We start from the raw sequence: 57671 nt of genomic DNA on the forward strand, positions 1-57671 counted from the left end.
GGCAGGTTGCCTACGTGTTACTCACCCGTCCGCCGCTAGGGTCCGAAGACCCTCGCTCGACTTGCATGTATTAGGCACGCCGCCAGCGTTCGTCCTGAGCCAGGATCAAACTCTCCATTAAAGAAAAGCTGATTGTGCTCAAAAATTTACTACTGGCGAGAATTTGCATTCTCTTATTTATTGCACTCACTCGATGTTCAGTTTTCAAAGGGCAATTACTCGTTGTTTCTTGCCATCCGTTTCAGCGGCGACCTGATTAATATATCACAACCGCCTATCTGATTGCAAGTCTTTTTTTTCGAAATCATTTGATTTCTTTCCGCCGCAAAAGCGACAAGAAATAATATATCAAACCCAATAACCGTTTGCAACTGTTATTTTATTCCATTGCACAAATAAAAAAAAAGCATGCCGCTGCAGTTCTGCAGAAGCATGCTCTTCCTTGTAAACACCACTTATTCGCCTTGACGCTCTCTCATTAATGGGAACAGCAGTACATCCCGAATCGACGGGGCGTCCGTAAGCAGCATCACCAAACGGTCGATACCGATTCCCAAACCGCCTGTCGGAGGCATACCGTACTCCAACGCACGAATGAAATCTTCATCCATCTCATGCGCTTCGTCGTTCCCTTGCTCTTTCTCCACCAGCTGCGCTTCGAAACGCTCTCGCTGATCGATCGGATCGTTCAGTTCGGTAAACGCATTAGCATGCTCACGCGCGACAATAAACAGCTCAAATCGATCCGTAAATCGCGGATCTTGATCGTTCTTCTTCGCGAGCGGCGAAATCGCCACTGGGTGTCCGGTAATAAACGTTGGCTGAATCAGTGTCTGCTCTACAAAATGCTCAAAGAACGCGTTCACGATATGACCATAAGTCATCATCGGCTCCACTGGCACCTTGTGTTCTTTGGCCAACCGATGCGCTTCTTCGTCACTCATATATGCGCTGAAATCAACGCCAACAACTTCTTTGATTGCATCCACCATGGATACGCGACGCCAAGCCGGAGCCAGATTAATTTCTTGGCCCTGGTATGTGATCGTAGTCGTTCCAAGTACTTCTTGAGCAATATGAGCAATCATTTCTTCCGTCAGCTTCATGATATCTTGATAATCGGCATACGCTTCATATAGCTCGATCATTGTAAATTCCGGGTTGTGACGCGTGGAAATCCCTTCGTTACGGTAGACGCGACCAATTTCATATACTTTTTCCAGTCCACCTACGATTAGACGCTTCAGATGAAGTTCGATCGCAATCCGCATATACAGCTGCATGTCCAGCGCATTATGATGCGTAATAAATGGACGCGCAGCGGCACCGCCCGCAATCGCGTGCAGCGTCGGCGTTTCTACTTCCAGATAACCTCTTGAATCCAGGTAACGGCGCATGGATTGGATGATTTTGGACCGGGAAATGAAGGTTTGCTGAACGTCCTGGTTCATAATCAAATCAACATACCGCTGACGATAGCGAAGTTCCACGTCCTTCAAGCCATGGTATTTCTCAGGCAGCGGCAGCAGCGACTTGGACAATACTTCGACGGACTTGGCTTTTACGGAAAGCTCTCCCGTCTTGGTCTTGAACACGGTCCCTTGAATTCCGATTAAATCGCCGATATCCAGCAGATCGTAAGCTTTGTACTTCGTCTCGCCAACGGCGTCCGCTCGTACATAGATTTGGATTTTGCCCGTGATGTCCTGCAGATGAGCAAAGCCCGCCTTACCCATCTCCCGCTTCTGCATGATCCGTCCAGCAATGCTGACTTCAGCACCGAGCGCGTCGAGCTCGTCTTTGGACTTGTCCTCGAAGGCTTTGACGATCTCCTCAGCATGATGGGTTCTCACATATTTTTGTCCGAACGGATCGATGCCGAGGCTTCTAAGCTCGTCCAATTTGCCTCTGCGGATTTGCAGCAGCTCGTTTAATTCCAATTCCACCGTCATGGTTCCAGCTCCTTGATTTCTTTGAATGATAATAAGGCAAAGAAGCTTCCCAAGGAAGCTTCTTCGAAAAGGATGTTACTTCTTGATATCTACAATTTCATATTGAATGACGCCCGCAGGTACGTTCACATCTACAACTGCGCCCTTTTGCTTACCCAAAATAGCTTTGCCAACCGGGCTTTCATTGGAAATCTTGTTCTGGAACGGATCCGATTCCGCTGTACCCACGATGGAATATTCGACAACATCGCCGAATTCCAAATCCTTAAGCGTTACGATGGAGCCGACACCGACGGTATCCGTATCCACTTCATCGTTGTTAATGATGCGGGCGTTGCGTAGCATTTTCTCCAGCGTAATGATGCGGCCTTCCACAAAAGCCTGCTCATTCTTGGCGTCCTCATACTCGGAGTTCTCACTAATATCTCCATAGCCGATAGCAATCTTGATTCTTTCGGCCACTTCACGGCGTTTAACCGATTTCAATTGTTCGAGCTCTTCCTCCAGCTTCTTTAAGCCTTCCTGGGTGAGAATGACTTCTTTTTCGCTCATTACTACCTATCTCCCGTCGCGTGAAAGATTTTCATATTTCGAGCACCTTCGATTATGAAATCACTAATAAATTAATATATGAACGTGCCGAGGCTTGATGACTCGAGATGTTACCTCAAATTACTATTGACTGATTATATTTCATGCCAATAAAAATGTCAATCAACGCCAACGAGCCCAATTTTATCCCATTTCGTCCTAGTGTACGATTGCGGAAGACTGATCTTCCGTCGTTCTAGCGTCTAAAGATTCAATAAAATCGTTCAAAAGTTGCACCATCGCATCCCGCTTCGTTTGTTCCATGATGGCATCCTTGATTCGCGCTCCGCCATGCAGCCCTTTCAAATACCAGGCCAGGTGCTTGCGCATTTCTTTGACCGCCACATGCTCGCCTTTCAATGCAGTTAATCGGTCCATATGCAGAATCGCGATCTTGATTTTCTCTTGAGGACTCGGCTCCGGCGGGAGCTCGCCACTCTCTAAATACTGAATCGTTCGGTACAGCATCCACGGATTGCCCAGTGCAGCACGGCCGATCATAACTCCATCAACTCCGGTATGGTCCAGCATCCGTCTGGCATCCTCCGGAGTGAACACATCGCCGTTGCCGATGACAGGAATCGACACCGATTCTTTGACTTCTTTAATAATGTCCCAGTTCGCATGACCCGTATACATCTGCACTCGAGTACGTCCATGGACCGATACGGCTGCGCCGCCGCCATTCTCAACGGCTTTGGCATTTTGGATCGCGTAAATATGATCGTCATCCCAGCCAATCCGCATTTTGACGGTCAGCGGTTTGCTAACGGCCTTGCTGACGGTGGAAACCATTTGCTCGATTTTGCCTGGATCCAGCAGCCAACGTGCGCCGGCGTCGCATTTAGTGATTTTCGGTACCGGGCAGCCCATGTTGATATCGATGATATCGGCGTTCGTATGCTGATCGACATATTTCGCTGCTTCTAAAAGCGACTCGGTATCGCCGCCAAAAATTTGCAAGCTTAGCGGTTTTTCGCGTTCGTCGACAAACAGCATTTCCATCGTACGGTGATTACCATGCAGGATCGCCTTGTCACTCACCATCTCCGCACAGACCAAGCCGCAGCCGAACTCTTTGGCGATTAGACGAAATGCCGGGTTGCATACCCCGGCCATCGGAGCCAGCACTACTTTATTGGGTGCTATTACATTACCTATTTGAAGCATAAACTTGACACTCCTTTATCTCGAGACAGCGGATAGTTCCTCCGGCTCAATCCCGAGTACATCTGAAATTTTCAAGATGATTTTGGGGTCCGGCTTTCTTGTCCCCCGTTCGATTGAGCCCAGCACGGCAATGGAAACGTCCAGCTTCTCGGCGAGCTCGTTTTGCGTGTATCCTTTTAACTTACGAAATGCGCGGATGCGCTGAGCTATTGCATTCTTTTCCACAATGTAACGCCTTCCTTTCCTTCCACGCGCTCTAGCTGCCGGCTTAACTGTTCCGCTTGAAACGGATCACAAGACCTCATGATTTCAATCAACGGCACGAGCACAAACGCCCGCTCCATCATTCGGGGATGCGGTAAGATTAAGTCAGGGCGATCTTGCAGCAAATCACCAAATAGAAGCATATCAAGATCGATCGTTCGCGGTCCCCACCGAACTTCCCGCTTGCGCCCCAAGGCTTGCTCCACTTCCAGCATCCGTTGGAAAAGCTGCTCTGCAGAGAGCGTCGTGCCCACTTGAACTACTTTATTTAAAAACGGATCCTGATCGACAAAGCCGACCGGATCTGTCTCATAGATACCGGACTGTTCCGTAATCCACACATCCGGGTGTTCCTGCAGCAGCCGAAGGGCCTCCTGCAAATAGCGTTCCCGGTCCCCCATATTGGAGCCCAGGCCGAGATACGCCCGCTCAAACGGCTTGCTTGAGTCCATGACCATTACGCCCGCTTTCTATGTATTTCTGCCGTTACTCCTTCAAAATGGATCGCTGCCGGAGGATGCGGCTTCAGCACGCGCACGGTAATTGCATTTATACTAGTATAAGTTCGCAGCACTTCAGATGCAATATCTTCAGCCAGCGCTTCGATTAGCTTGAACGTTTTTTGCTCGACGCTCCGTTTAATGACCTCATGGACTTCGGCGTAATTCACGGTATCATCAATGTGGTCCGATCTTCCCGGTTTATCGAGTGGCATATAAAGCTCAGCATCAACAAAAAAACGCTGCCCGAGTTTATTTTCCTCCGGAAACAGCCCGTGATTGCCGTAAAAGGCCATGCCTTTTAGTATGATTCGATCCATCCTTCGCACCTTCCTTACCTCGCGTTAATCATGCCGTCTGTCATCCGTGCCACTCGCTTCATAGCCAACACGTCGTGCACACGTACGATTCGGCATCCCTGGGCAATCCCAAGGGCCACCGTCGCCGCCGTACCTTCCACTACATCATTGGATGGCAGTTCCAGCGTTTTTTGAATCATGCTCTTCCGTGAGGTCCCCAGCAACACGGGAAACCCTAATGCAGCGATGCGGTCCAAGTAGTTCATCAGCTGCAGGTTCTGCTCATATGATTTGGCAAAGCCGATGCCCGGATCCAAAATAATCTGCTCATCCCGGATGCCCGCCTCCTGCGCCCGACGCACGGTCTCGCGTAGGTCCTCTACCACGTCATGGATAAAGTTAGCATACACCGCTTCGGTGCGATTATGCATCAGCACAATGGGGCAGCCTAGCTGAGCCGCCAGTTCGCCCATTCCAGGGTCCTTTTGCAAGCCCCAAATGTCGTTGACAATATCGGCCCCCGCTTCCAGCGCCTGCCGTGCAGTTTCCGCTTTGTAGGTATCGATGGAAATCGGCGTTCGGATGCCGGCTTCTCGGATCGCCCGGATCGCGGGAATGACCCGGCGAAGCTCCTCTTCAAGAGGCACTGCGGCAAAGCCGGGGCGAGTCGACTCCCCGCCAATGTCCAGGATATCTGCGCCTTCCTTGATCATCTGCGCCGCACGCTGGACAGCTGTTTTCGGATTCACATAATTCCCGCCATCCGAGAAGGAATCCGGAGTGACGTTCAGTATGCCCATGATCAGCGTCTGGCTGCTGCAATCCAGCTCGCCACTTCGACAATGGATTCTCGTTCGTTGGTTCATTGTCCATCCTCCAATCTTCCACTGACTGCAGCTTGCCGGTAAGCGGTAAGCAGTCTTTGGGTCATCGGTCCGATCCCGCGGCTTTCGACAGGATGCGCCTCCCCTTTTTCGTCAAAAAGTGCGCTTACCGGTACAAGCTCTTGGATCGAGTTTGTAATAAACACTTCATCTGCTTGCTGCAGGTCTTCCCAACGATACCAACCTTCAGAGAAAGGGATGCTTAGGTTGTCCGCCAGTTCCATAACCAATTGACGGGTGATGCCGGGCAGCAAGCCTGTCTCTTTAGCCGGTGTGTGCAGCGCCCCGTCTTTTATGAAGAAGACATTGCTTACGATCCCTTCGCATAAAAAGCCCTGCGCATCCAGGAACAGTCCTTCAGCCCCCGCCGCCCACGGATATCGGTTCATTTCTTTCTTGGCCAAGATGTTGTTCATATAATGCAGCGATTTGTGACGCAGGGCGCCTTCCGGCGAGTTTCTGCGGATGGCCAGCTTCTGCAGGGCTTTCCCTTCCTTGTATAAAGAAGGATGGGCTGCAGGCAGCGGTTTGACGTAAAGCACCTCGGTTGGCTGCTTGTACGAATCGGACGGAAGTCCGAGGATGTCCACGCCGGCCGTAACCGTGTACCGGAAGTAAGCGTCAGCGTCGGCCAAGCCATTGGCATCTAGGAGCTTAGCGACCTCAACCTTTAGCTTCGCCGGCTTCGGCTCGAAAGCGATGTCCAGCTCACGGCACCCTTCCGCCAATCGATGCAAATGCCGATACAGTAAAAAAGGGCTGCCCCCATAGGTACGAAACGTCTCAAACAGTCCCATACCATAGAGAAAACCGTGGTCGTATACGGAGACCACGGCCTGCTCTTCATTTATGACGTTTCCGTTCAGCACGATCTTCATGCTTTTCTCACTGCCGTTTCCTCCAGGAAATTGCGCAGCATTTGATGCCCATGATCGGTAATGATCGATTCGGGGTGGAATTGTACCCCTTCGATCGGATATTCCTTATGGCGCAGGCCCATGATTTCGCCCTCCGCTGTTTCGGCGGTGATCTCCAGACAATCCGGCAGCGTTTCGCGCTTTACGATCAAGGAGTGGTACCGTGTGGCGATAAACGGCGACGGCAACCCTTTGAACACCGATTTTCCGTCGTGGAAAATTTCCGACGTTTTGCCGTGCATCAGCTTTTCCGCACGGATGACATCGCCACCGAACACTTGTCCGATGGACTGGTGTCCCAAGCACACGCCGAGAATCGGGATTTTTCCCTTGAAATGCTCGATAAGGCTCAAGCTGATTCCCGCTTCATTCGGTGTGCAAGGCCCCGGCGAAATGAGAATATGATCCGGCTTCATCGCTTCAATGCCAGCCAGATCGACCTCGTCATTGCGGCGTACCTCCACCTTTTCCCCAAGCTCTCCAAGGTACTGCACGAGATTATAAGTAAACGAATCGTAATTATCGATAACCAAGATCATCAGCTTGTCCCCCCTGCGGCGCTCCCGCTTCGCTCACTGTATTGAATCGCCTTCCACATCGCTTTGGCCTTGTTGATTGATTCTACATATTCCTTCTCCGGAATGGAGTCGATGACAATGCCTGCTCCCGCCTGCACATACCCGACGCCATCCACGGCAACCAACGTTCGAATGATGATATTGAATTCCATATTCCCATTATAGTCGATCCATCCGATGGATCCGGTGTAGGGTCCACGGCGTACCGGCTCCAGCTCCTCGATGATTTCCATCGTGCGGATTTTGGGCGCTCCCGTGATCGTCCCGCCAGGGAACGTGGCAGCAATGACATCGAAGACATCCCGTCCCTCGTCCAGCCGGCCTTCAACTTCGGAAACAATATGCATGACGTGTGAGTAATACTCGATGACCATAAAATCTTTTACGCGAACGCTACCGTAAGTGGAGATGCGCCCCAGATCGTTGCGCTCCAGATCGACCAGCATAATATGCTCGGCCCGTTCTTTCTCGTGGTGGATCAGCTCGTCGGCCAGCCGGCGGTCTTCTTCCGCATTCGCCCCACGCGGCCTTGTACCTGCAATCGGACGCGTACGAACGGTCCCTTGTTCCACTTGCACCAACAGCTCCGGCGAGCCAGAAACAAGCTGAAAGTCGCGGAAGCGAAGCAGCCCCATGTAAGGCGATGGGTTCACCATGCGAAGCCACTCGTAGATCGCCTCCGGCGTTTCCCTCAGCTGTTTGTGCTGCCGAACGGATAAATTCACTTGAAACACATCGCCGGAGCTGATGTAGTCTTGAATTTTTCGCACCGCTTCAATATATCGCTCTCTTGGGAAATCGGCATGTATCCCTTCTAGGGCTTCCACGTCGATGTGCATCCGATCCGATTGGATATCCGACCGCATCCGCTCCTGCTGGGTCATCGCCTGGGCATCCGAGTTCACAGACGCGATCCGATCCCACGTCGCTTTCATTCGTTCCGCGGCTGCCTCCGCCTCGCTGAATTTTGCCTGCAGCCACTCTGCGCCATGTGTTCCGACCGCATTTTGAATCGTATGCACCGCGCAATACAGATGCTTGTCCACATGGTCGATAATCCACAGCTCATTCAGCTGCATAAACGCGTAATCCGGTACAGGGATATCGCGGCTGGCCAGCGCAGGAAGCTTCTCAATCGTGCGAATGACATCGTATCCCCAAAAGCCGATACACCCGCCGATCCACTTGGGAGCTCCCTCCACCATCGGAGAGCGGTAGGGCTCCATCCACTGTTTGACCAACGGCAGCGGTGCCCCATGCCAGGTCTTGCTTACTCCGTCCGCTTCAGTCACGATCGCTTCCCGGTCCGTTCCCCGAATGGTCGACACCGGCCGGAGCCCGAAAAAGCTGTAGCGACCACCTTTGCCGCTCTCGAGTACGAACGATTCAGGGGATGCTTGCTGCCAAGCCTTCTCCCATGTCAGCGGTCGGTCCGCTTCCAGCGGCCAGCTTCTTACATAAGGGAGGGCCGCATAGGCTCCTGCCCACTCATGCCATTGCTCAATTGAGGTCAGGATCATGCCCCCCTCCTTCCGTGCTTGATATTGGAATTAGTATACTTGAAAAGTCGTTGGAAGAAAAGCTGTTGCTTTTAGCATTAGCTTTGTCTCCAGGGATATTGTATTTTGTCCACGCTCAGACACGTTTTGTTTGAGTAGGTAAAAAAAACAAACCCCCTCGGGATGAGGGGGTGGGAACTGCGAAGAAATTAGTCCTCGAATTGATACAATGGAGTGGACAGGTAACGCTCGCCGTTACTCGGAACGATAGCGACTACGCGCTTGCCTGCGCCCAGCTCTTTAGCTACCTTCAAGGCTGCAAAGATGGCTGCGCCCGACGAAATCCCGCCGAGGATCCCTTCTTCTTTCGCCACGCGACGGGAAGTTTCGAATGCATCGTCATTCTCCACTGTGATAACCCCATCATAAACGTTCGTGTTCAATATGTCTGGAATGAAGCCGGCGCCGATCCCTTGGATCTTATGAGGGCCTGGTTTACCGCCAGACAAGACAGGAGAAGCCGTAGGCTCTACTGCATAAATTTTGATGTTCGGGAAGTTTTCTTTCAGTACGCCGCCGGCGCCTGTGATCGTTCCGCCCGTACCGATACCGGCAATGAACGCATCCAGCTTGCCATCGTGCGAGTTAATTGCCTCCACGATCTCCGGACCTGTCGTTTCACGGTGAACCTTCACGTTCGCTTGGTTCTTGAACTGCTGCGGCATGAAGTAGCCTGGGTTCTCAGCGACAATTTCTTCAGCGCGCTTGATTGCCCCCTTCATCCCTTCGGCTCCTGGCGTCAGCACCAGCTGTGCACCATATGCGCGAAGCAGATTGCGGCGTTCCATCGACATCGTTTCTGGCATTACAAGAATAGCTTTATATCCTTTTGCGGCTGCAACCATGGCCAGACCGATCCCTGTGTTACCGCTGGTCGGCTCGACAATCGTGTCGCCCGGTTTAATACGGCCTTCAAGCTCAGCCACTTCTACCATGCTGATCGCAATACGGTCTTTAACGCTTGCGCCTGGATTCTGAAATTCCAGTTTAACATACACTTCTGCGCTTCCTTCAGGCACAACGCGATTCAATTTCACAAGTGGGGTGTCCCCAATCAATTGGGTAATGCTCTGTACTAATCTCGCCATTTCCGGTTCTCCTCCTCAAAATAAGTAAATCCGAGTAAGCTGGTAGGCTTTATAAGCTAATCTTAACAACCCAAGCCCACCTTGTCAATACGAACTTCATTAAGCTTCCCTTAAAAAGTTTGGAGAACGGAAACCTTCCATTTTTCCCGCAGCTGCTTCACGATGTCCTTAATCGACGGCGCCATGCGAAGTGCTAATTCCTTGCGGACCTGCTCCTTCACTGCACCTTCTTCGGCCTTCAACTCTTCCTTCCGTTCCTTGAGCCGAAGGATGAAAAACTGCCCGCCCTCTTCGATCGGCTTCGAAGTCTCCCCAGGCTTCAGCTGCTTGGCCGCCTTCATTATGGAAACCGGAACGAACGGATCGTCTTCGTCAACCCAACCCAAATCCCCGCCGCTTTTGCGCGTGACATCATCCAGCGACCGGTCCTTGGCCACCTGCGCAAAATCCGTCCCCTTGGCCAGATCGTTCAAGGCGCGCGTCGCCTGATCCTTGCTGCCGGTTACAATCTGCTGAAGCCGAAGCTGCGCCGGTTTTCGAAACTCGTCCGGGTGGTCCTTCACATAGGTATTCACCTGATCATCGGTTACACGGATGCCCTGAATTGCGATTTTTTCCATCAACAGCTTATCTTGAACATCTTTCTTCAGCGTTTCGGGAGTAAAGCCCAACTGCTCTTTCATGGCACTATAAAACTGCGCTTCACTATCGTATCCCTGCTGCATGCGTTTGATTTCTTGCTGGATTTCACCGTCACTCACGATGACCCCCCGGGCAGCGCCCTCCATGCGAACGACTTCATGATCGATCATTTGGTTCAACAGATCTCGGCCATACTTGTTCATCAGCTGTTCTTCCAAATTACTGCGTGTAATGGTTTTTTCTCCAATGGTGGCGATGATCCGTGCATCGGCTTTTTGTTGGGTCTGATCCTGATTGTTCCCGTCATTCCATGGTTTAAGGGAACGGGCCATGAGCAAGGAGGCAAGAACGAAAACAGCAAGCAGCAAAAGCGCAATCGTGCCCCATAAAACTTTTACGTTTTGCATCTCCCTAAGCCCCTCGTATGGTCACTCTGAACTCTTTATCCAATCCTATAGCTTGTGAAGAATGTCGTTAAGGTCCTGGTCACTAAACTGATACGCCTCGTTGCAAAAATGACATACCACTTCCGCTTGACCGTCTTCTTCGAGCAAGCTCTTGATTTCTTCACTCCCCAGACTGATGAGTGTCTGTTCCACACGGTCCCGAGAGCATTTGCACTCAAAACGAATATCTTGTTTGCGCTCCAGCACTTGAACGTTCGGAAGCAGCGTGGAAAGAATCGATTCCAGGCTCTCCCCCCGCTCCAGCAGCGTGGTAATGGGAGGAAGCGAGCCAAGCTCCTTCTCAAGCTGTGAAATTTCATCATCCGAGAGCCCTGGCATCAGCTGAATGATAAAGCCTCCTGCGGCTTTGACCGTATAATCGACATCAACCAGAACGCCGAGCGCTACGGCAGAAGGCGTTTGCTCCGACTGTGCAAAATAGTACGTGAAATCTTCGCCGAGCTCTCCCGAAATGATCGGAATGCTTCCCCGGTACGGCTCTTTCAGCCCCAAATCTTTGGTTATGTATAAAAAGCCATCCGTCCCTACCGCACCGGCCACATCCAGCTTGCCGATCACATTCAAAGGTAAATCCACAGCGGGATTGTCCACATAGCCGCGCACACGTCCATGTGCATCCGCGTCCACTACGATTTGTCCGATCGGTCCTCCGCCCTTGATTTGGACGGTCAACTTCTCGTCCCCTTTGAGCATAGCCCCCAGCATGAGCCCGGCCGAAGCCGTGCGTCCCAGCGCTGCGGTGCACACTGGTGTCGTTTGATGCCGCCGTCTTAACTCTTCCACAATAGCCGTCGTTTTTACTGCAAAGGCACGTACTTTCCCTTCGTAGGCCGTTGCTCGAATCAAATAATCTTGCATGAAAAAAGCTCCTTCTATGCTGTTTCAATGGGTGATTTTGGTAATAGGTACGAATCAACGATTCCGCTCATAAATCACTTGCAAGCCCTGCAGCGTCAGCAGCGGATTGACCAGCTCGATCGTCCGCGATTCACTGGAGATGAGCTCGGCGAGCCCCCCCGTAGCCACCACTTTGGGGCTCACTTGGAACTCTTGTTTGATCCGATCTACGATGCCGTCCACTTGTCCGGCAAAGCCGTAGATGATGCCCGCCTGCATGGAGGCAATCGTGTTGCGACCCACCACGCTCTTGGGCTTGACCAGTTCAATTCTAGGCAGCTTCGCCGCGCGTTGATACAGCGCCTCAGTGGAGATGCCGATACCGGGAGCCACGGCTCCACCGATATATTGAGCGTTCGCATCAATATAATCGAACGTAGTTGCCGTGCCAAAATCGACAACAATACAGGGAGACCCGTATAGCTCGATGGCAGCAACGGCATTCACGATCCGGTCCGCCCCAACCTCCCGCGGGTTCTCATACCGGATGTTCAGACCGGTTTTGATTCCGGGGCCGACGATGAGCGGTGATTTCTTTACATATTTTAAACATAAACTTTCGAGCACAAACATGAGTGGAGGTACGACAGAGGAAATGATGACGCCCTCGACGTGGTCCAAAGCGATCCCGGCATGCTGAAACAAGTTGTACATCATCATGCCATACTCATCGACCGTGCCCGAGCGGTTGGTGCTTAGACGCCAATGATGCTTTAGCTCTTTGCCTTCATAGAGACCAAGGACGATGTTTGTGTTCCCCACGTCCACTACCAAAATCATGGGCGAGCCTCCCCGTGCCCTTTCTGCTCGTTCAGATCCAGGCTGATGTCCAGCGATTGAACCGAATAGGTCAGCCTTCCCACAGAGATGACATCCACTCCCGTTTCTGCGATTTGCCTTACGGTATCCAACGTCACACTTCCTGACGCTTCTATAATAATATGCGGCGCTTCTTGTTTCATACGCTGTACCGCTTGTTTCATCTGCTCCGGCACCATATTATCGAGCATGATCACATCGGGTCGTGCAGCAAGCGCCTCCTCCAGCTGCTCGAAGTTTTCCACTTCCACTTCAATTTTCATGGTATGCGGAATTTGCTCGCGTGCGGCATGGATGGCCTTGGCAATCCCGCCGGCCCCTTTGATGTGGTTATCCTTAATCATCACCGCGTCGTAGAGACCAAACCGGTGATTATGCCCCCCGCCTACTCGCACGGCGTACTTCTCCAGCAGCCGATGCCCCGGAGTAGTCTTCCTCGTATCAACCAGACGCGTTGGCAGCCCTTCCAGCCGATCCACAAACTGCCGCGTTCTTGTTGCGATCCCCGACATCCGCTGCAGAAGGTTCAGCGCAAGCCGTTCTCCGAGCAATATGCTCCGCGTTCTCCCTGTCACCTCAGCCAGCACCGTACCATGGACGGCAGCCTGGCCTTCGACAGCCCTCACCTCAAAGCGAAGCGTCGGATCCACCAGCGCAAATACCGCCTCCGCAACCGAAAGCCCGGCCACAATGCCGGTATCCTTCACATGGATGATCCCTTTAGATTGGCCGTCAGCAGGGATGGTGGTCATGGTCGTCACGTCGCCCATGCCGATATCTTCTTCAAGCCAAAGCCGAAGACTTGGCTCCAGTATCGAACGATTCAACTCATACATCGTCTATCCGCCCTTCCGTAATCCCGTTCATCCGGTTGAACACGATATGCTTGCGCCATACCGCATTATTGCTAACAGGAAAATCTTCTCTATAGTGTCCCCCGCGGCTCTCTTCCCTAATCAAAGCAGCTTCCGTCGTCAGCAGCGCGCAGGTAAGGAGATTGGCGAACTCGTACTCTTCCCGTTTGGCAAGGTGACTGTCATAGATCGATAGCTGGCGCTTGAGCTCTTCATAGCCTTTTTGCAGCCCCTTGCCATCTCGTTTCAAGCCGACGTACCGCAGCATTACCTTTTGCAGCTTCAGCTTTTTCTCCACTACCGGTTGAATAGCGTTGCCATGGCGACCAAGATCCTCACGGATCTCAGGCGTTCTCTCCACCGGGGTCAGCGACTCAATCCGCTCTACAATACGGCGTCCGAACACAATCGCTTCTGAAAGCGAGTTGCTTGCCAAACGATTCGCACCATGCACTCCCGTCGAAGAGACCTCTCCACAAGCAAACAGACGCTTGACCGTGGTTTCACCGTACAGATCCGTTTCCACGCCGCCCATCATATAATGAGCCGCAGGAGCGACAGGGATCCAGTCCGATGAGAGGTCCAGCCCGAAGTTCAGACAAAACTCATAAATGGTTGGAAAACGATGCTTAACCGTCGCCTCGGACTCATGGGTAAAGTCAATGTAGACAAAGGTGGATTTCGTTTGCTCCATTTCACTTACGATCGCTCTAGCTACCACGTCCCGCGGAGCAAGCTCCAGCTGCGGGTGGTACCGCTCCATGAAGCGTTCGCCGTTAATATTGCGCAGCACCGCTCCCTCCCCCCGAACCGCCTCGGAGATGAGAAAACGAGGAGCGCCAGGATAACAAAGCGAAGTCGGATGAAACTGAACAAACTCGACATCGCGGATGTTCGCTCCAGCCCGATATGCAATCGAAATGCCGTCCGCCGTAGCAATATCAGGATTCGTTGTGTAGCGGTATAGCTGGCCCGCACCGCCGCTGCACAGGATTGTAGCGTTGGCGCGCACAAAGACCTTGTGACCGTCAGGACGCTGAACTAACGCTCCGAAGCACTCTCCGTCATCCGTAACTAAGTCGATGACAAAATGGTCATCCCAGATCTCGATGTTCGGAGACTGCTTGGTTTTCTCCGATAAGGCCCGCACGATCTCCGCTCCTGTCGCATCACCTTGAGCATGAAGAATTCTCCGCTGACTGTGCGCGCCTTCTTTCGTCAAAGCAAAGTGGCCATCCTCCATATCGAACTCCGTGCCCATGCGAATCAGATCCGTAACGCCAGCCGGTCCTTCATGCACTAGTACATCCACTGCGCTGGAAGAGCATAGTCCTGCCCCAGCTATTAGCGTGTCCTGATAATGATACTCCGGGGAGTCTTCGTCGGAAATGACGGCGGCGATGCCCCCTTGCGCGTACCTTGTATTGCTGTCCAAAAGCGACTTCTTTGTCACCATCAATACTTTGTGGGTCTCCGACGCTTTGAGCGCGGTAAACAGTCCGGCGATGCCTGCACCGATCACGATTACATCCGTATGTATATGCGGCAATGCCTGCAGATCCACATCCACTAAATAACGAGGTATCATTACGAGTCTCACCTGCTTGTCCAAAGATACACGGCTGCGCCGTTCGAAAGGAACGGCGCGGTAGTCATGGGTGATTCAAAGGGAGATGAATTATGAAAAGAAAAGGAAGCAGCGCATGCTACTTAACCTGCAACATGCGCTCCAAGGATGCTCTAGCCAAATCGGCAACATGAGGTGGTACATAGACTTGAGGCTGGTTCGTCTCTAAGCACTTGACTACCTTCTTCAAGTTGTTCACCTTCATGTTCGGGCAAACCAAATATTTCGTGGCAAAATGGAAGGTTTTATTCGGGCTGTCAAGTCGCAGCTGGTACCCTGTTCCATCTTCTGTACCCACGATAAACTCCTGACAATCGGACTCTTTGCAATATTTAATGATCGCTGTGGTGCTTCCTACAAAATCGCCCATCTTCACGACTTCAGGTCGGCATTCCGGGTGGACCACGAACTGCGCATTCGGATGCAGCGCTCTCATTTCTTCCACGTCTTTCACCGTCAGCATGTCATGCGTATTGCAGTAGCCTTCCCAAATAATCATCTTCTTGTCCGTAAACTTGGAGACGTAATCCCCCAGGTTTTTATCGGGAACCCATATAATTTCGTCCGAATCAACGGATTGAATGACTTTGATCGCGTTGGCGGAGGTACAGCAAATATCGGTTTCGGACTTCACCTCAGCCGTCGTATTGATGTAAGCGACGACCTTGGCATTCGGGTGCTGCTTCTTCAGCGCACGCAATCCATCGACATTGACCATGTCCGCCATAGGACAGCCTGCACGTTCGTCTGGAATCAAGACGGTCTTGTTCGGGGCCAAAATTTTAGCGCTTTCCCCCATGAAATGCACGCCGCAGAACACAATGACTTCCGCGTCGGTGGAAGCGGCCTTTTGGGCGAGCAGGAATGAATCTCCACGGAAATCCGCGACTTCTTGAATCTCATCTCGCTGATAATAATGAGCAAGGATAATGGCGTTGCGTTCTTTCTTGAGCTGCAAGATACGCTCCTTTAGCTCTCTCTGCTGCTCGGCTTTGCGTTCCAACGCTAATGCCTCCATGTGACACCTTCCTTTTCCATGACCCGCTGTAGTGTAAATGCATGGTTATGATAAATGATTCCTGAGCCGTTTGTGACACAGCGCACAAGCTAGTTCGTGAATAACTTCACAAACTGTTTAAAGATTTACCCCTAATTTACACAACCTGCCCCGAAGTGTCAATCCTTAAATCGCCACGAAAAGTATAAAAAACGGTGATTTACCGAACAACAATCCCTGAATCCCCATCACCCTTCTCTTTTCGGCCTCAGGGCATTATTTCCCTTTTGATAAAAAGAAAAACCGGCGCTAATGCACCGGTTTTCATATCGATTATTCTTCTTTATTGTCGTTCGACTCATTCTTAGTATCGAAATCGAGCTTGTTGGCTTCGGATTCTTGGCTTCCGCTTTGGATGTTCACCTTCACGTCCTCCGCACCTTCTCCAACTGGACCGAGTTTGCCGCTGGCGATCAGCTCGTTGATCTCATCCTTCTCGAGCGTTTCCTTCTCAATCAACGTCTCGGCGATCAAGCGGACTTGATCACTGTATTTCGTTAAGATTTGCTTCGCCCGATCGTAGCATGCACGGATCATATTTTGCATTTCTTGGTCGATTTCGTAGGCAATCGCGTCACTATAGTTCTGCTCATGCCCAATATCTCTACCCAAGAATACTTGACCCTGCGTTGCACCGAACTGCATCGGACCGAGTTTATCACTCATCCCGTATTCTGTAATCATGCGGCGAACGATGCCGGTCGCACGTTGAAAGTCGCTGTACGCGCCTGTTCCAACTTGACCGATGAACAACTCTTCAGCAACACGACCAGCAAGCAGTCCTGTAATCTTGTCGAGCAATTCATTCTTCGTTTGCATCATGCGATCTTCGCCTTCTTTAGGCAGCATCATGACATATCCGCCCGCACGTCCGCGCGGTATGATCGTCACTTTGTGCACCACATCGGCATCCTCTACATGAATACCAACAATCGTATGCCCAGCTTCATGGAAAGCCACCATGCGCTTCTCGCGTTCGCTGATGACGCGGCTTTTCTTCTGCGTCCCCACAATAACACGGTCAAACGCTTCGTCGATCTCCTCCATGGAGATGTCCTTGCGATTGCGACGCGCTGCGATCAGAGCCGCTTCATTGAGCAGGTTCTCCAGATCCGCACCAGTGAAGCCCGTAGTGTAACGGGACAGCTGATCCAGCTTCACATCTTTGGCCAGCGGCTTGTTGCGTGCATGCACTTTCAATACCGCTTCGCGGCCCTTCACATCCGGACGGTCTACCGTAATTTGACGGTCAAAACGTCCCGGACGAAGCAGCGCCGGATCCAAAATGTCCGGTCGGTTCGTCGCGGCAACGATAATGATGCCTTCGTTCGCACCGAAGCCGTCCATCTCTACAAGCAATTGATTGAGCGTCTGCTCGCGCTCGTCATGTCCGCCGCCCAAACCGGCACCGCGCTGACGACCTACGGCATCAATCTCATCTATAAAAATGATACATGGGGCATTTTTCTTAGCATTCTCGAACAAATCGCGTACCCGTGACGCCCCGACGCCGACGAACATTTCTACAAAGTCGGAGCCGCTGATACTGAAGAATGGAACGCCAGCTTCCCCTGCAACCGCTCTGGCCAGCAAGGTCTTACCGGTACCTGGAGGACCAACGAGCAAGACGCCCTTAGGAATACGTGCGCCTACCGCTGCAAATTTGCGGGGATCCTTCAGGAATTCAACAACTTCGACAAGTTCCTGCTTCTCTTCATCGGCCCCAGCTACATCTTCAAACGTGACCCGCTTCTTTTCTTCGTTATACAGCCGCGCCCGGCTCTTCCCGAAATTCATAACCTTGCCGCCGCCACCCTGCGCCTGATTCAACAGGAAGAAGAACAGGATGAAGATAATCACGAACGGAATAATGGAGGTAAGGAAGCTGATCCAAACGTTGTCCCCTTCCATCTTCTCAATGTCGACTTTCGACACATCACTCGCGCTGATCAGCTTGAAAATATCGTCATTGTACGGTGCACGCGTCTCGAAGTTTTTCTTGTCTGGAGACGCTGCGGTCTTATATTTCCCTCGAACTAGATACGTTTGAGCGTCATATTTCACAATGATGGAGTCGACATTTTTTTGCTGCAAGGCTTGTTGAAGCTTATCGTAGCTAATCACATCTTTCTGATCATTCTGAGTGCTGATAAAATGAACGATACCGACGGTGACCAAAAAAATGAGCAAATAAAAGCCTGTATTGCGAATAATTCGATTCATCCCCTACCTCCTCTCAAAAAACGGAAACTTTGTATATTGTACCACAGCAAGTCTCGGCATCTCAACAAATGCTAACTCGAGTAAACTTCAGGCTTCAGGATACCCACATAAGGCAAGTTCCGATACTTCTCGGCATAGTCTAAGCCATACCCGACAACGAAAGCATCCGGGATCACAAAGCCTTTATAATCCGCATCCAAGTCAACGGTTCTGCGGCCCGGCTTATCGAACAATGCCGCTACCGTGATGGACAGCGCGTTACGCCGTTCCAATACATCGATCAGATAGCTGAGCGTCAGCCCGCTGTCGATAATATCTTCAACGATCAGCACATGGCGCCCTTCAACGGATATATCCAGGTCCTTAATGATCTTCACTACACCGGATGATTTCGTCGAAGCTCCGTAACTGGATACGGCCATAAAATCAATCTCAAGCGGAATATGAATCTGCTTTACCAAGTCGGCCATAAAAATAAAGGCTCCCTTTAATACACAGATGACGAGCGGATTGCGCCCCTCGAAATCCCTGCTGATCGCAGCACCCATCTCCTTTACCTTTTCTTGAATCTGCTGCTCGCTGTAAAGTGTTTCTTGTACGTCGTTTTGCAAGAGAGGTCCTCCTACTGTTCTTGAAATAATAGTGTGATGATTTATCCTTACACGCGGAGAAATGGGTTCTCCGGCATGTGAAGTCTCATATGTATAGAACGGACGGTATGGTCGGTGCACAGCGCATGTGAGGAACGCCTGATGCCCGGCAGCCAAAGAATTCGTCCGGTCGCATCCGCCACAATCGGGATACGCTCGCGCCTCGCAGATGGGATCTTCGCATCGATGAACATATCTTTTACCTTTTTGGTTCCGTTTAGTCCAAAGGGCGCAAACCGATCCCCCGCCTGGCGACTGCGGACCGTCAAAGGGAAAACCAGCTCATCGGCATCAAACCTGGCCGCATACGGGTCATAGGGCTCACGCTTCAACCGCTCGTCTAGCATACCATCCGCGACGCGGATGTCCAGCCAGGCCCCCGTCTCTGGGATCTCCAGCTGCTGCTGATTCTGATCCAAGCTATGTCTGTAGGGTAGTGGTGGTAACACCATAGTATGTACCGTAATCCGATCATATTCCCTGCTAAGCCTAATGTTCTGCCCAATCTCCCAGCGGGTGTTCTTGTCCGCCAAAAGCAGTGCGGTACGTACTTCTTCGACCTTATGAAAATCGATTCCATCCGGATCGGAGGCAAGATAATTTAATATTAGTTTAATCAAACGCCTTTGTAAAGCAACATGTACCCCTGCGAACCATTTTGCCGACCAAATGAAGATTCCGTCGTCCGAGCGCACATGACGCTCCAAAATCGCTCGTGCTTCCTGGTCTAAAAAGTCATTCTCAGCCCCCGCCAAATCGGCCAGACGTCCTAAGGAGGCAGGCAGCTGCTCGTTATAGCGGCTCAAGTAAGGCAAAACTTCATTTCTTACTTTATTGCGAAAATATTTGTTCTCCAGATTGCTGCTGTCCGTACAAAAGGGAAGCTCATGCTGCACACAGTAAGCAACGATCTCTGATTTGTTTATACGCAGCAGCGGGCGGATTAGTTCCACACCTTTTTTTTCCATTCGTCGAAGAGGGATTCCTGCGAGTCCAGAGGGACTTGTGCCGCGTAGAATACGCATCAGCACCGTTTCCGCTTGGTCGTCGGCATGATGGGCTAGTGCAATCCGGGTGGCCCCCCTCCGCTCTGCAACCTCAAGCAGGAAGCCGTACCGAAGCTCTCTAGCGGCGACTTGCGCATTCATTCCCGTTTCTTCAATATACCCCGGCACATCGATGTGGGTCCCTTCAAAGACCAGCCCCAGCCTCTTCGTTAATTGCTCAACCATCTCCGCTTCCCTTACCGACTCCTCGCCTCGAAATCCATGGTTCACATGGGCGACGGTCAGCTTCCAACTCCAACGTTCGGACAGCACAAAAAGGAGATGCAGCAGCCCCACGGAATCGGGTCCTCCCGACACCGCTACAACCACGCCTTCCCCTGGCGAGATTAACTGTTCCTCTTCCACAAGCCGCGCCACCCGGGCGCCTAAATCACTGGCCGAATCCATATGTTCGATAACCTCTCCCAATGCTTCACGGTAAAGCTAAGCCTGCTTTATTGCAACACCATATAGACCGTCGCTCCAAACAAGAGGAGGGAGGCGGCAAAGCAAATTTTGATCCACCCGCCACGTACCGGCTTTCTCCGCACCGCGCGTCGGGTCAAGCTTCTCGCCCGCCAATCCGCCGCGGCTTGCTTCGTGCTCGTATATTGACCGAGCAGCGCTTTGCGCAGCACCGGGGCCTCCGAGGCCAAATAGCGGTTTTCACGCAGCATCTCCAGCAGCATCTCGACCGTACGGTTCTGCGGCAGAAACGATTTGAAGCTTTGCAGCCGCCGTTCCCGGTCCGTCACACTCAGCAGCAGCGCTGCAAACGAAAATAAATCGTACGCATGGTCTGCGGTACGTGACCCCGCTCCCCAGAAGCCGCGATCAAACACTTCCGTAAACTGCTTCACAGCCCGGCCTTGAGCGGTAACACCACCAAAATCGATCAGCTCCACCTCGCCATAGCCTGTCACAATCATGTTCTCCGCTTTTAAATCTCCAAATATAAATCCGTTCTCATGCAGCTCCCCCAGCTTCTTTAGCAGGTTCAAGCCGACCAATGGAATCCAGTCCGGGCCGTTATCCTTGAGAAACTCTGTAAGCGTCTTGCCTCGGATATAGCGCATGACATAAAAAGGCTGATCCAGCCCGCCCATGCTTACATCATCGGAATCCACCAGAAATTGCCTAAAGGACGCCCCCGATTTGGATAGCGCCTTCAGTGCATTGACCTCCGATTGATGGTCCAGCGGATCGAACCCGGTCTTGAGCGCAAGCAGCTGCTTGCCCCGGCGCACCAGATACACTCTTCCGTTTGCGCCCTCACCCAGTAGGCGTTCCACGCGATATTCGCCCTTGTTCCATTTGCCGCAAATGAGCGTCCCTGCCGAAAAAGCGGACTCAAACGACGTAGTCACTTAACATCCCATCCTCGCCTGCCTGAGCACGCCCTTTGGTCTCGGTTTCGCGCTCACCTTTGGGGGAAGCCTCCCCTTTACTATCATCGGCATTCGCGGTCATAAATTGAACCACCTTGAGGAGCGCCGGTCCGGTCGGTGTCGTACCCTTCATGTTTAATTTATAAAACAATCGGTTTAGATTTGCAAGGTCGCGCGTCCAGTTCAGGTCCATCTCCACTTCTTGCTCACCGGACAGATTGCCGGGAAAATGAAAGACTGCCATCCAGCTATCCCCCATACGCGATTGGAGGCTCAGCTGAAGGTCATAGATCGCGTCCTTCACTGCTTGCAGTTTTGGCTTCATGCTGGCACTGGCATCGATCAATAGCGCGACCCTAAGCTCCGTCGTTTCCGTTAGCTCGTCGATGACACGAACGACCTCCGAGCGTTGGTTCGGAGGAAGCGATTCGAGCTTGGAATGGCCTAAAATCGTTTGGAGCTCTTTGCTCACGACCTGCTGAATGGTTTGAACGACCGTTTTGCGCGTCATCATCTGCACCGTCTGGGACAGCTGCGCAGGCTGCACCATCTGGCTCATCCCGCCGCCCGCTCTGGCAATCTCATGGATTTCCTCCGCTCCGTGCTCCCCGATCTCGCTGTCATCCAGCACGCCGATTACATGCACTACAATCCCTTCCGCGTTGGCATGAGCCGCCGCCACAACCGGACTGATACCTACATTGGAGCAGCCGTCGGTAATAAGAATGATTTGCTTCATAACGATACCCCCACTCACGCAATGTCTATAATTCTAGTTCTAGTTTCGCCAAGTTTCCGATAGCCTAATCACGCTAGGCTGGACATTATTGTAAGCCGAACGCCAAATAAGACTGCGGCGCTCGAATGGGAGCGTGTCGCAGTCTTTTTCATTTTATAACCGCATTGCCGGTTCAACTGACCGTCTTCGGCCGCTCGATGCGCTGAATGCCCGGCCAACGGAAGGTCGCCCACTCCGGCCTGAATTTCTCCACTCGCGCAACAACTACCGTCATATCATCGTAAATATCCCCATGATGATACCTGACGACCCGCTCCAGCAGCACATCGGCAAAGTCCTGCGGCGTATCCGCTTCGATCTCGCTGATCATCCGCTTCATCCACATCTCCTTATTCACCGCATGGCCCGGCGCGTCATAGATGCCGTCGGTCATCATGATGAGCGTATCCCCGTGCTGCAGCGGCACGCTCACCAGATCGACGTCGATGTCCGCTACGATACCGACCGGCAAATTGTTCGCCGATACCGGGAACACTTCATTGCCGCGTTTAATGAAGCTAGGCGTGGAGCCGATCTTCAAAAACGTCGTCTGCGCGCTATATAAGTCGATCAGGGCCACATCCACCGTAGCAAACACTTCATCGGAGGAACGGAGCATCAGCACCGAATTCACGGACTTGATCGCCAGCTTTTCATCCATGCCGGACTGCAGCAGCTGCTGCAGAATCGTCAGCGCCGCACTGCTCTCCGCCCGGGCCCGCTCGCCGTTGCCCATCCCGTCACTGAGCGCTACGGCAAACTTGCCGTTCCCCAGCTCCACCGTGCTGAAGCTGTCACCGGACAGCAGCTCACCCCCTTTGGCTGCACCGGCGATCCCCGTCTCCACCTCATACTCCTTGGTCGAGCCGAACAGCACCGTACTGTAGCCCTCTTTGCGCTCGATCGCCTGCTCATTTTTCACCGCGATGTTCTCCCCCACAATTTCCGATAGCAGCGGTGCGATGATCTTGCGGCATTCATCAAAGCCCTTCGTATACTGATGAACAATCTCGATCTCCACGTTGCCCTCGTCCAGGCTGATCACATCGATGCTGTGAATGGACAGCCCCAGTTCCTCCAACGCGCTGCGGATCTGCTCCTCCTGCATAAACAGCTCCTGCCCCTCGCGCTTGATCTCCTTGGCAAGGTCCTCCATCACCTGCGACACGCCCGAAAGCTGATCAGCCACCAGCTGCCGGCTGTCCATGATTTGCTTTTTCCAATGCTGATCGTTCTTGTACAAACTATACTGCTGTTTCATATGCTCCAACACCTGTTCAGGCTTGATGCAGACCTTTTTCCACTCTGGCCTCAGGTCCTTGCGCGTCATATTCTCTCGAAGCTCCACCTCGGTCATCATTTCCGTCATCACCTTATAGGTTTGATAAAAACGCTCGTCCCAGCATTGCTTCTTCTTCCAGCAGTGTGTGCACGATTTCTCCGCGACGGCGTTCATAAAATGGCTGACTTCCTCTTCCTTTTGCAGCGGCTGAATTTCTGCCGTAATTTGCTTAAAGCTGCGAGACAGCTGGCGGAATACCTCCGAGAACTGCTCCACCCGGCTGGCCGTTACATCCCGCACCCGCTTGGCATAATCATGCTGCGACTTGACGTTCTCCTGCGTGCCCGGAACGTACTTTGAGAGCGTTAAGATGACACCCTTCGGCGTCAGACAAAAGATTACCACCGCCGCCGCCGATTCCCAGGTTGAATTAAGCACCTCGGCCTGATTGCCCAGATAGACCGTCAAAATCGACGAGCCAAGCAGCATCCCAAACGAGACTGCGATCTTGTTCCCTTCCTTAAGCAGCCCCGCCAGCAGACCGGCAAAAGCCAGCAAGCTCATCTGGTAAATGGCACTGGAGTTGGCCAGACTCAAAATGAGCCCAGTGATGACACCCACCGAAGCGCCTAGTGGAGCCCCCCCAACGAGGGCAAACAGTAGAATCAAATAACGGGAAAGCACATGCTCGACCGTAACCGGCCCGATGAGCCACCCCACGGTCCCCGTCATGACGGACGCCAGAAGAATAATCAGGCAAATGATTTCCTCGTTTTTCAGGCTGTAATTTTTCCGGGTCAGCGTAAACACGGGAATCGCTTGCAGGAAAATATGTGTCAAAATGAGTCCGAGCGTTGACTCCACGCCCGTCATCATGAGCGAATACCAGCTAATCTGCTCCCCGGCCAAATGGGAGAACAGCTGAACGAAGAAGGTCGCGGCAAACACGATAACCGGCGCATAAGAGATATCGGAGCGTTCAAAGCGCTCCACCCCTTTTTGGATCAAGAGGAAAACCAGCATCTCTGCGACTATATAGCCGGTATGCTGTGGGGCCGCGGAAAATAAGCTGCCGGCCACCAAAAACAGCCCCGTCCAATAAATAAATTCTCGCCTCAAAAAATACAAGACGGCAAAATAAGCGACCGCGAAGGGAGCCAGCTGATCCAAAATCATGGCTCGTCCCAACAAGAACGCCATAAATAACAAAAGAATGGACCATTTCTTAGCGACAATCGATTGCACCAATCGATTTCCTACGAGTGCCCCCACAAAGCCCTGCTTCACACGAGTCACTCCTCCCGTCCAAAGGGTTGCCATTCCATTTCCACCTCGCCAGTTTTGCATATTTTGATCGCACCACCCATATACTTGTTAGTGGTACCCAGTATAAATGCAGTCTAGCGGAAAGTTTGTCACAATGAGTTGGTAGGGTCAAAGTTTTTTCCGACAAAATGAGGAGCCCTGCACGAATCATAGGGAGTGTACGCCGCTCTAAGATTGGAAACGCTTACAAAATTTCTCGCCACTTTCGATACACCCTGTATCATCCTTAGACCGCCAAATCTCCCGCGTTGCAACCTGTCGATTCCGGTAACAATTTTGGCCCCATTCCAAATTGTTACATACCCGCCTAATCCCTTCCGACAAAAGAAACTTTAAGTCCTACGCATTTTCCAAAAATAAAACCGGCCCCGCAAATCGAATCCGATTCGCAGAGCCGGTATTTTGTGCATCTTTATAGCGGCAGAGGGGATCGAACCCCCGACCTTACGGGTATGAACCGTACGCTCTAGCCAGCTGAGCTACGCCGCCACAACAAGCATGAGTATATACCACCCCAAGGCGGGTTGTCAAGCCAGTTTATCCTGGGTGCTGATCACATGAAGCAAAAAACCGCACAAGCTCAGCGGCTCATACGGTTCTCATATTTATTTAGTCACGACGCGCGCCGCGTCCGCCTCGCTTACCCTCAGTGTTCTTCTTCAGGGACGAAATGCGGTCTTCGCTGTCCTTCAGGAAGCGCGCCATCTTATCTTCGAATGAAAGTCTGTTCGGTTGGGGAGGTCTTCCGCCGCCACGGCCACCACGATCGCCACGGCCGCCAAATCCGCCGCGGTCTCCACCGCCGCCGCCTTGACGTTCAAACCGAGCGGGTCTTGTTGGGGGTGCATCCACCGGCTTATCTACCGCTTGCTTGATCGATAGTCCGATTTTGCCGTCTTTGTCGACATTGATCACTTTCACGGTGACGATGTCCCCGAGCTTCAGATGATCGTTCACGTCTTTGACATAGTTGTCTGCAATCTCCGAGATGTGTACCAAACCGGTCACGCCCTCGGAAAGCTCCACGAACGCACCAAAGTGAGTGATCCCAGTCACTTTTCCTTGCAGCTTGCTGCCCACTTCAATTGCCATAAAGTAAAATGTTCCTCCCTTAAATAGTTAAACACCAGAAAAAATCGGAGCTATGCCGATTATAACTTACAGAGAAAATACGGTCAATATATGGTTTCGCCCAATCTTGTCTCGTGAATCATGGACCGAACACATGTTACTTTTGCGGCTTCGGGGCATAGAAGAGCGTCTCGCCTTGCTTCACGTAGTGAAGATCTTTACGAATGCGCTGCTCCACATACTCTGGATCGTTCAAACGGGTAATCTCTCGCTGTGTATCTGCACTCACCTGCTGCGCCTCGGCATACTTCTGACCCAGCGCGCTAACCTTCTCGCTGCGCTCATTCAGCTTCGCCTCTTGGTTCCACAAGGTTACCCCAGCCCAGCTCATGAACCCGGCCAGCAAAAGCAGGACCACTCGACGGCGGCGAAATGAACCGCGTGTTTTCGGTTGCGCTTGATTTGCTCTTGTCGCTGTTGCTTGCATGAACCGAATCCTCCTTGCCTTTCTAGAAGGGGTCAAAACTAGGCGCGACCACCCATTAAAAAAGTCGCCGAACCCACGCGATGATCCACCCTCCTGCCTTCTTCATCCAAACAGGAATGGGAAAACGTAACCGCCGTACCAGCGGGCTGACGAGCCATAACAGTAATTTCCACAAAGGGTAGAACAATTGTATCATAATTTTGTACAGGAAAATAGCGGTAGCTAATAAAAATCCTAAAAAGATGACTACGACCCGATACAAGAAGAGGATTGGCTTAATGATGAACAGCTCAATCATTCGTTTGCCTATGCGAATCGTGGTCTGAACCACACGGATCATAAACTTGATGATTCCGATCATCGGACGGCTCAGCAGCCAGAAGTAAAATGAGATGCCGATCATGAGGCCAATGAAAATAAAAAACCGCACTTCTCCCCAATTGCTCTCATACAGCAGTTTAAAGATGACAATCGTACCGATGAACCAATACAGCAGGTCGAGAACCGCTCGCAACCAAAAAGGCACTTTCAGCTGGCCAGAAAGCACCCGGTATACATCGAACAACCCTCCCAGGACGACGCCCCCTGCGTACATCATGCCGATCGTCATAAATTGAATTTGCAGCGTCACTTAAAGAGCTTACCCAGAAATCCCTTGGTTTTGCCTTGGGAGTTTGCATCGACGTAGGCCAGCTCGTTCACATATCCCTCGATTGCTACCAGCCCCTGCTCAAGACTGAGGTTTTTGATGTGTAAGTTTTGCCCCTTGATCATCAGAAAGCCGCATTCCGTTTCCAGCAAAAACTCTTCGCTGTCAAAGCTTTCGACGTTCATGACGCCGGATACCTCAAGCAGCTTGCGGTTGAGCATCTTAATTTCCTGACGCTTCACTTTACCTGGATGTTCTACCATGGGTTCGATCCCCTCCTTGGCTTCGGGTATGCCTACCGTCTTCTGGCCCAAAGCTTGTTTTACTCTAAGGTATGGGGGTCGTCCGAGGTTTAGAACAAAAAGAGGCCGAGCATCCGCTCCGCCTCCTGCTTCAACCGGTCACAAGGACCAGTTCTCCGTCTTGTTCATCTCTTCCTTCAGCAGCGTGTACATCTTGGCCGCGTCCTCCTTGCGGGTGGACTCGGATAACAGCTCCACGCGAACGGTCACCAGCTTCTGTCCGAACTGAACGGTCAGCTCGTCCCCTACCTTCACCGCGCTGCTCGGTTTCGCTTCCCGGCCATTGATCCAAACCCGTCCTTGCTCGGACACGTCTTTGGCGACGGTACGCCGTTTGATCAGCCTGGAAAGCTTGAGAAACTTGTCCAGCCGCATTACTTCACCGCTTCTTTAAGCTTGTTGCCTGCTTTGAACGCTGGCACCTTGGATTCTGGGATGCTTATTTCTACACCTGTTTGTGGGTTACGACCTGTCCGGCCGGAGCGCTTGCGCGTTTCGAACGTGCCGAAGCCGATCAGCTGCACCTTGTCACCATTCGACAAAGCGTCCGTTACTTCGCCCAGGAAGTTGTTCAGAACGGACTCTACGTCTTTCTTCGTCATGCCGCTTTTTTCTGCGATGTTATTGATCAAATCGGTTTTGTTCATGAATAAATTTCCTCCTCGTTTAATGACGCTAAACTAATGTATTCTTTGCCCCTCAGGAAATTCCTGCTAGTCTTTGTCGATTTTCAGAACTTTTTTTGCTTCCTGCCACAAAGATTCCATCTCTTGCAAATCAGTTTGGTCAAATTGTTTTCCCTTTAAACGCAGCTGCGCTTCAATATAGCCAAATCGATCGAAAAATTTGCGGTTGGCCGCGGCCATCGCTTCCTCCGGGTCGACCTTGAGAAACCTCGCTAAATTGACCACAGCAAACAGCAGGTCGCCCAGCTCTTCCTGCTGCTCCGCCTTGCCGAAGCGCTCGATGGCTTCCTTCACCTCAGCAAGCTCGGACTCCACTACCGGCAGCACCTCCTCCAAGGTGCTCCAATCGAAGCCGACCGACGCCGCTTTTTTCTGCAGCTTGTACGCCTTCATCAGCCCCGGCAGCTCGCGTGGAATGCCCGACAAGAGCGGCAGCGCGTCCGGATCAATGCCCTTGCTGCGCTTCTCCTCCGCCTTGATCTGCTGCCAGTTGCTCAGCGCTTCGTCCGCGTCCTCCGCTCGGACCTCACCGAACACGTGCGGGTGGCGGCGGATCAGCTTGTCGTTCAGCCCCCCGATTACATCCCATACGGTAAAGCCGCCATCCTCCGCCTCTATCTGCGAATGCAGCATGATTTGCAGCAGCAGGTCACCCAGCTCCTCACACATATGGTCCGGGTCGTCCTCTTCGAACGTCTCCAGCACCTCGTATGCCTCTTCGATTAAGTTCTTACGCAGGGACGCATGCGTCTGCTCGCGATCCCACGGACACCCTTCCGGGCTGCGCAAAATCTCCACAATCTCCTGCAAGCGTGCAAAGGTCCGGCTGCGAACCTGGTCCTGCTCCGTGCGCGGCACCCAAATCAAGGACAGATTGCCGTAGCCCTCAACTCGGTCCAGCTCGTACAGCGGTACCTCGCGCACCCGTTCTTCCCCGGCGACGCCGAGCGCATGACCGACCACTACCGGATATTCATCCGGGTACAGCTCCATCAGCGTCAGCTTCACATCGGACGCCGTGTAGGTATCGTACACTTGGCCGATCAGCGTATGCATGGCCGGGTTCAGGTTGCGCACGCTCAGGGCGGTGGCGTCCAGCAGCTGGAAGCCCTCGATCGGGTCGAAGCCCAGGCGCAGGAACGCCTGGTCGAGGAAGCTCTCCCCGCCCATCAAAGCGAGCACAATGCCTTCGCGCGGACAGCGCTCGCGCAGCAGCTGCACCGTCCGCTCCGCGACCATGGGATGGCCCGGTACCGCGTACAAGATTTCCGTGGCGGGCGACTGCAGCGCCCGCACGATCAGCTCCGCCGCAATCTGTTCATACACGGCCTCGAAGGCGTTATGCGCCTCGTAGACGGCATCGAACGTTTCGTAGCGGAGCCCGTGATGGTCGAGCATCGAGACCATCGGGTGGTCCTTGGTGCGCAGGTAGAGCGCACCCGTGCCTGCGCCGGCGGCCTGCAGCTTGCGCCAGGCGCCGAGCGTGAGTTGACTTTCGTCGCCGGTTCCGAGGCCGACGACGGTGATTTGCGGTTGCGTGGACATGGTCCGCACCCCTTTCTTTGGGTTCGGTGCTCCTAGCTGGATCTCATTCAAGACGAGCACTTCGTCAGAACAGATCCGGCTACCGGAGCAGCCGGAGTTTACGCAGCCACGCGAGGGGCTTGCCCCGCAGCTGCGGCACGTGCGCCAGCTCGGCGGCCGACACGGCGCCGAGGCGCAGCATCGCGAGCGCGTACGCGAGCGCCCCGACGGCGACGCCGCCCAGCGTGACGACCGTGGCGAGGCCCCGAGGGGGCATCGCCACGGCACGTCCCGCCAGCGGTGCAGCGCCGTGCGTCACGGCCCAGAGGCCGAGCGCCATGATCCCGATGCTGAGCATCGGGGTCATGAGCGCGCGGCCGCTCGGGGCCGGGACGCCGGTGGCGCGCAGCGCGTGCGCGAGCGCGAGGCCGCCGGCGACGCCGTAGGCGGCCACGGCGGCCCAGGCGGCGCCGTCGATGCCGTAGCGCGGCACGAGCCACGCGTTGGCGGCCGCCTTGACGCTCGCCGCGAGCAGCAGGTAGACCGCCGGCGCCCGGACGGCGCCCAGGCCCTGCAGCACGCAGCTCGCGACGATGTTGACCGCCGAGAGCACGGCGGTGAGGGCCAGGACGGCCACGGACGCCGTGCCTTCCGCCGTCTTAAAAAACATTACATTCATCGGCTCCGCCAGCATCGAGAGCCCGACGGTCGCCGGCAGTCCGATCAGCCAGGTCACCCGCAGCGACAGCCCGGCCCGGCTGCGGATTGCCTCGCGGTCGCCCCGCCGCTTTGCTTCAGCGATCGCCGGCACTAGGGCGGCCGACATAGAGGAGGCGATCATCGCGACCAGCTGCACGAACGGCAGCCCGTGATTATAGAGCCCGAACTGATACAACGCGCTGGTTTCATCCAAGCCGGCGGCTTGAAGCTGTCGGGGAAGCGAGAAGGAATCCACCAGCGTCAAGATCGGCATCGCAATCGAGCCCAAGCAGAGCGGAATTGCATAAGCGGCGATCCGCTTCAGCAGCGCCCACTCCGCCCCGAAGCGCGAGCGCCCGCCCGATGCCGCCGGAGCTTCGTCGCTTGACCGTGCACTTCGAGCGGTACGCCGCGGATCCCTGCGCCAGTAGTACAGCATCAGCCCGAGCCCCGCGAGCCCGCCCGCCACGGAACCGAACGTCGCACCGGCGGCGATCCATTCCGGCCCGAAGCCGAAGTGCATCGTGATCATCAGCAGGATGAACATGGCTGCTACCCGGACGGTCTGCTCGACCACCTGAGACCATGCGGTCGGCCCCATCTCCTGAAATCCTTGATAATACCCCCGTAGCGCAGACAGCACAGGGACAAGCAGGAGGGCGAACGAAACGCTGCGGATGGCCGTTCCGGTTTGCGGCGCTCCCATCCATCGACCGATCAGATCAGCGCCGCCATATAATAGAGCAAAAAAGACAACACCCGTAACCATGAGCGCGGCCGACGCCACCCGAAGCACCCGGCGGGCTTCCTCATAGCGACCCTCCACCGCATGCTCCGACACAAACTTGGAGACCACAAGCGGAAAACCCGCCGTCGCCAAAAACAAAATTAAAATATAGAGCGGATAAACCGCGTTATAAATGCCGAAGACCGCATCGCCGGCCACGTTTTGCAGCGGGATTTTCTGCATCGTGCCGATCAGCTTGGACACGACCGCCGCCAGCCCCAATACGGCTGCCCCTCGCAGCAGTGCGGATCCGGCGGGCTTCGGTTGATCCCGTCCCGCTTCCGCCGGGCCCCGCTCCTCTAGCCCATTCATGTTCATTCTCCTTCTGGCTCTCGCGCTCTCCATTCAACGCAACATTATACCGCATCTTCCGCACTTTTCCAAAGCGCCGCATCTAACGAGGACGCCCAACACGAAATAAGCCTCCCAATCCCTTCCGTTTACGGAAAGGATCAGGAAGCTCTGCTGTTCACTCGTAGGTCTACCGGATGCGGTTTATTGCTCCATTTGCTTCGCAAGGAAGCCTGCCGCCGTTTCGGCCATTTTCAATTCCATCTGGCCCATCTTAATATTCTCGTCTTTATTAAGCAGAATCACCGAGCCAATGGGATCCCCGCCCGCTACAATCGGCGCCACCACATACGAGCTGTAGGCTTCAGCAGCATCCTTGGTAATTTCATAAGAGCCCGCTCCGCTTTCCAGCGTCGCTTTGCGATTTTCCATGCACTGCTCCACAATCGAACCGATCTGCTTCTCTAAGTAATCTTTTTTCGAGCCCCCGGCCACTGCAATCACGGTATCCCTATCCGAGATCATCGTAATATGATTCGTGCTTTCAAAGAGTGATTCGGCATATTCCTTGGCAAAATCCCCTAGCTCGCCAATAGGAGAATACTTCTTCAGAATGACCTCTCCGTCCCGATCCACAAAAATCTCCAGCGGATCACCTTCGCGAATACGTAGGGTACGGCGAATTTCTTTAGGGATTACGACCCTGCCAAGATCGTCGATCCGACGAACAATTCCAGTTGCTTTCATAATTCTAGATGCCTCACTTTCCTTGAAGAGATGTACAGACTGGATGAGACTCTTTTGTATACAAATGGAGGGAATTCGACTAACCATAGTATTCTTCGATTCCCAGAAGCTTATACACGTACTGCTGTGTGGCGCGGTCGTCTATGTATCGCTTGGGTGGGCCGCCGCTGTTTACATTATGTCCAAAAAAAAGAAAACAAAACAAGGCACCCCAAAGGGTGCCCTGGTAATATCTGACTACCGTCTTACTTCTTCGTCGTATCGGCTGCTGGAGCCGGGGATGGCGACGGCGAAGCCGGTGTAGCTGGTGCCGCAGGCGTTTCAGCCGGTTTTGGCAGGTTGTTGGTCTGAATTAAGGTCGGCAGCTCTTTATCTACAAAGTCGTAGACCTTTTTCTCTGCCGCTTCCGATTTAAGCTGATCCTTGACTTGGTCAAACGTTTTTGTCGTCCGGCTTTCCACCTTCATAATATGGTAGCCATACGTCGTTTCCACCGGATCGCTGATTTTGCCGATCGGCAGCTCTGCCGCTGCTTTCTTGAATTCCGGCACCCATTGCGAAATGTCGGCATTCTCATACTTGCCGCCCTTATCCTTCGAGCCTGGGTCTTCCGAGTATTCCTTCGCCAGCGCGACAAAATCGCCGCCCTTGCTCAGCTTGTCCTGCACTTCTTTCGCCCGCTTCAAGGCATCATCCTTGCTCCGGGTTTCTTTGCCTGTCGCCGGATCGGTCAATCCGATCAGAATATGGCTAACCGTCGCAACCGTATAGCTGTCTTTATCTTGAGCCAGCTTGGCATTGTAAGCATCCTGCACATCTTTATCCGTCACTTTGCTTTCTTCCGACACGATGGCCAGAACGCTGCGGTTCACGAAATCTTCAACATCTTTAATCGTCAGATTCGCTTTTTTCAGCTGTGCATCCATGCCGCCTTCTTGCGAGTTGAGGAACGTCTTAATTTGCTCCATTTGGTCCTTCGACTGCTTGTCCGCTTCCGTTTTCGCCTTATCGTCCGCGCGGGAAGACAAGATTTTGAACGTCACGAGCTGCTTCATCATATCCTGCTGGAAGCCCGGATCGTCTTTGAATTGCGCATATTGCTGGTAGAAGAACATGTTAACCGCCAAAAACTTGTCGAACTCGTCTTTCGTTACTTTGCCTCCGTCTTTATACGTTACCAGGACATCACCCGGCTTCGCATTCGACGTCGGCGCCGCCGCGCCCGTGCCCGCATCCGTCTTCTTTGTGCAGCCTACAATGGAAAATACCAATATGATGGCCAAAAGAGCGGTTAGCCCTTTTTGTATCGTCTTTTTCTTATTTCGCCACATCCTGCAGCTCCCCCTTTGATTTCAACGCACGCTTGTATTGTACCAGAAAGCGTTCCAGCAAATCGATGGTTTCTTCTGGCTTGAGACCTTTTCCTTTAAGCTCGATAATAATTTGCGGGCCGCTGATCAGCTTCACGCGATTATCGAATTCCGCAGACAGCTGAAACAGCTTTTGGCCGTCCAGGTTGCTGTTTTGATCGGCGTGAATCTTGATTTCATAGTCAGCCCCTTTTTGCGAAATGGTCTCGATCGCATAGTGAGCGCCATATACCTTGAGGCGTGCCGCGAGCAGCAAATTATGCACGGCTTGCGGAAGATCACCGAAGCGGTCCACCAGCTCATCATGCAGCTGCGCCACTTCCTCCAGTGACTGCGTAGCGGCCACCTTCTTATAGATCTCGATTTTTTGCACGCTGTCGTAAATATAATCGCCCGGAATGTAAGCGTCAAGCGAAATATCCAGCTGCGTCACCCAAACCTTGACCTCCTGCACATCCTCGCCGCCGATTTCCTTCTTCCGCTTCTTAATTTCTTCCGCCAGCATTTGAGAGTACAAGTCAAACCCGACGGAGGCGATAAACCCGTGCTGCTCCGCGCCCAGCAGGTTGCCCGCGCCGCGGATGGACAAGTCGCGCATCGCAATTTTAAACCCGGACCCCAGCTCCGTAAACTCTTTGATCGCCTGCAGACGCTTCTCCGCCACTTCCGTCAGCACCTTATCCCGCTGATACGTGAAATAAGCGTAAGCAATCCGGTTCGAGCGGCCCACTCGTCCGCGCAGCTGATACAGCTGGGACAACCCCATCTTATCGGCATCGTGGACGATCAGTGTGTTGACGTTCGGAATGTCGACCCCGGTTTCGATGATGCTTGTGCTGACCAGAACATCGTACTCTCCGTCGAGGAAGTCGAGAATCGTCTTCTCCAGCTCCTGCTCCGACATTTGCCCATGAGCTACGGTCACCCGCGCATCTGGGACCAGCATGGAGATTTGCTCGGCCATCTGGTTAATGCCTTGCACGCGATTGTACAGATAATACACCTGTCCTTCACGCGCCAGCTCCCGCTCTACGGCTTCGCGAACGAGCGAGGCGCTGTATTCCACTACGTACGTTTGCACCGGGAAGCGGTTTTCCGGAGGTGTCTCGATAACCGATAAGTCCCGAACCCCCAGCATCGACATATGCAGTGTGCGTGGGATCGGAGTTGCCGTCAAGGTCAGCACGTCCACGTTCGTCTTCAGCCGCTTCAACTTCTCCTTATGTGACACTCCGAACCGCTGCTCCTCGTCCACAATCAGCAGCCCCAAGTCTTTAAACTGCATATCCTTGGACAACAGGCGGTGCGTCCCGATCACGACATCGACCGTCCCGTTCTTGATGCCCTTCATCGTTTCCGTTTGCTCTTTCTTGGAACGGAATCGGCTGAGCACCTGAATGTTAAACGGATAGCCGGAGAACCGCTCGCGGAACGTCTCATAGTGCTGCTGCGCAAGAATGGTTGTCGGCACCAGTACAGCGACCTGTTTGCCGTCGATCGCCGCTTTGAACGCAGCACGGATCGCCACCTCGGTTTTCCCGTAGCCCACGTCGCCGCACAGCAAGCGATCCATCGGCCGCGGCTTCTCCATGTCCTTTTTAATTTCGGTGATGGCCCGCAGCTGGTCGACGGTTTCCTCATACGGGAACATGCCTTCGAACTCTTGCTGATAGGCGCTGTCCGCGGTGAACCCGTAGCCTTTGGCTGCTTGCCGCTCGGCATAGAGCTTGATCAGATCGTCCGCAATATCCTGCACGGAAGCGCGGGCCTTGCTCTTCACCCGGTTCCAATCGGAGCCGCCGAGCTTGTAAACCTTCGGCTCCTTGCCTTCCTCGGCTCCGACGTACTTCTGAATGTGATCGATTTGATCGATCGGCACTGACAACTTGTCGCCGCCGGCGTACATAATGTGCAAATAATCTTTATGAATGCCGCCAACCTCTAGCGTCCCGATCCCGACAAATTTCCCGATCCCGTGATTGACGTGCACCACGTAATCGCCGACCTTGAGCTCCTGATAACTTTTGATCCGCTCGGCGTTTTCAATCTTTTTGTCCACCTTGCGTGCTTTGCGCTGCTTTTGGTTGAACATCTCGCCTTCGGTGATGACGACCAGGTGAATGCCCGGCAGTTCAAACCCCGTTTGCAGGTTGCCGTCAATAATTTGCGGCTCGTCAATATGATAATCGGCGAGCACCCGCTTGATCCGATCGACACGTTCCGCGCCGCTAGCCAGCATCATGACCTTGGTGCCGGACTTTTTCCAGCGCTCCATCTCGCTTTTGAGCAGATTCATTTGGCCATGGAAGCTTTGCATGACGCGGCACATGAAATTGACGATATTTTGCGGCAGCGTCTGCGGCACTTGGCGCAAAAAGAGCGACATATACAAAGTAGGATAAGGGCGGCGGTGCAGCAAGGTTTCATAAGTCTTCGATAGAATTAGCGCCGGAAGACATTTGCCATCCTGAAGCGACATCGTCATCCATTCGGCTTCATCCTTTTCCAGCTGCTTCGCTGTTTCAATCAGCCGGGCGGGCTCGTCAACGAGCAGGATCGAGTCGTTGGGCATATAATCGAGCAGCGTCTGCCGTTCAGGGAATAAGAGCGAGACATATTTGAACAGCCCCGAAAAATGCTGCCCTTCCCGCAGCAGTTCGATCTCGTGGCCGATCCCCTCCAGAAGCCGATCCTTCGCTTGCCGGTCGTTCATCTTCCCTATTTGCTCCTGCAGCAGCTCATAAGCGTGCTGTGCAGCCGATTGTAACCGTTTTCGATCTGCAACGACCTCACGGCACGGGGTGATCTGCAGCTCGGATACTTTGTCGATGGACCGCTGGTCTCCTACATCGAACGAACGGATAGAGTCGATTTCAATATCGAACAGCTCGACCCGGAACGGATGTGGAGAAGTCAACGGGAAAAAGTCGACGATCCCGCCGCGTACGCTAAGCTCCCCTTTTCCTTCGACCCGCTCGACTCGCTCGTACCCCAGCTCCACCATCCGCGAAACCAGCTCATCCATCTGGATGGTTTGACCTACTTCGATGCGGAACTGCGCTGCTGCGATGGAGTCCCGGTGCGGCAAAATCCGGCGCATCCCAGCATAAGGGACAATCACGACGCCGCGGAACCCGGCCGCTAGTCTAGACAGCGCATCGATCCGCTGCGCCAGCATCTCCGGACTCGCAATGGCCGCTTCCGCCGCCATCAGCTCCTGTGCAGGGAACAGCACGACCTGCTCCAGCGGCAGCAGCTCCGCCAGGTCTTCGAACATTTTTTGAGCGGAAAACATATTGTGCGTAACGATAAATAGAGGCTGCTTCAGCTCCTGTACCAACGAAGCCAGCATCACCTGCTTAGAAGAGCCGGTCAATCCGGCTATTAGTTGTTCCCTCATCCCCGAACGGATGCCGGCCACCACGCTTTGAAACTCGGTATCCGCGGAAAACGCCTGGATTAAAGCTTGCAAAACTGACACTCCTCTCGAGCCGCGTAACACTAAAAAAAGCCTAGAGCGAAGCACGCTTTAGGCCGGTCCAGGGCTAAAATGACAGAGGCGATCTGCTTCTATCACTCAGCCATGTATCAAAATCCGGATAGCCGAATATGTAAACCATGGGCTATTGCAAAGGACTTGCGATCAGCGTCAGCTCCGGATTCGCATCAAGAGCCTCCCGGCAGTAATCGCATACGACCTTGACGGTCACATCCCCGTTTGGGTTATACGATATTATATCTCTCCGCTCCTCGGGGGTCAAGAAATGAAAGCCGAGCTGGTACTCGCTTACCCCAGGCTGATCAATTTCTCCAATCGCCGTATGACAGTGACGGCAAGTATATTTAACGGACATGCTGAACCCTCCTCCATTCCCATACCTTTGTAATACTACTCAGTATGTCCGGAATGGCCGGAGATTAGCCGATCCATCGGCTATAATTTGTGCATCCACTAGCCGTTATAGAGCGCCATCGTCTTCTCGAACGCGTTATCCAACACGTGCTCCATAGCGTCACACGTCTTCTCGAGCACCTTCGGCATGATCTGGAATTCATCCTTGCTAAATGTGCTCAGCACATAATCGGCAATATCCCGGCCTGGCGCCGGTCTCGAAATTCCTATCCGAATCCGGTTGAACGACTGCGTCCCGAGATGCTGAATGGTCGACTTGATCCCGTTATGGCCGCCGGCGCTGCCTTGATAGCGCAGCCGGATGCTGCCAAAGGGCGTATCCAAATCATCATAAATGACGACCAGATCCTCCATCGATGCCTTGTAAAAATCCATAAACGCCCGAATCGACTCGCCAGACAGATTCATGTACGTTTGGGGCTTCAAGAGGTACACCTTCTGCCCCTTCACGTGACCTTCTCCGAGCAGTGCCTTGCATTTGCTTTGTGTAATCTTGATGCCATGCTGATCGGCAAACCGGTCCAGTGCCATAAAGCCGATATTATGGCGCGTCGTCTCATATTGTCTGCCCGGATTACCGAGTCCTACAAACCATTTCAACCTCAAAATCCCCCTTCAGGGTAGCTCGCGTTACTCCTTCCTAATCATACCTTAAAAAGAGCTTGCTCGCCAACCTGACATCTGATGCAACTGTCAACGAAATTTGCGTTGGGCAGTTGTCATCTACTGCAACGACCCAAAACAAAGAAAGAGTGCTCGGGTAAGCACTCCTGTCCTTGCTTTGAATGCGCAGGCGCTCCGAACACGCGCCGAGGGCTTGGCCACCGCTTACACCGGCTGCTCGACCTTCTCTGCCGCGGTCTCCGACGCTTCTGGTGCCTCTTCCACCGGCTCCTCCGCCTTTTGCGGCACGAGAATCGTTGCGACCATATCGTGCGGATCGTTTCGGACCTCGATGCCACTCGGCAGCTTCAGCTCCGAAATGTGCAGGTTTTCTCCAATATCCAGCGCGCTGATATCCACTTCAATCGAGGCTGGAATTTGCTGCGGCAGGCAGCGGATGTCGATCTCGTGATGCTGAAGCTGCAGAATTCCGCCCATTTTCACCCCTGCCGGCTCGCCGACAAATTCCAGACGGACCGTCGTATTGACCGGCTCGTTCATGTTGATTTGGTGAAAATCCACATGCAGCAGCTGCCGGCTTAGCGTGCACCGCTGTACCTCATGAATCATGACCGGCTGCTTGCCGAATTGCGGCACTTCCATCTCGATAATGGCGTGCGGGTTCGACTTCAGCTGCGCTAGCAGCTCTTTCTGGTCAATCGAAATGGGGGTATCGGTTATGCCCTTCCCATAGACGACGCCGGGAACCTTGCCCTGCTCCCTTAGTTTCTTACGGTCACCTTTCGAGCTGCTTGTACGAGCCTCCGCTCTTAATGTTGTCGCCATAAATAAAAAGAACCTCCTTCAATTCCAAGCTTCTACTACTGTACCCAATTGAAGGAGGTTCAACTCATGAATTTTTATTTTAAACCATTACTCAGATTTCGCCTTGGACGCCTGCTTCTTCGCCGCGAATTTCGCTCTCAGTTTAGCCGCGTAGCCCGGCTTATTGACCTGACGCTCCCGTGCAATCGCGACATCATTTTCTTCGACGTTATTCGTAATGGTTGAACCGGCTACTACGTAAGCGCCTTTGCCGACCTTCACCGGAGCAATTAAGTTGACATTGCAGCCTACAAACGCATTTTCTTCCACTTCGGTCAGCTGTTTGTTAAAGCCGTCATAGTTTACCGTAATCGCACCGCAGCCGAAGTTCACGTTCCGTCCGATCACCGCATCGCCGATGTAGCTGAGGTGGGACACCTTGACTTCATCGCCAAGCTTCGCATTCTTAATCTCGACGAAATCGCCGATTTTTGCATTCTGCCCTACGTCCGCGCCTGGACGCAGGTATGCGAATGGACCAACCGAAGTGCCGCTGCCTACTACCGCCTCCTGCAGCACGGACTGCTTCACCGTTACAGCGTTAGCAATGGTCGTATCTGTGATATCGCATTGCGGACCGATTATGCAGTCCTCTCCGATCACCGTACTGCCTTTGAGCAGGGTACCCGGCAGGATGACGGTATCGGCTCCGATCTGGACGTCCGCTTCGATGTACGTGCTCGCCGGGTCGATCAGCGTCACGCCGTTCAGCATATGCTTCTTGTTGATGCGCTCCCGCATCGCCCGCTCCGCTTCCGCCAGCGCCAGACGATCATTAACGCCGATCGATTCGATTGGATTGTGCATGACATAGCCTTCTACGACTTCGTTTTGCCCGGACAAAATGCCGATAACATCCGTAATATAATATTCGTTCTGAGTATTGTCATTCTTTACATGTGCCAGCGCCGCAAAGAGCTTGCGGTTGTCAAAGCAATACGTTCCCGTATTGATCTCCTGTACCTGACGCTCCTCTGGGCTGCAATCCTTCTCTTCTACGATCTTCGCCACGGCGCCGCTCGCATCGCGAATGATCCGTCCATAGCCATGAGGCGTATCGACGCCCGCCGTCAAAATCGTGGCCGCCGCTCCTTTGGCTTGGTGCAATTGAAGCATGCCCTGCAGCGTCTCTTCCGACACCAGCGGTGTATCCCCGCAGATCACGATCGTCAGCCCTTCCTCCGAGCTGAGCAGGTCCTTAGCCTGAAGCACCGCATGCCCGGTTCCTAACTGCTTCTCTTGCAGCGCATACTCTGCCCGAGCTCCCAGATACGATTGGACCGCTTCCGCTCCGTGGCCTACGATAACGACCGTCCGGGTCGTATTTATATTTTCCAGCGCCGTCACCACATGGCCGACCATGGGCTTCCCGCACACTGGGTGCAGCACTTTATACAGCTTCGATTTCATCCGTTTGCCTTGGCCTGCCGCCAAGACGATTCCCATGATGTTCACTCAGACTCCCCGCTCCTTCAATAACCATAATAGATGAATTCAGATTATTCCCAATATAGCCTACTTGCCACAAAAAGAAAAGAGAGCCCCAGGGGGACTCTCTTCGCAATCCATGATTAAGCTCCTTCTTCAATCACTTCTTCTTCCGTCGCTGCACGCTCATATTCAGCTAAAACGGCCGCTTGAATCTTTTCGCGGGTGGTGGAGGAGATCGGGTGAGCGATATCTCTAAACTCCCCGTCCGGAGTCCGCTTGCTAGGCATGGCAACGAACATGCCGTTGTTACCATCGATCACACGAATGTCATGAACCACAAATTCGTTATCAATGGTAATGGAAGCAATGGCTTTCATTCTGCCCTCGGAATTAACCCGACGAAGTCTGACGTCTGTAATTTGCACTTCTGTTTCACCACCTTTTTCCATTTCAAAGACTTGAGCTATAAATTCCACATTTCAGGTCGAAATCCTTCTTAAAATGTTGCATTATTATTGAATTTTATAAATAATTGATGAATTTGAAATTATTCGACAGTTATCGCCGCAATAAGCTCGATTTCGACAAGTACATCCTTCGGCAAACGCGCGACTTCCACGGTAGAACGGGCCGGTTTGTGTTCTCCGAAGTACCCGGCGTAGATCTCATTGACCTTCGCAAACTGGTTCATATCCTTTATGAAAACGGTTGCCTTAATGACATCTTGAAAAGAAGCACCTGCCCCTGTCAGCACGGCCTGCAAATTGCGGAATACTTGATGCGTTTGTTCTTCAATGCCGCCTTCTACCACTTGACCATCTAATCCCAACGGGATTTGTCCCGAAGTGAACAGCAGATTGCCGAATTGTACGGCTTGCGAATAAGGACCGATAGCGGCTGGCGCCTCGGTCGTCGATATGTTCTTCAATGTCATGGAAGGTCACTCCTCGTCCGAATCATTGTCGGTAAAATAGTTGCCCGGCTCAGCCGTCACTTGTCTCGTCTTCGGATCTACCGCGGACAGCTTGGCTAGGGAGATATAATCCTCGATTAAGTGCTCCTCAACCTCGCCCGACTCGACAAAGACGCCTACCCCTTTAACCGTTGCCTTGAACTCCTGCAGCAAATCCATCATCCCATGAATCGTACCGCCTACGCGCATAAAATCGTCGATGATCAGCACCTTCGATTCTTCCTTGAGCGCTCTGCGCGACAGCGACATGGTCTGGATCCGTTTGTTGGAGCCCGATACATAGTTGATGCTCACCGCCGAGCCTTCCGTCACCTTGTTGTCTCGACGGACAATGACGACCGGGAGGTTCAGATAGGTGGCTGTTGCATAAGCTAGTGGAATCCCCTTCGTCTCTACAGTCATGACGACATCGATATCTTTGCCGGCAAACACGGAGGCGAACATTTTGCCTACTTCGTTAAGAATCATCGGCTGCCCCATAATATCGGACATGTACAAATAGCCGCCCGGTAAAATCCGTTCCGGCTGCTCCAGCTGACGGCAGATTTGCTCGATAAAGCGGAGCGAATTCGCCTTGGATACCTTCGGTATGAATTTGACGCCTCCGGCCGCACCAGCCAGTGTCTGCAGCTCCCCAAGACCCTCTTCTTCAAATACTTCCTTGATGATCGCGAGGTCCTCGCTGATGGAAGATTTGGCCGAGCTGTAGCGGTCTGCGAATGTCGTCAAAGGAATCAGCGTGTGGGGGCGAAAAAGCAAGTATTGGGTCATCTCGACCAATCTTGCGCTTCTTTTTAACTTTTTCAATGGTGTACCCCCTCTATCAATGGATCGAACTGAAAAAATCCGAATATTATATTGAAAATATACCATTTTTATACGTATTTTTTCAAGCCGATCCATGAAAAATATTGTGACATCAAGCTGACACAATATTACGTCAATAGCCTTACTGCGTACACATCCTTACAGAACCCACGAAGCCCGTTATAAATGCGTGCGACCTTAGACTCCTTGGACACCAATCCAAACACCGTTGGACCACTTCCGGACATCAGCACGCCATCCGCGCCCAGCCGCATCATCACTTCCTTCAGCTGTCTCACCTCAGGATACAGCTTGAGCGTCACTTCCTCCAGCACATTCCCCAGCTCATCGCAAAGCTCGTCAAACCGCTTCTCTCGAATCGCAGCCAACACTCGGTCGGTCGAAGGATGGCGGTGGATCTCCTGTGCATTCAGCTTGCCGTAGATCTCGGAGGTAGACACATTGATCGGCGGCTTGGCGAGCACAACCCAGCACTGCGGCGGAGCCTCAATGGGCTCCAGCTTCTCTCCACGGCCGCGGGCCACCGCTGTGCCTCCCGTTACGCAGAACGGCACGTCCGATCCCAGCTCGGCACCTAGCCGCTGCAGCTCCTCGGTGCCGATGTTCAGTCTCCATAGCCGGTTCAGCCCGCGCAGTGTCGCCGCTGCATCACTGCTGCCGCCGGCGAGACCTGCGGCTACCGGAATTTTTTTATCCAAATGAATATAGACGCCCTGCTTCACATCGTAGCGGTCTTTAATTAGCCTGGCCGCTTGAAACGCCAGGTTCTTCTCGTCGAGCGGTATGTATCCAGCCTGACTGGAAATGATGATCGTATCCCGCGGCAGCTCCTGCATCTCAATGCGGTCCGCCAGGTCTACCATTGTCATGACCATCTCCACTTCATGATAGCCATCCTCACGCTTATATAAAACATCCAGCGACAAATTAATTTTTGCCGGCGCTTTCTCAAATACTTTCATACGACACCTTCTTCGTAACGGTCTGTCAATCCCTACATTGCTTGGGCCTTTGTGCCATTTACCATTAATATTATACCAAAAGTGCGACAAAAAAAAGCTAAGGCCCGTTTACACGCGCCCTAGCTTGGAATGGGTAACGTTCATGGTATTTTGGCATGCTTGCTCACTGGTTATAGTAAGATGAACCGAAGGTTTGCGGAGCGGCACCGCTTGGATTGTACATGTAGGCTGGCGGCACTGAAGACGTGATCGGAGACCCTCCGTACCCCTGCTGCGGAATGCTAGCGGCAGGCGGCTGCTGGGAGTAGGCTGGCTGACGATATGGCGTTGTCGACTGCGCCTGTGTCTGCTGTTGATTGGCCAAAGTCTGCTCTGCGATTTGAATCGCTCGCTTGATCATATTCCCCGCGTCCTTCGTGCGGATCCCGCCCCAGCCCTCCCTCTGAACGGTTTCATAAAATCCCAAATCCTTGGCCAGCTCGTACTTGAAGCTCTCGGACATTACCCCTCTGCGACTTCTGCGTCCCATGTTCGCTTCCTCCTTCAAGTGAATTAGAACAATTATGACGTAGTATGCCGCACGGATTAACAAATCATGCAGCGTTCAAGAACCATTCCAATTAAAAAACGACCTGCCGGATCCGGCAAGCCGCTTATGTACTTCTTCTTGTTTACTGCTGTATGGTAATTCTAACTTCACCGTCGTCACTCTGTACCGTAACTTCAACGGATTCCGTCAGTATGTCTGCGTAGCTATAAGAGACACGCTTGAAAGCATGCGACTCTTGATCCAGCTTCACAATAAATACGGAAGGGTAGGTTTCCTCCAAAACACCGGATCGTTCGATTGTCTTCCTGCGACCACCATTCGCTCTTAACATGATCTTTTGTCCGACATGAGGTTCCAAACTGCGTTTGATCTCCAACAGCGCATTTTTTGCCATTGACCACTACCACCTCTTTCCATCAAGATTATAACCCAACGTAGGTAGTATGTCAATTTTGGTGAAATATTATATCAGCCACTTAAACCCATTGTCAACGGGATTTTTCCCTATTTTTACGGGGAGGACGCTATTTCGATCCTAAGCTCGTTCACAGAATTGTCAATTATAAAAATAAAAAGCACCTTTCGGCGCTTATTTAGGAGTAGAATATTGAATTTTGGGAACACCCTTCCGGTAGCTGCCCAACGACTCGATGCCTCCCAGCCCCTCGAGACCGCTATGTGTAAGCCCAATCACATCCACGATGTCTACGGTATCTTTGATCGGCGTATAGGCTACTTTGGCCGCTACGCACAGCGGGTCGAGCGCATGAATGAGCACTCGGGCAGGCGAGCTGGCAAAGTTGGCTCCAGCCGCGAGCAGTGCTTCAAAATGGGATTGGCATGCCCCTGCAACCACGGTCAGGTTATCCCGATTTTTTTCGTATTGCCTTGCTACACGCACCGCATCGACAAAATTATGTGAATTTTTATAGCTGCTTAGCTGGGTTATATCGCCGGTCGGACGATTTTTCAAGATACCGTCATGTCCTGTAATCACTACGATATCGGGGCGTGTCTGCGGAAGCAGTCGGTACAGCGCCTCTGCCATATTGGCTTCCGACACATAGTACCCTTCGGCCGGGACACGAAGCTCGCCGTATAAGCTCATGCACTTTCGCAAATAAGCCGGATCGCCATCCAGATGCAGCACCTTACCCGGAAGGTCAAAATAAGCCGGACGAGGCTTAGGTTTGGACTTATCATTGGCCGTGGGCGGCGTCTCTCCCGCTCCGGTGGATACGTCTTGCGCAGCGAGTGTCGTTCGTCTCATGGATTCCACCCACTTCGGATGCGTGGTCCCCATCGACTGAAACGGGTCCAGCTGCGGTACAGTATCAAGATCCAGCAGCGGGGCGTCTGCAAGCAGCCGAAGCTCCACCCCACGGAGCACCGCAACCTGCTGCTGCTGGATATCTTGAATCTTGAACACAACATCACCCCCATACGATCTGCGGGTGACCAGGTCTCCTTGCTTCATGGCTGCATCGCCTCCTCGTGTATCGTATGGTGGCAATGGGCAAATGGTGCAAGGAACGCCTATTTTTCGCTTAAACGCCCAGCTTCAGAGCTTGACTCAGGCGGCGGCTCAGCACCGCATACTCTTCGATCGAAAGCGTTTCTCCGCGGCGCGAAGGCTCGATCCCCGCTTCCCTCAGGATAGGCTCCAGCTGCTCTTTCGTTTCTTTCGTAAAGAATCGGGCGGCCAAATTGTTATAAATCGTCTTGCGACGCTGGGTAAAGCTGGCCTGTACCACTTCGAAGAAGAACGCTTCGTCCTCGACTTCAACCCGCGGCTTCTCACGCACCTTTAGGCGGATTACGGCCGAATCGACGTTCGGCTGCGGGACAAAGACGGTATGCGGCACGATCGTAACGATCTCCGGCTCGCAATAATACTGGACCGCGATGCTCAGACTGCCGTAGTCCTTTCCGCCCGGTTTGGCAGCCATGCGCTCCGCCACTTCCTTTTGGATCATGACTACAATATTCTCCAGAGGCAGCTTCTCCTCGAGCAGCTTCATAATAATCGGTGTCGTCACGTAGTACGGGAGATTCGCCACCACACTAACCCGGGACACACCTTGAAAATGTTCGGCAAAGAGCTGCTTCAAATCCACCTTCAGCACATCGCCGTGAATGACCGTAGCATGCGGATACCCGCCTAATGTCTCCTCCAGCAGCGGAAGCAGTCTTTGATCAATTTCGACCGCAACGACATGCCCTGCCGCCTTAGCCAGCTGCTGTGTCAATGCACCAATGCCCGGGCCGATTTCCAGTGCCCCCTTGGTAGAGTCGAGTTCAGCAGCACCGATGATCTTCCCCAGAATGTTATGATCGATCAAAAAGTTTTGCCCCAAGCTCTTCTTCAGTGTTAGTCCATGCTTCTGCAGCAGGTCCTTCGTTCGTTTCGGAGAAGCAATATCTTCCGAATGCTGCCCGCTCCTCTGCGCTTCGTTTGCTCTATCCATTACTTCGTCTCCTCATCTTCCTCTAAATGACGGCAAGCGGCTTCAAATTCCTCCTGCGAAATCTGGAACATCCGGCAGCGGTTGAAAAATTGTTTGCCGTTGCAATAGCCGATCCCTAATTGCTTCCCTACGGTCATCCGGCGTGCGGCCGCTTGCGGGTGGACGATTAATCCGGCCTCCATCAAGTCGTCCCAAGACACCTGCGCCTCCTCCGACTGATAGTCGGTTCGCACATTCTCAAGCGCCATCCGAATCGCTTCGACCGATGCGTTTTCCACCCCAATATCTCCTCGGCTCGTAGCCGCCTCCTGAGTCAGAAACGCATGCTTGCAGCCCGGCACGTCCCGGGCAATAATTTTGCGAATCCGCTCTCCGGCATGGTCCGGATCCGTAAACACGATGACCCCTCGGCGCTGTTGCGCCAACCGAATGCGTCGCAGCACGTCCTTATTGATCGCCGATCCGCCCGTTTCGATCGTTTCCGCTTCTACGGCCCGTTTGATCGCCACCGTATCGTCCTTGCCTTCCACCACGATGATCTCTTTAATCATACGCTTTCTTAACCTTCTTTCCCATACAAGCAGAAAAAGAAGAGGGACGTTGGATCGCCTCTTCCTTCCTGGAACTCTATATTATGAGTCTGCCCTAATTGTCAGTGCTTAGTCTGCTGTTGGCTTTTTCGGTCCAATGACATACACGGTGTAGCCGCGTTTTAATCCAAACCGGCTAGCATATGCGTTGCTATCGAAGTAGACATCGATCAGGTTGCCTTTGACGGCGCTGCCGATATCCTCCGCTCTGCGAAACCCGAGTCCGTCAATGTACACCCACCAGCCCAGCGGGATCACCTTCGGATCCACTGCAATCGTGCGACCTTCCGTTACTGTCGTGCCTGTAAATGTCTTCGGTTGCGATCCGTTGCCGGCATACGCAGTCAGCGTGACATTATTAATGACCTGTTTATAATCAAAGGTCACTCCGTTTTTCGATACTTTATCCACATCAGGAGAAGAAGAAGACAATACGACAACTGGATTTTTCGTTCCAACTGCTACAATTTTTTTGACGCTTTCCGACTGAACCTTCTCATCGACTACCTGCTCTGTTACGAGCTTGCCATCCTCAAATACTTTCTCTTTCTTCTTGAGCAGAACGCCTTCTTGACCCTCTTGAACCACTTGCTCTTTGCCCTTCACTAATTGCGGCTCGTTCTTCTTGACGACTTCAAATGCAATAGGTTCCGTTACTTCTTCCAGCTCTTTCTTCACTCGCACCACTTGAATTTTATCATTCTGCGGCACCTCTGCCTCTAATGCAGGGGTCACCTTGTCGAGTTCGCCTAGACTAATATGTAAATCGTCTAGCGCACTTGCTACCGTTTTTCCGATCGTGTAAACGGTCTTGGTCTCTCCATCGGCTGTCAGTTCAATCGGCTTGGCCTTATCGATGGAAATGCGTTCCCCCGATTTGACCGAAGCCTGAAGCGAATGCGACACACGGTCATGCTCGCCGACAGCAATGCCTTGCTCATCCAGTATGCGTTGTAGAACCCCCTGGCGGGTCTGGAACGTTTTCTCCTGGCCGTCTACAACCACCGATACGCGTTTCGTTGCCGTACCGTACAACATCATTAAGAACATGAAAGTCATAGCGAATGAAATGAGTGAAATCATCGATATCATACGCAAGGTTTCATGCTTCCATCGCAATGCGAAGGACATGCTGGATGATCGTCTTACATGGGTTTGTTCCGTTGACACAACGCCCACTTGTTCGGTCCTCCTTCAAAGCCTCGCCACCCGAGTGTTTCGCATGAGTTGATCTGACGCGACTATGGTAAATTTGGTTTGATTTGATCGAAGTGTTACAGCTGTACACCGGCACTGCACTAAACCGTTGCTTCGTAGCAGCCCCCGTAACCCGAGTGCTTACCCAACTGTGACTGACTACCCCCTCGCCACCTCCTCATTCGAATTTCATTGTATGAACCAGCTTGGACTTTATTCCCACTTCACAGGAGAACACAAAAAAAGTCAGCGGAGAAGAGGGCTCTTCCCGTGACTTTTTCATTTTGGATAAAATGAAATTAAAAGCTCACGACAATTTACCTCTCTCTGGACGCTTACGAGGTTAGCTGACGGATTCGGACTTGAGAGTCGCCCTACCTGTTAGCATGTAGAACATGCCTTCAGGATTCACCCCATTAAATACATCACAGTCACCTAAACAGCATGACGAGCGATGTGGTTCCCCCGTTTCCCTTAACGGAAACTCAGCGAAGTTGGAAATTTGGTAATCGTTATGAAGTTAATATTGAGTTTACGATGCAAAGGTAGAAGTTGTAAAGTATACAAACTTTGAAAAAAAGCGTGAATTTCACGTGTTTTTGTGAATTTAGTAACAAAATTATGACAAAACCTATATCTTTCTACGTTCAACGCACCATTTCGTTCCATTTTCTCTTGTTCTCTTTACATCGATGAAAAAAAGGCTGTCTCCTACCCTCAAATTCTTACTTTAATCCGAATAGAGTAACGGCGTTATGCGTGGTAATCTCAGCCAACTCTTCCAAGGAAATCCCTTTTATTTCTGCTGCGATTTCAGCCACTAGACGCACGTAGGACGACTCATTGCGCTTGCCTCGGTACGGATGCGGAGCCAAGTAAGGCGCGTCCGTCTCGAACAGCAGCCGGTCCAGCGGCACCTTTTCCAGCACCTCTTTTGGCTGCTTGGCATTCTTAAACGTCACGGGCCCGCCGAACGAAATGTAAAAGTTCATATCCAGGCACAGCTTGGCCGTTTCCCAGCTGCCGGAGTAGCAATGCATCACGCCTCCAACCTCAGCCGCCCGCTCCTCTCGGAGCGTCTGAACCACATCGTGATGCGCATCCCGGTTATGGATGACGATCGGCATGCCAACTTTACGGGCCAGCCGGATTTGATCTCGGAATACGCGATCCTGCACCTCTTTAGGAGACGTATCCCAATAGTAATCCAACCCGATCTCGCCGATGGCGACGACCTTCTCGTGCTGGCAGAGCGATTCGATCCATTGGAGATCCTCCGGCTTCATATCGATTGCATCCGTTGGATGCCAACCAACAGTCGAGTAAATAAAATCATATTGCTCCGCTAAGGCAATGGAGCTTGGGATGGTCTCTCGATTAAATCCGACATTGACGATTCGACGTATTCCGTTTTGGAGTGCGCGCTCAATGACCTCCTGTCGATCTTCATCGAACTGCGGAGCATTAAGGTGCGCATGGGTATCTATCAGCATGGTTTCTCCCTTTTTCTTCTATAATAATACAATTTATTTTCGGTGAACTTGACAAAACTCTTTACTTCCCAAACAGCTTCTGCAAATCGGGGTCCAGCTGATGCAGATGATTCGACAGCAGCTCTTGCGGGTAGTAGAGATGGTACTTGCCCATATGGATACCACTGATGGAGCGCACGATCTCCGACTTTCGGGAAATTTCGGACAAGTTGTCTTTGGAGTCCAGCAGCAGGATTGGAAGCTTCTCATCATGCTCTCCCGGACGATACACATCATACGAAAGATCGGATGGAAAATCAATTTCCAGGTAATATCCAGGATCAACGCCCAGAAGGTCCATTTGCCCTCGCAGCCGTTCGATTTGCTCTGGATCGATGCGATCTAATGTGACATAGGGAAATAACCGGCGCTGTAAAAACCGGGAGCATAAGTCGGCCAGTATGGCGTCTTCTTCGAAGGCCCATTGCATTAACGTCGTCTGCATTAACGCTTCGTCTAAGAGATAATAATCGTGCACAGTCAGCTTTTTCTCAAACAAGCGGACGAGCGGCGGTAGGATGAATCGGAAGGCATAGTTTTGCTCATACAGCTCTTTGGCCCGTCCAAATATTTTATGCAGCACAATGTCCGCACTCCGGGTTACCGGATGGAAGTAGACCTGCCAGTACATCTGGTAGCGTGACATGAGATAGTCTTCAACGGCATGCATCCCGCTCTCCTTCACCACGATATGGCCTTGGTAGGGCCGCATAACGCGAAGAATTCGTTCCAGGTCAAAGGTGCCGTAATTGACACCGGTAAAATACGCATCACGCAGCAAATAATCCATGCGATCGGCATCCAGTTGGCTGGAGACCAAGCTGACAACAATTTCGTGGGTGTAGGTTTTGGCGATCACACCGGCCACTTGTTGAGGGAAGGTAGGGGATACCTGCTGAAGCACACGGTTCACCTCAGTATCGCCGAGCACAATTCGACAAGACCATTCTTCATGGTGAGTACCGAAGGTTTTTTCGATGGAATGGGAGAACGGTCCATGGCCAACGTCATGAAGCAGAGCAGCGCAAAGACAGAGCAGCCGCTCCTCCCGCGGCCAATCCTCGTATTGATTGCGTTCGAACTGCGAGATGATTTTGCGCGTCACCTCATATACACCAAGCGAATGGGAAAACCGGCTGTGCTCTGCGCCATGAAACGTAAGAAAACAAGTGCCCAGCTGGCGGATACGCCTTAATCGTTGGAACTCCTTTGTGTTAATCAAGTCCCAGATCGTTTGATCCTGCACATAAATGTATTTGTGAACGGGATCTTTAAACACCTTCTCTTCTTTTAGCGGTGCGGCCATGGGCATCTTCCTTTGTCGTTGAATTTTGTCTGCTTTCGACACCATCTTTAGGAAAACGTCATAATTTTGTCGAAATATGTCGTAGATAACTTCCATTTTAGGATGGTATATTTATGTATGTCCGATGTTAGTATTTTTCTATTTTGGGGCTAAACTTCCTATAAACTGTGTGTTTTTTCACACTTTTTGAGCTCCGATAAGATTTAAATTTTAAATAGATACCTGTATTTCCATAAAATAGCATATACTTCTCTCAAAATATGGTTGACTATTATGGGAATGGTTGGTATCATAAGTAATGAGAATTATGTCGAATCATGACGATAAATCTATTAAGTTGTTCTTTTCATACAACTTCATTTGAGAGGGGAATTATCAAATATGATGAAATCTACTGGCATTGTAAGAAAAGTTGATGAACTGGGTCGCGTCGTTATTCCGATCGAGCTTCGCAGAACGCTCGGCATTGGGGAAAAAGACGCTTTGGAAATTTATGTCGACGGCGAGCGCATCATGCTGAAAAAATACGAGCCTGCTTGCATCTTCTGCGGTAACGCTGAGAGCGTGTCCTACTTTAAGGGAAAAATTGTTTGTCACGATTGTTTAACTGAAATGCCAATACCTGTGACAAAATAAGAAAAATAAGTTATAATAAAGTTAGCAATTTTAACTAAGGTAATTCTAACCTTTTTCATATCTCCTCTATTCCCTGACTTGAATGAGTCAGGGATTTTTTTTGCCTCCAAAAGCGCTTTTCCATCCCCCTAAATCCCCCTTCAAGCGTATGCTTCCGATGCCAGCAATACTACGTATTGCTCTGAGGGGGACCCCATGGGCGCTGCCCCTGGACCCCGCACAGCTTCGATGATACGTTGGCGGTGAGAGCGCTTTTCGTCCGAGTATACCCTTTGCAGGCAAAGGGTATACCTCGGACCCGCTTACGTTGGCGGAGGGTGCGTATGCGTTAAGGCGTGCGTGGTTCAGGTGGTGTTAGCCGTAAGCTCGCATCGAGGCTTCAGCCTCGACAGCTCTTGTTCGTGGATAAGCTCGTTACTGCGCAACATCGCAAACACCTAGTGTAGTGCGACATCGTGAGCCCTAGCCGTCGCGATGGAGCAGATTGTACAGCTCGCGCTTAGGCACGCCGCGATCCTGGGCCGCACGCCTCAGGGCCTCCTTGTGCCCTTCGCCGTCGGCCTCGTACCGCGCCACGTGCTGCTCCGGCGTCAAGCCGGCCCACCACGCGTCGGCCGACTCCGCTTCCGCGTCCGCACCGCCGCCGCGGATCACCACCACATACTCGCCCTGCGGCGCGTGCGAGTCCAAGTGCGCGAGGCACTCCGTGATCGTGCCTCGCAAAGCCTCCTCGTACCGCTTCGTAAGCTCGCGGACGAGACAAACCTCACGGTCCCCGCCGAGTACCTCGGCCATGACCGTGAGCGTCTTCACGAGTCGATGCGGCGACTCGTAACAAAGCCAGGTGCCCGGCTCGCGCTTCAGGGCACCGAGCTCCCGCTCCAGCGGCTTCTTGTCGCGGGGGAGAAAGCCGACGAAGGTAAACCGCTCCGTCGGCAAGCCCGAGACAATCAACGCGGAGAGCGCCGCGTTGGCGCCGGGGATCGGCACGACAGCGATCCCCTCATCTATGGCCATGCGGACCAGGTCCGCGCCCGGGTCGCAAATGGCCGGTAAGCCAGCATCGCTGACCAACGCGATGGAGTCGCCGGCCAAGAGCAGCCGGATCAGCTCCGGTCCGCTCGCGTTCTTGTTGTGCTCGTGATAGCTGACGAGCCGCGTCGAAATGTCGAAGTGCGTCAGCAGCTTACGAGTTTGCCTCGTATCCTCCGCCGCGATCCATTGCACTTCCCCCAAAATCCGAACCGCGCGATACGTCATATCCTCCAGATTGCCAATCGGCGTTCCCACCAAATACAGCTTCCCGTACGCATCGCCTTCGGCGTAACTTTTTTGAATGTTCACAGGCATCGTTTCCTTTATCTAGAATGCTAGAACGCCAACGCTTCGCGCTTCCCGTAATAAACGTCCACCAACTCATCCGTATATTCCGTCCCATTCTTATACACAATGAGTGGCGGCAGCAGCCGAACCTCCGGCTTTCCATCGCGAAGCGCCTCGATCAGGACCATATTGGCTTCGCTGTCCGCCCGTGGGTGAACGAACCGCACTCGCTTTGGCTCAAGTCGATATTGGCGCATCGCGGCAAAGATTTCCACCAACCGGCTGGGCCGATGCACCATGGCCACACGGCCGCCGCTTTTGACCAGCCGACTGCTAACGCGGACCACGTCATCCAGTGTGCAGTACACCTCATGCCGGGCCGCAGCAAAGTGCTCATTGCCGTTCTGCTCCCCATTCGGAACCGGCAAATAAGGCGGATTAACCGTAACGGCATCAAAAGCGCCATTTCCGAGCTCATCCACCGCCTCGCGCAAATCCCCATGAATGACAGAAATCCGCTCCTGCAGGTCGTTCAGCTGCACATTGCGCTGCGCCATGTCTGCGAGCCGGTCTTGGATTTCCACGCCTGTAATATGCGCTCTCGTCCGGGTAGACAAGAGCAGCGGAATGACACCGTTGCCGGTGCATAGATCAGCAATTCGGCCGCGCGGCGGCACCATGCAAAACCGCGCCAGCAGCACCGCATCCAGCGAGAAGCTGAACACCTCATCGCTTTGAATGATTTTCAAATCCTGGGTCAGCAAATCATCGATTCGCTCGCTCTCATGAAGTGGAATGGAGTCCAACGTACACACGCCTCTTTCCTTGAAAAAAGCCGTAGAGAAGCATCCTCCCCTACGGCATCGGTTTATTTATTTAAAAATGACATGCAAAACAAACAATCGCCTTCCGTGCGTAAATGACCGTAGTACACATTGCAGATATGAAAGCCTTCGTGATAGATACGTGCCAGATTGTCGTAGCCTTCACCTGTCGGTTCTTTACTCTGAACAGGATGATCGCCCTGGCTGCTCCGCAGTTCCAGTTCAGTCGGTTCAGCGTCTTTCTTTAACAGCTTACGCAGCTGGTCATTTTCTATACTCAGCCGTTTGTTCGCCTCGAGCAGCTCGATGATTTGCTGTTTAATATCGCCCAGCTCGGTATACAAAAGACCCATCTGCTCTTCCATCTGATCAATTTGTACGAATATATCCCTTTTATCCACGCTTTCACCTCAGCCGCGTAAAGCAGTCGCCCGGTCTGTTAGGCAGTTAGTGCTGCTCCACCACATCATCCAATGGAAGATCCATCACTTTCTTTAGCTCGAACACCTGTACTTTTGCCAAACGCTCATTCACGTTTAGGGAAATTAACCGCCCGTTGCCGAAGGACGTAACGACCTCGCTGCCGACACGCGGCAGATCGTCCTTGGCACTTTCATAATTATCATGCTCATATTTCAAACAGCACATCAACCGCCCGCATAAACCCGAAATTTTGGTCGGATTGAGCGATAAGTTTTGATCCTTCGCCATCTTAATGGACACCGGTTCAAAATCACCCAAAAAGGACGAACAGCACAAAATGCGTCCGCAGGGCCCAATTCCGCCAAGCATCTTCGCTTCATCACGTACACCGATCTGACGAAGCTCGATTCGTGTGCGGAAAATGCTAGCCAAATCCTTCACAAGTTCCCTGAAGTCGACCCGGCCCTCCGCGGTAAAATAAAAAATGATCTTGTTGCGATCAAATGTATACTCAACATCAACGAGCTTCATCCGCAGCTGATGATCCTTGATCTTCTCCTGACAAACGGCAAACGCGTTCTTAGCCGCCTGCTTGTTATCCTCAACGAGCTGCGCATCCTGCACATCCGCGATGCGAATAACCTTCTTAAGAGGAAGCACGACATCGGATTCTCCGACGGTTCTCCGCCCAATGACAACCTTGCCGTATTCGACGCCGCGCGCGGTTTCCACAATCACACTGCTGTCCTTGTCTACCGGCAAATCGCTCGGATCGAAATAATAGATTTTGCCCGCTTTCTTGAAGCGAACGCCTACAACTGAAAACAAATCTACACCCCCTTCAAACGCATTAATATATTTTCCAGCGCCAGCTGGGGATTAGCATGAAACCGCAGTCGCTTCTGCGTCTCGATCGCCTGCTCCAGGCATGCGATCCAATGTTGTATTGGATAAAGATAAGCTTGCTGTGTCATCCAGTCGGACTGATCGCTATAAATGAGCGACTCGCGGTTGCCGATGCCAAGCTGCACCATATCTTTGAGCCAAAGGATGAGCATGTCCAAAAAAGCCGGAAGCTGCTCCGAGAACTCGCCCTTAGCCAGCTTTTGCTGTGCGGTCAGCAAGGCTGACGGCAATCGGCTGAGACTCTCCTTGGTTAATTGTATCACTAGATTTCGGAGTTCTGCAAACCCATTTCCTTGAATCAGGTCGCGAGCAGCATCGATTCCTGCGGTTAATCGGACGGCCATTTGCACCAGCACGGGAGAATGCCCTTCTTTGAGCAACTCGGCGGCCATCGCATCGCGTCCCATCGGTGTGAACGGAATCCACTGCGATCGGGATCGAATCGTCGGCAGCAGAGCCTGTCCATTGTCTGTAATCAGCACGGCAACCACCTGAGAAGTAGGCTCCTCCAAAAATTTAAGCAGGCTGTTGGCCGCTTGAACCGTCATTTTATCCGCATCCTCAAGGACATACATCTTGATGCCCGAAGCCGAAGCGCGGTAAGCAAACTGCTTCTGCAGCTCGCGAATTTGCTCTATTTTAATGGAAGCTCCGTCCGGTGTGATCCAATGCAGATCAGGGTGATTGCCATGCTCCACCTTCCGGCAGTCGAGGCATTCCCCACAGGCATCATCCGGCAGCACTTTGCAGTAGATGGCTTGGGCGAAAGCTTTCGCCATGCCCCTTCTCCCAGTCCCCGACGGGCCGGTAAAAATATATGCATGAGAAACCTTATCGGTTCGCAAACTGTTTTGCAGGATGCGTTTGACACGATCTTGTCCTGCTATCGCTTGAAAAGACATAGGGTAGAGCATTTCCTTTCTCTATTTGACAAAAAGGTTCATGCCAAGTCGAACTTGCTTCGGTTTAAAAGAACAAATTGATCAGCATGCCGCGAATCTCACCGATTTTTTGCAGCATATCGATTCGACCTTGCTCGGACTCCAGCATCTCGTCAGCCATGCCCAGCAGCTCAGTGTCGATCTCCTCCAGCAGCTTGTACCGTTTCGTTCGGCCGCGGCGGTCCCAGCCGCGCGTATCGCGCAGCTGGACTCCGCGGCGGGCCGTCTCCTCCAGAAACTGCTTCACAAGCAGCTTATACTGACGAAGCTCCCTCACCGTCATCGATCGGCTGAGGCGCTGGCCCTGTGTATCGATTTGAAGCAAAATCCGTTGAAGCTGCTCCCGGGTTGCTACCTCGTCCTGGGTCTGCATCATGTCGGAGAATGATTTTTGCTGAAGCTGCTGTGAGGAAGCATTCTCGTTCCTGAGTATTTCTTTGCCGAAAGGTCGCCAACCCGGGTTTATCTTCACTTACTTAATCAACCTCTTTTCTAAAAATGTTCGAACCGTTCAACCGGCATCACGAATACTGCGGCGCCGCCGACTTGAACCTCCACTGGAAACGGGATGTATGAGTCTGTTGTCCCTCCCATTGGAGAGACTGGGGTAACCATTTGCTCCCGAATTTTGCAGTTGGCTTTGATGACATTCAATACTTCACTAACCCTTTCGTCCTCCGTACCAATTAAGAACGTCGTGTTGCCTGCCCGCAAAAAACCTCCGGTACTCGCAAGCTTCGTAGCACGAAAGCCCTCCTTCACCAGTGCGTTAGACAACCGGTTGCTGTCCTTATCTTGAACCACGGCAATAACCAATTTCATATACCCAGCCTCCTTACTCATCCAATATAGAATTTTCTCGGAGCTCATCACTTGGTGCGGACAATCTTTGCTCATTACGGTTAGCTGCAAAAATTGCGTTATTACTAATTAGACAAATAGTCGAAAAATTCCTTCAATAATATGGCGTAAAATATTATACTCTTCTGTGCACCTTTTGGTTCAAGATCCGCTCAATCTGTTCGAGCACGTTGTCCATGGTCTGCTCCGCATCCACCTGCACGACACGATTCGGGAATCGCTCCATCACTTGTCGATAGCCTTCTCTCACCCGTTCGTGAAAAGCCATTGACTCGACATCCAAACGGTTGACTTCACGCCCTTGGTCCGCTTGAATCCGTGCCAGCCCGATCTCCGGACGCACGTCCATATAAATCGTCAGATCAGGCATCCAATCCCCGATTGCAAACTGATTGATCTCGAACACCGCATCGATGCCAAGCCCTCGCGCATATCCCTGGTATGCCAAGCTGCTGTCGATAAACCGGTCACAGATGACGGCTTTTCCCGCCTGCAATGCCGGAATTACTTTCTCCGCCAAATGCTGCCGACGTGCCGCCGCATAAAGCAGTGCCTCGGTACGACCGTCCATAGCCGTATTGCTCCGATCGAGAATCACTGCACGAATCTGCTCGGCTATATTGATCCCGCCGGGCTCGCGAGTGGACACGACCTTATATCCTTTGGCCGCGACATGATTCGTTATGGCATTGATCGCAGACGACTTGCCTGCGCCTTCTCCGCCCTCTACTGTTATAAATAAACCGGTTCGCACGCTTCTTTTCCCCTGTTCTGGTTGTACATTTCTTCTATTATAACTATACCATAAAAATCGCTTTCACGCCGGGCCGGTCGATCCAGTCGAAAGCACGGGCAGCGTACGATGAGCGGTTACATCATGCCCATGAAACCTCGACCCCAGATCAGCTAAGCGCTCCAAATATGCCGCCACCCCAGCGCAGATAGCCTCCCCTTGATGAAGTATAGGGATACCCGGTGGATAGGGAACAATCATTTCTGCTGCGATCCTTCCTTCACACTGCTCCAATGGCACATACTCTATTTCATC

59 protein-coding genes, 1 tRNA gene, 1 rRNA gene, 1 pseudogene and 1 riboswitch (1 of these 63 running past the window's edge) are annotated in these 57671 nt (G+C 52.5%); of the genes and pseudogenes, 1 reads left to right on the plus strand and 61 read right to left on the minus strand.

The window, feature by feature from the left end; genetic code table 11:
* The 52 genes and pseudogenes from FPZ49_RS27055 to FPZ49_RS27310 form a co-directional block, all read right to left on the minus strand.
* Positions 1 to 121: ribosomal RNA gene (locus tag FPZ49_RS27055) — 16S ribosomal RNA — on the minus strand; the annotation flags it as partial.
* Between the two features lie 334 nt (positions 122 to 455).
* Entirely contained in the window at positions 456 to 1952 is a 1497-nt protein-coding gene (gene lysS, locus FPZ49_RS27060) for a lysine--tRNA ligase (RefSeq protein WP_144853075.1), read from the minus strand.
* A gap of 75 nt (positions 1953 to 2027) precedes the next feature.
* The gene (greA, locus tag FPZ49_RS27065) at positions 2028 to 2504 is read right to left on the minus strand and encodes a transcription elongation factor GreA (protein WP_144853077.1); all 477 of its coding nucleotides are present in this window, start codon (positions 2502 to 2504) and stop codon (positions 2028 to 2030) included.
* A gap of 198 nt (positions 2505 to 2702) precedes the next feature.
* Positions 2703 to 3713: a tRNA dihydrouridine synthase DusB gene (gene dusB / locus FPZ49_RS27070; protein ID WP_144853079.1), complete on the minus strand. Its 1011-nt coding sequence runs from the start codon at positions 3711 to 3713 to the stop codon at positions 2703 to 2705.
* 15 nt (positions 3714 to 3728) lie between these two features.
* A complete protein-coding gene (locus FPZ49_RS27075) occupies positions 3729 to 3938 on the minus strand; it encodes a helix-turn-helix domain-containing protein (RefSeq protein WP_144853081.1) in 210 nt (69 codons plus the stop codon).
* Complete coding sequence (folK, locus tag FPZ49_RS27080) at positions 3920 to 4429, minus strand: 2-amino-4-hydroxy-6-hydroxymethyldihydropteridine diphosphokinase (RefSeq protein WP_261381648.1); 510 nt, start codon at positions 4427 to 4429, stop codon at positions 3920 to 3922. The genes FPZ49_RS27075 and folK overlap by 19 nt, the downstream gene beginning before the upstream one ends.
* Positions 4430 to 4434: 5 nt before the next feature.
* The gene (gene folB, locus FPZ49_RS27085; protein WP_144853084.1) at positions 4435 to 4797 is read right to left on the minus strand and encodes a dihydroneopterin aldolase; all 363 of its coding nucleotides are present in this window, start codon (positions 4795 to 4797) and stop codon (positions 4435 to 4437) included.
* A gap of 14 nt (positions 4798 to 4811) precedes the next feature.
* Positions 4812 to 5642, minus strand: coding sequence for a dihydropteroate synthase (gene folP / locus FPZ49_RS27090; protein ID WP_144853086.1), 831 nt, complete (start codon positions 5640 to 5642; stop codon positions 4812 to 4814).
* Positions 5639 to 6538, minus strand: coding sequence for an aminotransferase class IV (locus FPZ49_RS27095; RefSeq protein WP_144853089.1), 900 nt, complete (start codon positions 6536 to 6538; stop codon positions 5639 to 5641). The genes folP and FPZ49_RS27095 overlap by 4 nt, the downstream gene beginning before the upstream one ends.
* Entirely contained in the window at positions 6535 to 7116 is a 582-nt protein-coding gene (gene pabA, locus FPZ49_RS27100; protein WP_144853091.1) for an aminodeoxychorismate/anthranilate synthase component II, read from the minus strand. The genes FPZ49_RS27095 and pabA overlap by 4 nt, the downstream gene beginning before the upstream one ends.
* Complete coding sequence (locus FPZ49_RS27105; protein WP_144853094.1) at positions 7116 to 8675, minus strand: anthranilate synthase component I family protein; 1560 nt, start codon at positions 8673 to 8675, stop codon at positions 7116 to 7118. Before FPZ49_RS27105 ends, pabA begins: the two co-directional genes overlap by 1 nt.
* A gap of 188 nt (positions 8676 to 8863) precedes the next feature.
* Entirely contained in the window at positions 8864 to 9802 is a 939-nt protein-coding gene (cysK, locus tag FPZ49_RS27110; protein ID WP_144853096.1) for a cysteine synthase A, read from the minus strand.
* 110 nt (positions 9803 to 9912) lie between these two features.
* Positions 9913 to 10851, minus strand: coding sequence for a peptidyl-prolyl cis-trans isomerase (locus FPZ49_RS27115; RefSeq protein WP_144853098.1), 939 nt, complete (start codon positions 10849 to 10851; stop codon positions 9913 to 9915).
* A gap of 45 nt (positions 10852 to 10896) precedes the next feature.
* Positions 10897 to 11769, minus strand: coding sequence for an Hsp33 family molecular chaperone HslO (gene hslO / locus FPZ49_RS27120; RefSeq protein WP_144853100.1), 873 nt, complete (start codon positions 11767 to 11769; stop codon positions 10897 to 10899).
* Positions 11770 to 11823: 54 nt separating this feature from the next.
* Entirely contained in the window at positions 11824 to 12588 is a 765-nt protein-coding gene (locus FPZ49_RS27125) for a type III pantothenate kinase (protein ID WP_144853102.1), read from the minus strand.
* Positions 12585 to 13463 carry a carboxylating nicotinate-nucleotide diphosphorylase gene (nadC, locus tag FPZ49_RS27130; RefSeq protein WP_144853104.1) on the minus strand — a complete coding sequence of 293 codons (879 nt, stop codon included), beginning with the start codon at positions 13461 to 13463 and terminating at the stop codon, positions 12585 to 12587. The genes FPZ49_RS27125 and nadC overlap by 4 nt, the downstream gene beginning before the upstream one ends.
* Positions 13456 to 15069, minus strand: coding sequence for an L-aspartate oxidase (gene nadB / locus FPZ49_RS27135; protein ID WP_144853106.1), 1614 nt, complete (start codon positions 15067 to 15069; stop codon positions 13456 to 13458). Before nadB ends, nadC begins: the two co-directional genes overlap by 8 nt.
* Before the next feature lie 118 nt (positions 15070 to 15187).
* A complete protein-coding gene (nadA, locus tag FPZ49_RS27140) occupies positions 15188 to 16126 on the minus strand; it encodes a quinolinate synthase NadA (protein WP_144853108.1) in 939 nt (312 codons plus the stop codon).
* A gap of 312 nt (positions 16127 to 16438) precedes the next feature.
* On the minus strand, positions 16439 to 18388 hold the full coding sequence (gene ftsH, locus FPZ49_RS27145; RefSeq protein ID WP_144853110.1) for an ATP-dependent zinc metalloprotease FtsH: 1950 nt from the start codon (positions 18386 to 18388) through the stop codon (positions 16439 to 16441).
* A gap of 71 nt (positions 18389 to 18459) precedes the next feature.
* Positions 18460 to 18999 carry a hypoxanthine phosphoribosyltransferase gene (gene hpt / locus FPZ49_RS27150; RefSeq protein WP_144853112.1) on the minus strand — a complete coding sequence of 180 codons (540 nt, stop codon included), beginning with the start codon at positions 18997 to 18999 and terminating at the stop codon, positions 18460 to 18462.
* Between the two features lie 47 nt (positions 19000 to 19046).
* Entirely contained in the window at positions 19047 to 20492 is a 1446-nt protein-coding gene (gene tilS, locus FPZ49_RS27155; protein WP_144853114.1) for a tRNA lysidine(34) synthetase TilS, read from the minus strand.
* Between the two features lie 47 nt (positions 20493 to 20539).
* Positions 20540 to 21451 (minus strand): protein kinase domain-containing protein, encoded by a 912-nt coding sequence (locus tag FPZ49_RS27160; protein ID WP_144853116.1) that lies wholly within the window; start codon positions 21449 to 21451, stop codon positions 20540 to 20542.
* Positions 21435 to 22211, minus strand: coding sequence for a vWA domain-containing protein (locus tag FPZ49_RS27165; protein WP_144853118.1), 777 nt, complete (start codon positions 22209 to 22211; stop codon positions 21435 to 21437). Before FPZ49_RS27165 ends, FPZ49_RS27160 begins: the two co-directional genes overlap by 17 nt.
* Positions 22212 to 22383: 172 nt before the next feature.
* On the minus strand, positions 22384 to 24852 hold the full coding sequence (gene spoIIE, locus FPZ49_RS27170; protein WP_391563876.1) for a stage II sporulation protein E: 2469 nt from the start codon (positions 24850 to 24852) through the stop codon (positions 22384 to 22386).
* Positions 24853 to 25273: 421 nt separating this feature from the next.
* Positions 25274 to 25347 (minus strand) — tRNA-Met (locus FPZ49_RS27175).
* A gap of 120 nt (positions 25348 to 25467) precedes the next feature.
* A complete protein-coding gene (locus FPZ49_RS27180; RefSeq protein ID WP_144853122.1) occupies positions 25468 to 25950 on the minus strand; it encodes a S1 domain-containing RNA-binding protein in 483 nt (160 codons plus the stop codon).
* A 136-nt stretch (positions 25951 to 26086) separates the two neighbouring features.
* Positions 26087 to 26416, minus strand: a complete 330-nt coding sequence (locus tag FPZ49_RS27185; RefSeq protein WP_144853124.1) for an FtsB family cell division protein — start codon at positions 26414 to 26416, stop codon at positions 26087 to 26089.
* 55 nt (positions 26417 to 26471) lie between these two features.
* Positions 26472 to 27047 carry a spore cortex biosynthesis protein YabQ gene (yabQ, locus tag FPZ49_RS27190; protein ID WP_144853127.1) on the minus strand — a complete coding sequence of 192 codons (576 nt, stop codon included), beginning with the start codon at positions 27045 to 27047 and terminating at the stop codon, positions 26472 to 26474.
* Complete coding sequence (gene yabP, locus FPZ49_RS27195) at positions 27044 to 27328, minus strand: sporulation protein YabP (RefSeq protein ID WP_144853129.1); 285 nt, start codon at positions 27326 to 27328, stop codon at positions 27044 to 27046. The genes yabQ and yabP overlap by 4 nt, the downstream gene beginning before the upstream one ends.
* A 138-nt stretch (positions 27329 to 27466) precedes the next feature.
* On the minus strand, positions 27467 to 27742 hold the full coding sequence (locus FPZ49_RS27200) for an RNA-binding S4 domain-containing protein (RefSeq protein ID WP_144853131.1): 276 nt from the start codon (positions 27740 to 27742) through the stop codon (positions 27467 to 27469).
* Positions 27742 to 28014, minus strand: coding sequence for an HU family DNA-binding protein (locus FPZ49_RS27205; RefSeq protein WP_144853133.1), 273 nt, complete (start codon positions 28012 to 28014; stop codon positions 27742 to 27744). Before FPZ49_RS27205 ends, FPZ49_RS27200 begins: the two co-directional genes overlap by 1 nt.
* Positions 28015 to 28080: 66 nt before the next feature.
* Positions 28081 to 29598 (minus strand): bifunctional methyltransferase/pyrophosphohydrolase YabN, encoded by a 1518-nt coding sequence (locus FPZ49_RS27210; RefSeq protein ID WP_144853135.1) that lies wholly within the window; start codon positions 29596 to 29598, stop codon positions 28081 to 28083.
* A gap of 79 nt (positions 29599 to 29677) precedes the next feature.
* Positions 29678 to 31408 (minus strand): putative polysaccharide biosynthesis protein, encoded by a 1731-nt coding sequence (locus tag FPZ49_RS27215; RefSeq protein WP_144853137.1) that lies wholly within the window; start codon positions 31406 to 31408, stop codon positions 29678 to 29680.
* A 150-nt stretch (positions 31409 to 31558) separates the two neighbouring features.
* The gene (gene spoVT / locus FPZ49_RS27220; protein ID WP_144853140.1) at positions 31559 to 32101 is read right to left on the minus strand and encodes a stage V sporulation protein T; all 543 of its coding nucleotides are present in this window, start codon (positions 32099 to 32101) and stop codon (positions 31559 to 31561) included.
* A 245-nt stretch (positions 32102 to 32346) separates the two neighbouring features.
* A complete protein-coding gene (locus FPZ49_RS27225; protein ID WP_144853142.1) occupies positions 32347 to 33432 on the minus strand; it encodes a peptidylprolyl isomerase in 1086 nt (361 codons plus the stop codon).
* Positions 33419 to 36943, minus strand: coding sequence for a transcription-repair coupling factor (mfd, locus tag FPZ49_RS27230; protein WP_144853144.1), 3525 nt, complete (start codon positions 36941 to 36943; stop codon positions 33419 to 33421). Before mfd ends, FPZ49_RS27225 begins: the two co-directional genes overlap by 14 nt.
* A gap of 151 nt (positions 36944 to 37094) precedes the next feature.
* Positions 37095 to 37325 (minus strand): anti-sigma-F factor Fin family protein, encoded by a 231-nt coding sequence (locus FPZ49_RS27235; protein WP_144853146.1) that lies wholly within the window; start codon positions 37323 to 37325, stop codon positions 37095 to 37097.
* A gap of 98 nt (positions 37326 to 37423) precedes the next feature.
* Positions 37424 to 37984 (minus strand): aminoacyl-tRNA hydrolase, encoded by a 561-nt coding sequence (pth, locus tag FPZ49_RS27240; RefSeq protein WP_144853148.1) that lies wholly within the window; start codon positions 37982 to 37984, stop codon positions 37424 to 37426.
* Between the two features lie 228 nt (positions 37985 to 38212).
* Positions 38213 to 38833, minus strand: a complete 621-nt coding sequence (locus FPZ49_RS27245; protein WP_144853150.1) for a 50S ribosomal protein L25 — start codon at positions 38831 to 38833, stop codon at positions 38213 to 38215.
* Positions 38834 to 38920: 87 nt separating this feature from the next.
* The gene (gene glmU / locus FPZ49_RS27250) at positions 38921 to 40327 is read right to left on the minus strand and encodes a bifunctional UDP-N-acetylglucosamine diphosphorylase/glucosamine-1-phosphate N-acetyltransferase GlmU (protein WP_144853152.1); all 1407 of its coding nucleotides are present in this window, start codon (positions 40325 to 40327) and stop codon (positions 38921 to 38923) included.
* A 116-nt stretch (positions 40328 to 40443) separates the two neighbouring features.
* Entirely contained in the window at positions 40444 to 40728 is a 285-nt protein-coding gene (gene spoVG, locus FPZ49_RS27255; protein ID WP_018759486.1) for a septation regulator SpoVG, read from the minus strand.
* 122 nt (positions 40729 to 40850) lie between these two features.
* Positions 40851 to 41237, minus strand: coding sequence for a RidA family protein (locus FPZ49_RS27260; protein ID WP_144853154.1), 387 nt, complete (start codon positions 41235 to 41237; stop codon positions 40851 to 40853).
* A 6-nt stretch (positions 41238 to 41243) separates the two neighbouring features.
* Positions 41244 to 42083 (minus strand): pur operon repressor, encoded by an 840-nt coding sequence (gene purR / locus FPZ49_RS27265; protein WP_144853156.1) that lies wholly within the window; start codon positions 42081 to 42083, stop codon positions 41244 to 41246.
* A gap of 128 nt (positions 42084 to 42211) precedes the next feature.
* Entirely contained in the window at positions 42212 to 43066 is an 855-nt protein-coding gene (gene ispE / locus FPZ49_RS27270; RefSeq protein ID WP_144853158.1) for a 4-(cytidine 5'-diphospho)-2-C-methyl-D-erythritol kinase, read from the minus strand.
* A 346-nt stretch (positions 43067 to 43412) separates the two neighbouring features.
* Positions 43413 to 43595, minus strand: a pseudogene (locus FPZ49_RS37065) (small, acid-soluble spore protein, alpha/beta type); the annotation flags it as partial.
* A gap of 142 nt (positions 43596 to 43737) precedes the next feature.
* The gene (gene veg, locus FPZ49_RS27280; RefSeq protein WP_144853162.1) at positions 43738 to 44010 is read right to left on the minus strand and encodes a biofilm formation stimulator Veg; all 273 of its coding nucleotides are present in this window, start codon (positions 44008 to 44010) and stop codon (positions 43738 to 43740) included.
* Between the two features lie 195 nt (positions 44011 to 44205).
* Positions 44206 to 45093, minus strand: coding sequence for a sporulation peptidase YabG (yabG, locus tag FPZ49_RS27285; RefSeq protein ID WP_144853164.1), 888 nt, complete (start codon positions 45091 to 45093; stop codon positions 44206 to 44208).
* Positions 45094 to 45163: 70 nt separating this feature from the next.
* Positions 45164 to 46084: a 16S rRNA (adenine(1518)-N(6)/adenine(1519)-N(6))-dimethyltransferase RsmA gene (gene rsmA / locus FPZ49_RS27290; RefSeq protein ID WP_144853166.1), complete on the minus strand. Its 921-nt coding sequence runs from the start codon at positions 46082 to 46084 to the stop codon at positions 45164 to 45166.
* The gene (gene rnmV / locus FPZ49_RS27295) at positions 46084 to 46635 is read right to left on the minus strand and encodes a ribonuclease M5 (protein WP_144853168.1); all 552 of its coding nucleotides are present in this window, start codon (positions 46633 to 46635) and stop codon (positions 46084 to 46086) included. The genes rsmA and rnmV overlap by 1 nt, the downstream gene beginning before the upstream one ends.
* A 108-nt stretch (positions 46636 to 46743) precedes the next feature.
* Positions 46744 to 47853, minus strand: coding sequence for a 3D domain-containing protein (locus FPZ49_RS27300; RefSeq protein ID WP_144853170.1), 1110 nt, complete (start codon positions 47851 to 47853; stop codon positions 46744 to 46746).
* Between the two features lie 334 nt (positions 47854 to 48187).
* A riboswitch (cyclic di-AMP (ydaO/yuaA leader) is annotated at positions 48188 to 48372 on the minus strand.
* A 224-nt stretch (positions 48373 to 48596) separates the two neighbouring features.
* Positions 48597 to 49364 (minus strand): TatD family hydrolase, encoded by a 768-nt coding sequence (locus tag FPZ49_RS27305; protein ID WP_144853172.1) that lies wholly within the window; start codon positions 49362 to 49364, stop codon positions 48597 to 48599.
* 61 nt (positions 49365 to 49425) lie between these two features.
* Entirely contained in the window at positions 49426 to 50709 is a 1284-nt protein-coding gene (locus FPZ49_RS27310) for an HD domain-containing protein (RefSeq protein WP_144853174.1), read from the minus strand.
* A 381-nt stretch (positions 50710 to 51090) separates the two neighbouring features.
* On the opposite strand from FPZ49_RS27310, the gene FPZ49_RS27315 reads away from it, so the two are divergent.
* On the plus strand, positions 51091 to 51345 hold the full coding sequence (locus FPZ49_RS27315) for an AbrB/MazE/SpoVT family DNA-binding domain-containing protein (RefSeq protein ID WP_144853176.1): 255 nt from the start codon (positions 51091 to 51093) through the stop codon (positions 51343 to 51345).
* Between the two features lie 462 nt (positions 51346 to 51807).
* Here the strand turns inward: FPZ49_RS27315 and rsmI are convergent, their stop codons facing one another.
* The 9 genes from rsmI to FPZ49_RS27360 all read right to left on the minus strand — a co-directional run.
* The gene (gene rsmI, locus FPZ49_RS27320) at positions 51808 to 52695 is read right to left on the minus strand and encodes a 16S rRNA (cytidine(1402)-2'-O)-methyltransferase (protein WP_186446133.1); all 888 of its coding nucleotides are present in this window, start codon (positions 52693 to 52695) and stop codon (positions 51808 to 51810) included.
* A gap of 20 nt (positions 52696 to 52715) precedes the next feature.
* Positions 52716 to 53474: a tRNA1(Val) (adenine(37)-N6)-methyltransferase gene (locus FPZ49_RS27325; protein WP_186446134.1), complete on the minus strand. Its 759-nt coding sequence runs from the start codon at positions 53472 to 53474 to the stop codon at positions 52716 to 52718.
* A 62-nt stretch (positions 53475 to 53536) separates the two neighbouring features.
* Complete coding sequence (gene yabA / locus FPZ49_RS27330) at positions 53537 to 53893, minus strand: DNA replication initiation control protein YabA (RefSeq protein ID WP_144853182.1); 357 nt, start codon at positions 53891 to 53893, stop codon at positions 53537 to 53539.
* A gap of 46 nt (positions 53894 to 53939) precedes the next feature.
* A complete protein-coding gene (locus FPZ49_RS27335; protein ID WP_144853184.1) occupies positions 53940 to 54743 on the minus strand; it encodes a PSP1 domain-containing protein in 804 nt (267 codons plus the stop codon).
* Positions 54744 to 54745: 2 nt separating this feature from the next.
* The gene (holB, locus tag FPZ49_RS27340; RefSeq protein ID WP_144853186.1) at positions 54746 to 55723 is read right to left on the minus strand and encodes a DNA polymerase III subunit delta'; all 978 of its coding nucleotides are present in this window, start codon (positions 55721 to 55723) and stop codon (positions 54746 to 54748) included.
* Between the two features lie 64 nt (positions 55724 to 55787).
* Complete coding sequence (locus tag FPZ49_RS27345; protein WP_144853188.1) at positions 55788 to 56234, minus strand: YaaR family protein; 447 nt, start codon at positions 56232 to 56234, stop codon at positions 55788 to 55790.
* 20 nt (positions 56235 to 56254) lie between these two features.
* Positions 56255 to 56584 (minus strand): cyclic-di-AMP receptor, encoded by a 330-nt coding sequence (locus FPZ49_RS27350; protein ID WP_144853190.1) that lies wholly within the window; start codon positions 56582 to 56584, stop codon positions 56255 to 56257.
* A gap of 154 nt (positions 56585 to 56738) precedes the next feature.
* A complete protein-coding gene (gene tmk / locus FPZ49_RS27355) occupies positions 56739 to 57377 on the minus strand; it encodes a dTMP kinase (protein ID WP_144853192.1) in 639 nt (212 codons plus the stop codon).
* Between the two features lie 63 nt (positions 57378 to 57440).
* Positions 57441 to 57671 carry the 3' end of an aminotransferase class I/II-fold pyridoxal phosphate-dependent enzyme gene (locus FPZ49_RS27360; protein ID WP_144853194.1) on the minus strand. 1260 nt of this gene lie beyond the right edge of the window, so only the last 231 of its 1491 coding nucleotides appear in the window; its start codon lies beyond the right edge, outside the window — the gene reads right to left on this strand; its stop codon occupies positions 57441 to 57443.

The organism is Paenibacillus cremeus (genome assembly GCF_007786445.1).
In the GTDB taxonomy this organism is placed as follows: domain Bacteria; phylum Bacillota; class Bacilli; order Paenibacillales; family NBRC-103111; genus Paenibacillus_G; species Paenibacillus_G cremeus.

Bases quoted from the DNA above. Each gene is read 5' to 3' on its own strand.
- lysS (WP_144853075.1), bottom strand. From the start codon at position 1,952: ATGACGGTGGAATTGGAATTAAACGAGCTGCTGCAAATCCGCAGAGGC.
- greA (WP_144853077.1), bottom strand. From the start codon at position 2,504: ATGAGCGAAAAAGAAGTCATTCTCACCCAGGAAGGCTTAAAGAAGCTG.
- dusB (WP_144853079.1), bottom strand. From the start codon at position 3,713: ATGCTTCAAATAGGTAATGTAATAGCACCCAATAAAGTAGTGCTGGCT.
- folK (WP_261381648.1), bottom strand. From the start codon at position 4,429: ATGGACTCAAGCAAGCCGTTTGAGCGGGCGTATCTCGGCCTGGGCTCC.
- folB (WP_144853084.1), bottom strand. From the start codon at position 4,797: ATGGATCGAATCATACTAAAAGGCATGGCCTTTTACGGCAATCACGGG.
- folP (WP_144853086.1), bottom strand. From the start codon at position 5,642: ATGAACCAACGAACGAGAATCCATTGTCGAAGTGGCGAGCTGGATTGC.
- FPZ49_RS27095 (WP_144853089.1), bottom strand. From the start codon at position 6,538: ATGAAGATCGTGCTGAACGGAAACGTCATAAATGAAGAGCAGGCCGTG.
- pabA (WP_144853091.1), bottom strand. From the start codon at position 7,116: ATGATCTTGGTTATCGATAATTACGATTCGTTTACTTATAATCTCGTG.
- FPZ49_RS27105 (WP_144853094.1), bottom strand. From the start codon at position 8,675: ATGATCCTGACCTCAATTGAGCAATGGCATGAGTGGGCAGGAGCCTAT.
- cysK (WP_144853096.1), bottom strand. From the start codon at position 9,802: ATGGCGAGATTAGTACAGAGCATTACCCAATTGATTGGGGACACCCCA.
- FPZ49_RS27115 (WP_144853098.1), bottom strand. From the start codon at position 10,851: ATGCAAAACGTAAAAGTTTTATGGGGCACGATTGCGCTTTTGCTGCTT.
- hslO (WP_144853100.1), bottom strand. From the start codon at position 11,769: ATGCAAGATTATTTGATTCGAGCAACGGCCTACGAAGGGAAAGTACGT.
- FPZ49_RS27125 (WP_144853102.1), bottom strand. From the start codon at position 12,588: ATGATTTTGGTAGTGGACGTGGGGAACACAAACATCGTCCTTGGTCTC.
- nadC (WP_144853104.1), bottom strand. From the start codon at position 13,463: ATGTATGAGTTGAATCGTTCGATACTGGAGCCAAGTCTTCGGCTTTGG.
- nadB (WP_144853106.1), bottom strand. From the start codon at position 15,069: ATGATACCTCGTTATTTAGTGGATGTGGATCTGCAGGCATTGCCGCAT.
- nadA (WP_144853108.1), bottom strand. From the start codon at position 16,126: ATGGAGGCATTAGCGTTGGAACGCAAAGCCGAGCAGCAGAGAGAGCTA.
- ftsH (WP_144853110.1), bottom strand. From the start codon at position 18,388: ATGAATCGAATTATTCGCAATACAGGCTTTTATTTGCTCATTTTTTTG.
- tilS (WP_144853114.1), bottom strand. From the start codon at position 20,492: ATGGATTCGGCCAGTGATTTAGGCGCCCGGGTGGCGCGGCTTGTGGAA.
- FPZ49_RS27165 (WP_144853118.1), bottom strand. From the start codon at position 22,211: ATGAAGCAAATCATTCTTATTACCGACGGCTGCTCCAATGTAGGTATC.
- spoIIE (WP_391563876.1), bottom strand. From the start codon at position 24,852: ATGGCAACCCTTTGGACGGGAGGAGTGACTCGTGTGAAGCAGGGCTTT.
- FPZ49_RS27180 (WP_144853122.1), bottom strand. From the start codon at position 25,950: ATGGCAATTGAAGTGGGCAGCAAGCTGCAAGGAAAAGTGACTGGGATC.
- FPZ49_RS27185 (WP_144853124.1), bottom strand. From the start codon at position 26,416: ATGCAAGCAACAGCGACAAGAGCAAATCAAGCGCAACCGAAAACACGC.
- yabP (WP_144853129.1), bottom strand. From the start codon at position 27,328: ATGGTAGAACATCCAGGTAAAGTGAAGCGTCAGGAAATTAAGATGCTC.
- FPZ49_RS27200 (WP_144853131.1), bottom strand. From the start codon at position 27,742: ATGCGGCTGGACAAGTTTCTCAAGCTTTCCAGGCTGATCAAACGGCGT.
- FPZ49_RS27205 (WP_144853133.1), bottom strand. From the start codon at position 28,014: ATGAACAAAACCGATTTGATCAATAACATCGCAGAAAAAAGCGGCATG.
- FPZ49_RS27210 (WP_144853135.1), bottom strand. From the start codon at position 29,598: ATGTCCACGCAACCGCAAATCACCGTCGTCGGCCTCGGAACCGGCGAC.
- FPZ49_RS27215 (WP_144853137.1), bottom strand. From the start codon at position 31,408: ATGGAGAGCGCGAGAGCCAGAAGGAGAATGAACATGAATGGGCTAGAG.
- spoVT (WP_144853140.1), bottom strand. From the start codon at position 32,101: ATGAAAGCAACTGGAATTGTTCGTCGGATCGACGATCTTGGCAGGGTC.
- FPZ49_RS27225 (WP_144853142.1), bottom strand. From the start codon at position 33,432: ATGTGGCGAAATAAGAAAAAGACGATACAAAAAGGGCTAACCGCTCTT.
- FPZ49_RS27235 (WP_144853146.1), bottom strand. From the start codon at position 37,325: ATGTCCGTTAAATATACTTGCCGTCACTGTCATACGGCGATTGGAGAA.
- FPZ49_RS27245 (WP_144853150.1), bottom strand. From the start codon at position 38,833: ATGGCGACAACATTAAGAGCGGAGGCTCGTACAAGCAGCTCGAAAGGT.
- FPZ49_RS27260 (WP_144853154.1), bottom strand. From the start codon at position 41,237: ATGACATTGAAGAACATATCGACGACCGAGGCGCCAGCCGCTATCGGT.
- ispE (WP_144853158.1), bottom strand. From the start codon at position 43,066: ATGAAAGTATTTGAGAAAGCGCCGGCAAAAATTAATTTGTCGCTGGAT.
- veg (WP_144853162.1), bottom strand. From the start codon at position 44,010: ATGGCAAAAAATGCGCTGTTGGAGATCAAACGCAGTTTGGAACCTCAT.
- yabG (WP_144853164.1), bottom strand. From the start codon at position 45,093: ATGAAGCAAGGAGACCTGGTCACCCGCAGATCGTATGGGGGTGATGTT.
- rsmA (WP_144853166.1), bottom strand. From the start codon at position 46,084: ATGGATAGAGCAAACGAAGCGCAGAGGAGCGGGCAGCATTCGGAAGAT.
- rnmV (WP_144853168.1), bottom strand. From the start codon at position 46,635: ATGATTAAAGAGATCATCGTGGTGGAAGGCAAGGACGATACGGTGGCG.
- FPZ49_RS27305 (WP_144853172.1), bottom strand. From the start codon at position 49,364: ATGCTGATAGATACCCATGCGCACCTTAATGCTCCGCAGTTCGATGAA.
- FPZ49_RS27310 (WP_144853174.1), bottom strand. From the start codon at position 50,709: ATGGCCGCACCGCTAAAAGAAGAGAAGGTGTTTAAAGATCCCGTTCAC.
- FPZ49_RS27315 (WP_144853176.1), top strand. From the start codon at position 51,091: ATGATGAAATCTACTGGCATTGTAAGAAAAGTTGATGAACTGGGTCGC.
- rsmI (WP_186446133.1), bottom strand. From the start codon at position 52,695: ATGCCTGTGAACATTCAAAAAAGTTACGCCGAAGGCGATGCGTACGGG.
- holB (WP_144853186.1), bottom strand. From the start codon at position 55,723: ATGTCTTTTCAAGCGATAGCAGGACAAGATCGTGTCAAACGCATCCTG.
- FPZ49_RS27350 (WP_144853190.1), bottom strand. From the start codon at position 56,584: ATGAAATTGGTTATTGCCGTGGTTCAAGATAAGGACAGCAACCGGTTG.